The sequence below is a fragment of the Betaproteobacteria bacterium genome (assembly GCA_016709965.1).
Classification (GTDB): domain Bacteria; phylum Pseudomonadota; class Gammaproteobacteria; order Burkholderiales; family Rhodocyclaceae; genus Azonexus; species Azonexus amarohabitans.
Window position 1 is genome coordinate 170,136 of sequence record JADJLT010000003.1, and the last position, 57,671, is coordinate 227,806.

Consider the following 57,671-nt stretch of genomic DNA (forward strand, 5'->3'; position numbering starts at 1 on the left):
CAAGAAGGCGTCAGTTCCCAGCCCGAAAAAGTTGATGCCAGGCAAGCAGATCAACGGGGGATCAATTCGCCTCGGTCCGGTGGCGGAATGGATTGGTATTGCCGAAGGCATCGAAACCGCACTTGCCGCCTCGCAGCTTTTCAGCGTCTCGGTCTGGTCCTGCATCAGCACGGCAGGCATCGAGAGTTTCATCCCGCCAGATGGCGTGCGCACCCTGACCATCTTTGCCGACAACGACACGAACCATGCGGGGCTGGCTGCAGCTTATTCGGCAGCACACCGGCTGTCCATGCAGGGAATGGTCGTCGAAGTATGCGCACCGCCGACGGTCGGCGACTGGCTGGATTATCTGAACGAAAAAAAGGAGGCCGCGTGAGCGCCGAACAACAGAACAGCTTGATTGCGATGCTGCAGCAAGTAGTCGATTCACAGAAACCGAGGCAGCAACCGCCAAAGCGATTCAATCCTCGTCCCCCCGGCGTTATCCAGTCCGGCAGTGCCACCGATGCCGTGGTGAAGTTCCTGAGCAAATCACCCGGGCTCAAGACCGAAGCGCAAATCGTGTGGGCAACCAAGCGGACGCACTCTGCCGTGTCGTGGGCATTGCTCAGGCTTCGCAGTTGGGGGCAGGTCGATGCCATTGGAGACCCAAGCCGAAACAGCCGCTACCTCAGATACAGATTGAAGGTTGAGAAAGGAGAGGCCAACGGGTTTCCATTGGAGACGCAGGCCGCGAAGTGGTAACTGCCGAGCGGGTGATGCAGGAGCGGGCGAGGATTTCTGCTTTGTTCAACGATGCCGAGAGCAGGGCACACTTCGCTTCAAGGGCCGCGGCACGTTCCAGCGCCGGGCCAATGACCGCGCAGAAGCCGTCAAGGCGATCGACGCTCTCTTCGGTGCGGTTGTCAAAGGCCAGGGCCATGATGTCGTTCATGGCATCGGCCAGCAGGCAGGCCGCGTCGTCACCTTCCTCGATGTTGCGCAAGGCAACCAGGAGCTTTTCTGCATCGTAGTTGCCGGCCTTATGCGATTCCTCGGTTGAGAGCAGTTTCAGACGTTCGTTCATTGTCGTTTCTCCTTGTCGTTGAGTTAGGTTGATTCCGTTACTGGTACATAGTATGAACTGCTAAAACGGATTGTCAAGCATTTACTGCTATGTGCTACACTGCAAAGCATGCAGGCACAAAAGGAACAGCGATGGCATTAAGTAAAACTCAGTCAGCGTTAGCGCTGGTGCGGCAGGGCTTGCCAGTGAAGAAGGCAGCGGAACTGGCCGGCGTGGCAGAGGCAACGATTTACATTGCGCAGAATCGACTCAAGGGCAAAGAGCAGTGTCCGTGCTGTGGCCAGGTGGTTCGTGAAGGGTTCGTGGTCAACAAGGACGTGCTGAAGGATTCCGCTGCATGAGCGACAAGCAGCAGCGGTACCGCATCAGTTGTGAAGTCGATGGCGTTTCGTATGCCGGGAATTACTGGATTGCCGGAAAAATCCTCGTGGTCTCAACGTCCAAGGGCGGGGCGAGCCACCAGGTTGGAAGCAGTGATCATGAAGCCCTGGCCATGGAGTTGCTGCGACGGCTGGCCAGCGACGGTAAGGCTTAGATTCCTGTGTCTATGCCTTTGGTCTGATTGCCACTACCACCTGCGTAAGCGGACAATCTGTAGTTTTCAACTGACTGTGATCAACATGACAATGCTTCTTAAGGTGGCCGCCACACTTGCGCTGACGCTTTCTATCGCCACCTCGTGGGCCGACGAACCAGAGCCAGCGAATAAGTACCAAGCTGTCTATGTGTCGAAGGTTGCCGTAGAGGCAGATATGGATCGCACTAGCCCTGAAGAGGTGAAGTATTACGCCGACATCGAAACGGAGGCAACGACCAAAATCACCCAATGGTTCAAGGATGAAGGTTTTACGATTGCCGACACACCAGACGCCGCCACTGACGGACTGGCGATCATCAATACGAAGGTATTATTCAATGCAGGGAACCGAGCGCTACGGTGGGTTGGCAGCTTTATGGGTGCGGGCAAGGCAACCGCTGATGTAACAATGGAAGCGATTGACTCAAAATATGGCACGAAGGTTACATCCCAGAACGCCAAAGACAGCTTGCGGATCGGGAATCTCGGCGGTAGCGCATCAAGCATGTTGATGGGCACGATAGGTACGGCCTGGAACTACGTTGTCGCTGACATCAATGAGTTGAAGTAATTGCCGACCAATCCGCAGATGAAATACTAGGGTGATAGCGAAAGGTTGGGCCTTAGCTTTTGGTGGCCAAACTATGCCGCGTTGCCGTGCAATTGGATAACCTCGGCGCCGGCCTTCAGCTTGTCCAGATAGTTGGCCCAAGCCTGTAGCATTTCGCTGCGCTGTTCCAGGTATTCGGCACGGTTATAAACACCACGAACCCCCTGCATGGTGTGATTCATCGCCTTCTCGATAACGTCAGTGTTCCATCCCTGTTCGTGCAGCATCGTTGATGCGGTGCGCCGGAAGTCGTGAGGAGTGAAGGGGGCAATCCCATGGCAGTTATTCCTCTTGATTGATTCGTGTAGGGTGCCGGTGGATATTCCCTTGCCTGGTTGTCGCCCCGGCAGCACAAGGCCGATGCCGCCAGATTGTTTGTGCAGATCCCGGAGAATCGCAAGCGCCTGGGAGGATAGCGGCACTAGATGGGGCTTGCCGTTCTTGGTGCGCTCTCCTTCGATTGACCAAAGGCCTTGCTCCAAATCGAACTCCGGCCAATGGGCTTGCAACAGTTCCTCCCGACGAACCATGGTCAGGAGCAGCAGCCGGAAAGCAGAAATCGTTTCAAGTTCTCCCTTGGCGCTATCTAGACTCCGTAACAGGGTGCCAATCTCGTCGGGTGATAGCGCGCGATCCCGCGATTTGCGCTGTCCAATGATGCGAGGGGGAATGGCAGCCGCTGGGTTTGCCGACATCAATTGTCTGCCAATCGCGAGGTCAAACATTCGCTTGAGCGTGCCATGGACCGCTAGGGCAGAGGCGGGCGCGGTTTTCTTAATTCCATCGAGGAAGTGAAGGATGTCGGCCGGGGTAATGTCGACCAGCGGGAATTTTCCGAGCTTGGGAATGATATAGGCGTCAAATATCCATCCCCTGCCACCGCTTGGGTTCTTCGTGCGTTTGTCGAGATCGGCTCGGTAGAGCTTTGCCAGTTCGCTGATTGTGCTGGCCAAGTTGGATTGCTGCCGCTCCCGCTCAAGTTCTCGGGCCGGTGATTTTCCTCTGGCAACCATGGTGGATAACTCAAGGTGGCGCGCATTGGCTTCCTTGAGGCTGATTGCTGGATATTGGCCGATCGTTACCTTCTCACGCTGCCCTAGTAGCCGGTAGCGGTAGCGCCAGGTTTTGATTCCGGCCGCGGTGATGTCGAGATACAGCCCCGCTTGAAAGGTGACTTCATAGCGCCTGCCGGTGGCCTTGAGTGCCTTGATCTGTATGTCGTTGAGCATGGATGCCACTCCGTTTTGACCCACTGCATGTACAGTGGGTCACTGGTGGGTCATTCTATGCGCAATGCCATGCAACATCAAGCTATACGAATCGTAATTAATCCTTTGTTATCAATGTGTTTTTTGGCGCGTTTTGGATGGGCGCAACGCTGTAAAACATCGATTGATATAACAGCTGGCAATTTTCACTTGCTGGCGCCGCCCGAAGGTTTGCTGCCCAGCGGTGCGCTCTTCGGGTAGCCGGCGAGGTCGAGCAGATTGTTGTAGGCCCCTGACTCGAAGCCGCGGAAGCGCTGGTTGCCGACTTTGACCGACGGGACGAAGACATCGCCCACCAGTTGCTTCAGCTCTTCGATTTCTTCCGGTTTTTGCAGCATTTTTTCAGTAAACGGTACGCCGCGGCCATTCAATAGCTCGCGCGCCTGTTTGCACTCGGTGATGCAGTCGGCGCTGGTGAACAGCACGACCGGAAACGCTTCGGCCGCCTTTTTGGTGGCGAACGACAGGCCGTCGCCGGCATCGGGATTGCCGCCCACTCTGACGACGCTCCTGGCTTTGCCTGGTGGTGGTGTATCGGTAACGACCGTTTGGCCGTTGGTGTCCGTCCACCGATAGGTTTCCGCAGATGTGCCGACGCTGGCTAGCGCCAGGCAGATCACGAACAGATAACGCATGATTTTCTCCCTGATCCCCTATTAGGCAGCAATCATACCGCTATGGCGAAGAAGCGCATCAACACTTGGCTCGCGACCGCGGAAGGCCTTGAAGGATTCGATGGCCGGGCGCGAGCCGCCAACCGACAAAATTTCGTCAAGGAAGCGCTTGCCGACGGTGGCATCAAATGGATTGCCAGCCTCTTCGAAGGCTGCGTAGGCATCGGCCGACAGCACTTCGGCCCACTTGTAGCTGAAATAGCCGGCGCCGTAGCCGCCGCCAAAAATGTGCGAGAAGCTGTTCGGGAAACGGTGCCATGCGGGCGGCAGCAGCACGGCGACTTCCTTGCGCACGTCGTTGAGCACGTCCATCACGGTCAACCCGGATTTCGGGTCGAAATCGGAATGGATCAGCATGTCGAACAGCGAGAACTCGATCTGGCGCACGGCCATCATGCCGCTCTGGAAATTCTTGGCGGCCAGCATCTTGTCGAACAGTTCGCGCGGCAGGGTGGCGCCGGTATCGACGTGGGCCGTCATGCCCTCGACCACTTCCCATTCCCAGCAATAGTTTTCCATGAACTGCGACGGCAGTTCGACGGCATCCCACTCGACGCCGTGGATGCCCGAAACGCCGAGCTCTTCGCCGCGCGTCAAGAGGTGGTGGAGGCCGTGGCCGGTTTCGTGGAACAGTGTCGTGACGTCATCATGCGTGAAGGTGGCGGGTTTGCCGCCGACCGGGCGCGAGAAATTGCAGTTCAGGTAGGCAATCGGTTTCTGGATGCCGTTGAGCACTTTTCGACGCGAGCGGGCTTCGTCCATCCAGGCGCCGCCGCGTTTGGTTTCGCGGGCATAGAGGTCGAGGTAGAACTGACCGACCAGATCGCCGGCCGGGCTTTCCAGCCGGTAGAAACGGACGTCCTCATGCCAGACCGGCGCCGTATCCGGCTTGACCTTGACGTTGAACAGGCTCTCGATGACCTTGAACAGGCCGCCGAGCACCTTGGGCTCGGTGAAATACTGCTTCACTTCCTGCTCGGAGAAGGCATAGCGTTTTTGCAGCAGCTTTTCGGAAACGTAGGCCGCATCCCAGGGCTGGAAGTCGGTCAGGCCGAGTTCATCCTTGGCGAAGGCGCGCAGCTCGGCGATATCCTTTTCGGCAAACGGCTTGGCCTTGGCCGCCAGTTCGCGCAGGAAAGCGAGCACCTGGGCCGGCGTATCGGCCATTTTCGGGGCCAGCGACACTTCGGCAAAGTTGTTGAAGCCGAGCATCTTGGCGTCTTCGATACGCAGTTCGAGCATGCGCTGGATGATCGGGGTGTTGTCCCACTCTGGTTTGCTCGAACCGTCGTGGAATTCGGCAGCGCGCGTCGCGTAGGCGCGGTACATGCGGGCGCGCAACTCGCGGTTGTCGGCGTACTGCATGACCGGGCCGTAGGACGGGGCTTGCAGGCTGAAACGCCAGCCGTCGACGCCGGCCTTTTCGGCGGCGGTCTTGGCGGCTTCCTTGGCATCGTCGGGCAGGCCGGCGAGCACGGCTTCGTCGGTGACGACTTCGGAAAAGGCGTTGGTCGCGTCGAGCAGGTTTTCGGCGAACTTGGCCGAAAGCTGCGACAGTTCTTCCATGATGGCCTGGAAGCGCGGCTTCTGGTCATCGGGCAACTCGGCACCGGACAGGCGGAAATCGCGGACTTCGTTATTGACGACCTTTTTCTGTTCGACGCTCAGCGTGGCGTACTCGGCGCTGTCGCGCAGCGCCTTGTACTTCTCGAAGAGCTTGAGGTTCTGGCCGAGTTCGGCGTAGAAGCGCGAGACTTCCGGCAGCATCTCGTTGTACGCCTCGCGCCAGGCGGGAATGTCATTGACTGAATGCAGGTGGCCGACGATGCCCCAGGCGCGGCCGAAGGGCTCCAGGCCATCGGACAGCGCACCGGCAAAGTCCTTCCAAGTGGCCGGCGTCGTGTCGGCAGTCAGGCGTTCGATCAGCGCACGGCCGGCGGTCAAGAGCGATTCGATGGCCGGTTTGACGTGTTCGGGCTGAACAGTGTCGAAGCGTGGCAGGTCGGAGAAATCGAGCAAGGGATTGGTGGTCGTCATTTTTATATTCCAGGCAAGAAAAACGGGCGGTCAGGCCGCCCGTCGAATCTGGGGGCAGAACCCCTATTCTACAAGCTCGCGGTAGGCATGCCACGAGGCATGGCCGAGAATCGGCATGATGACGATCAGACCGAACAACAAGCTGGCGAAACCAAGCAGGGTCAGGGCGACAAGCAGTGCCGCCCACAGCAGCAAGGGCCCGGCATTACGGGCGAAGGTGCGCAGGCTGGTCATCATGGCGGTGGCGACATCGGCATTACGGTCGAGCATCAGCGGTACCGAAACAACGGCCAGTGCATAGGCGAAGAGGGCCAGAACACCGCCCAGCGCAAACCAGGTGGCGGTGAACGCCAGGTGCTCGCCGCCGAAAATGACCTGTTTAAGATAAACGCTGGCATTGGGTGCCGAGGTGACGCCGATCATGGCGAAGGACATGGCGGAAAAACGCTCCCACATCAGGGCGATCAGGGCAAGGATCAAACCGAACAGGGCCAGTGACCGCCCGTTGCGTGCGAAACACTTGAGCGAGTCAATGAACAGTATTTTTTCTCCGGCTTCATGGCGCCGGCTTAATTCATAGAGCCCGGCCGCCAGCAGCGGCGCGATCAGGAAGAAGCCGGAGATCGAGACGGTGAGCAGATGCGGTGTCTGGAGGAATGCGAGGATGATCAGATCGCCGCCCAGTGCGAACAGCAGGCCATAGGCCAGAGAGGGGAGCGGGTTGGCGCGCACATCCTGCCAGCCGGCTGTGAGCCATGCCAGCGGGCGGCCCATGCCGATCCGCTGGATGCCCGGCAAGGTCGTGCCGGACGGTGATAAGGGTTTGCTGCGGTCATTCATGGCTGTTTCCCTGTGAAGTTGCAGCCTTTGGACCCGGCCATGGCGGCCGGGTTCAGGCAAAGTGATTACAGCGTCTTGCCGGTCAGACGTTCGTACGCCTCGATGTACTTTGCGCTGGTCCGGGCGATCACGTCAGCCGGCAGTTTCGGGCCGGGGGCGACTTTGCCCCAATCCAGCGTTTCGAGGTAATCGCGGACGAACTGCTTGTCGTAGGACGGCGGGTTGCTGCCTTCCTGGTACTGGTCAGCCGGCCAAAAGCGCGAAGAGTCAGGCGTCAGCGCTTCGTCGATCAGGTGCAGCGTGCCGACGGCATCGATACCGAATTCGAATTTGGTGTCGGCGATGATGATGCCGCGACCACGGGCGTAGGCAGAGGCCTCTTCGTACAGCTTGATGGCGGCGATACGGGCTTCGTCAGCGAGTTGGGCGCCGTTCTTGCCGGTGCCCGCCAGCGCTTCGGCCAGGTCGGCGGCGCAGTTGGCCTGGGCGACTGCCAAGGAAACGTTCTCGTCATGATCGCCAACCGCAGCCTTGGTAGCCGGCGTGAAGATCGGGGCGGGCAGCTTGGCGGCCATCTTCAGACCGGGCGGCAGGGCAATACCGCAGATGGCGCCGGTTTGCTGGTAATCCTTCCAGCCGGAACCGATGACGTAGCCGCGAACGACCGCTTCAATCGGCAGCGGACGCAGACGCTTGACGACGACCGAGCGGCCACGGACCTGTTCGCGTTCGTTGTCGGCAACGACGGATTCCGGATCAACGCCGGTCAGCTGGTTCGGCACAATGTGGCCGAGCTTGGCGAACCAGAAATCGGCGACGGCGGTCAGCACTTCCCCCTTGCGCGGAATCGGGTCCGGCAGGATGACGTCGAAGGCAGACAGACGATCGGACGTCACAATCAGCAATTTGTCGGCATCAACGGCGTAGATGTCGCGGACTTTGCCTTTGGAGATCAGGGGCAGGCTGGTAATGGAGGACTGGAACAGCGGAGCGGACACGGCAGATTTCCCGAAAGCAAAAGCCGGATTATAAATTAATGCGACGAATCGCCCGCTTCCGCCGCGAGTTTCTTGTGCATGCGACTGGTACCCCAGGCGACGATGCAGGCAATGATCGGAATCGAAATGGCGGTGATGACATCGGTGTTCAGGTGATGCAGCTCTTTCGTGCCCTTGGCCAGATACTGGACCAGTTGCGAGCCGTAATAGGTCAGGACGACGACGGAGAGCCCTTCAACCGTTTCCTGCAGGCGAAGCTGCAGTTTGGCGCGGCTGTTCATCTGGCCAAGCAATTCCTGATTCTGGCGCTCCAGTTCGATATCGACGCGGGTGCGCAGTAATTGGCTGTTGCGAGCAACGCGTGCCGAGAGCTCTTCCTGCCGACGGCTGATCGCCTCGCAGGAATTCATCGCCGGCAATAGGCGGCGTTGCATGAATTCCTCGAAGGTCGGCAGGCCGGAAATCCGCGTTTCGCGCAGCTCCTCGATGCGTTGCATGACCAGCCCGTGATAGGCATGAGAGGCGCCGAAGCGGAAAGTGGTACGGGCAATGGAATGTTCGACTTCGGCGGCCAGTTTGGACAGGATGCCGAGCACTTCGCGCTCGTCGTTCATCGAACGGGCCTGACCAATGCGATCCATCAGCTCGGCCAGTTGTTTTTCGCCCCTGTACAACCACCTGCCGACTTCCTTGGCGACCGGCAGGCCGAGCAGGGCCATCATCCGGTAGGTCTCGATTTCGACCAGTCGCTGCACCGTGCGGCCCGCCTGACGCTGGGTCAGGCTTTCGTTGAGGATCAGAAAGCGCGAGAAGCCGTTGTCAATCTTGAAGTCCGTGAAAATCCACGCGGCTTCGTCGGCTACCTTGGCGGCGACCATGGTGCGGCCGTTCGGCGTCAGGCCGGCGAGCACCGATTCCGGGGTGATGTCTTTGGTCGAGCGCAATTCAACATGGATGGCGACCATCAGCTTGCCGGGGATACCATGCAGCCATTCCGGATGCACGGCGTCAAAAGCGGTGGCGTCCGGGTGAAGCTGTTCGCCGGTGTCGAGCGGACGGAAGAAGGTATAGCTCGAAAATTCGGTATGCAACTCCCAGCGCATGCGGAAGGTGCTGGTCTCGATCATCATGTGCGAGTCGGAGCTGTCGATCGACGTGCACACGTGGCCGTGACTGAGCTTGGTCAGATTGTCGCGCTCGGCCTGCACCGTCGTTGCGCTGTGCTTGAAGACCAGATGCGAGACAAGCACCGCGCCGACCAGCGGTACCGGCGGGCGGGCGTGAAATTCGTTGTTCAGGCGTTGGCGGAGCGGATGCTCTTCCAGTTCGGCAAGCGTCAGGCGAGGATGCATGATGGTGGCGTCCATGAAATGTTGCAGTGCAGCAGATTGTAGCCCAACAATTTCGGGATCAAGTGTGAGGTTCCAGAGTTTAACGCGGCTGTTCGTAGGTATTGCAACGGGTTGGAGCTTCCTGCGGTCAACCGGAAAAAATGGTCAAAATTGAAATTTTCAAACCAGACAATTCCACCGAAATGCACTCGCAGCGGGGGAACAGCCCTGCCTGCCGGGTTCGCCGGAGTGCTTCAAGCCGACGCCAGGGAAGCATTGTTGGCCTACTTGACGGATAATTCGCCTTTGGCCTCAAGGCGTTTTTTTGTGATAGATCGCTCATTGCCGATAAACGCCGACCCTGACCACTGATAAAGGCATTATGAAAGACTATTACGGCTTGCTCGGCGTTGCGCCGGATGCGACCCAGGAAATCATCAAATCGGCTTACCGGAAGAAGGCGGCGCAGTTTCACCCCGACCGTAACCCCGAGCCCGACGCCGCCAGCAAGTTCAGGGCGGTGCAGGAAGCTTACGAAGTACTGGCTGATCTTGATCGTCGCAAGGTTTACGACGAGACGCGGCGTAGCAGCCTGATCGACGACCCGCTGGTCGTGGCGCGCGAAATCTGGTCCAGTCATCTAGGAAACATGCAAACGTGAAAAAATCTTATTACTTCGCTGAATTATCTTCGTCCTACGACGCTGAAATTCAGGACTTGCTGAACGATTCAGAAGGCAACTCGGCGCTCAAGGCACGGCTCAAGGAAAAGCGCCAGGAATTGAAAGCCATTCTGCCGATGATTGAATTCAGTCCGGAAATGGTCGTGCCTGTCTTCTACGACGCCTTCACCTTTCCCAACAGCCAGGCCATGGCTGCCGCCGTGATGTGCGAGCCTGATGACGGCGATTTCCCGATCTGGGACGACATCAGCGCAGCCATCAAGCTTGAGGCATGGGCCGCGCCCTACGTGTCCGCCGTACTGACCGAAGGTGCCGGCGAGAATTTCATGGTCACTGCCGCCTGCCTCGAGTTTCTGCGCAAGTTCGATCACCTCGCTCCGGCGCCGGTAAAGAAGGACGATGAGGATGAGGCCGCTGACGACGAGAAAGCGCACAGCAATCTGAACAGCGACGAAGACGGTGACGATGAAGATCGCGATCTGGCCGAAGCCGGCGACGACTGGCTGGGTGAGCAGGGCTTCGACTCGCTCAAATCCTGATCCTGGCTGACGCAGCACCCGGCATTCGAATTTTTGACAAGGCATGACATGACACACCCCGTCGTACTCAAGACATCACAACTCATTCTCGCCGGCGATGTAAAAGGCGCCGAAACAGCGCTGGCCAACATCGCCGACACCGAGGGCGATGACGCGCTGGTCGAGATTCTGGACGACATCGCGCCCAAGGATTTGCTCGCCATCATGCGCGGCTTCGATGGCTCCAGGCAGTCGGTGGTCAATATGGTGGTCATGCCGGAACAGTTTGCCCGTGCCGTCATTCTCGAAGTGCGCTATCGCGACCAGACACATGCCGCGCTGCACGGCATGATGAATGCCGTGCTCTATCGCGACGAGGAAATGACCGCTGAATACCTCGAAGCAATTGGCGAGATCGAGGGCGGCTACGAAGTGCTGGCCAATTATTTTGGCGAGCGCGATGATGAGCTGCTGGCCTTCGCCATGTCGGGCGTCTTCACCGAAGATTTCGACGGCGAACATGGCCATGAATCGAAGTCGATTTCCTGGCTCAACGAGAAAATCGACGAGCTCGACGAAGCCCTGCACGAAGGCAATTCCATTACCGGTTCGCGCCCCAAGGTGCCGCGTTCGGAAATTGCCGATCGCGACTGGATGGAAACCGCCTGGGTGCTGCGCTACGAGTTGCCGGATATTTTCGAGCAGATCGTCATCACCTTGCGTGATCGCCTGCTGCGCCGGGTCGAAGTGCTGGAGGATGGCGAATCCGGTGATAGCGCCCCGAAGGCAGCCACCGCTTCGTCGGCGCCGGAAGAGGAATCGGCGCTCTAGACATGGCTTCCGTCAAAAACTCGATAGCGGTCGTTGATGACCGCCCCTATTTCGAAAAAGCCGTTCGCTACGGGCTGGAACAAGGCATCCTGACGCCGGAAAACATCACCCGCATGGAAGCAGATGGCCCGAAAGGGATCGTCCAGATCGCCGATCATTTCGGCACAGCCTACCTGCGTACCGATCTGGAAAGCGCCGTCGCGCGCATGGCCAACCTGATCAGCCTCTATCTCGAAGATTTCTCGAACGGCGATCTGCGTGCCGCCGCCATATCCTTGCGCGACAACACGCTGCTCTCGCATTCGCGCGGCGGCTCCGAGATGCTCAAGCGCCTGCACGCCATGCCCGGCGACACCAGCCTGCATCTTCGCAAGGTCGAACCGGCGGCGCAGAAGATTTTCGTCAATGAGCGCAGCTTTGCCTTCCCGCTCAGCGTCGCCAGTTACCGGGCGCAGGTTGAGCAGTGCCAGGCCAACCAGATGCGCATCGACTTCGCGCGCTGGCTGGCGCGGCAACTAGGCGCCCAGCAGGACGAATACGAAGACTACAGCGCCGAAGAAGTCATCCGCTCAGCCATGCTGCTGCTCTACGTCGGCGCCAAGACGCTGGAATTACCCTCGAAATCCGAATTCATCAAGCTCGTCGAAGCCCTGCGCAAAAAGTCGTTCAAGCACAAGCCGGCGACGCTCGATGCCTTCCTGCGTGAAGCGCCGGAAGCCTTCCAGCAAATGACCCGGCAGGCGATGGAGAGTTTCATCGAAACCGCCTTGCCGCGCCTCAAGTCACCGGAGAAATCGGCCGACGAAATCCTGCACGGCGAAGCACAGGGCGCCTTTTTCGTGCGCGACATGCCGGAAGAAGACGTCGTCGCCTACGACAAACTGGTCGCCAAGGAATGGGTGCGCATCACCAAGGGCGAAGCCGATGATCCCGCCGTGCTGGCCACCCTCTTCCTCAACGTGGCGACCGGCCATCCGCCCAAGGCATCGGCCCTGCTCAAGGACGCCAAGAGCATCATTGCCACCTTCCGCGCCCAGGGTTTCGACCACAAGGCGGTGCTTGCTTTCATCGAAGAGCACGCCCCCTTCGAGCAACGCGAAGACCTGAAGGCCATGTGGTCGAAGGATTTGAAGCCGGATGCCGAAATCCATCTGGCCGACAATGACCCGCAAATGCCTGATACCCACATGGATCGCGCCCTGAAATATTTCCGGCAGAATTGCGTGGCGAACTGGAAGGGCAGCAGCCGCTAATCCGGCTTACTGCCGTTCCGAATAAGTCGGCAAGGTGATGCGGAAGGCGATGCCGAGCAGTCGGGCGGCAAGCACGACCGCCATGCCGACCCATGCCGCAATCACCGGCGAGACGCCCAGCATTTGCAGCCCGACCAGCGCCAGCGCCCCGGCCCAGGCAGCGGAGGCATAAAGTTCGCCGCGCACGAAGACCAGCGGCACCTCGTTGCACAGCACATCGCGCAACACGCCGCCGACCACCCCGGTAATGACGCCGAGCAGGCTGGCCACCAGCCATGGCGCCTGCCATTCCAGCGCAATCTGCGTGCCGGAGACCGTAAATAGCGCCAGCCCGACCGCATCGGGAATCAGAAAGCGGCGCGACGGCAGGTGCAGGGCGCGCACCGCAAAGAAAATGAGCAGCGCGGTCGCCAGCGCGACCACCAGATAGGTCTGGTCGTTGATCCAGAACACCTTGCGGTCGAGCAAGACGTCGCGCACCGTGCCCCCGCCCAGCGCGGTCGCGCCGCCGACCATGACGGCGCCGATCAGATCCATGTTTTTGCGGCCGGCATCAAGCACGCCGGTCAGGGCGTTGACGGCAACAGCGGCGAGGCCGATCCAGTAAAGCAGGTTTTCCATGGGTTGATTGAAATAAGCGGAAGCGCGAAGTGTAGCCGTTTGCGTCGGGCCGGGCATGCGCCGCCGGGGAAATCGAAAATTGTTACAGTCAGCGCCAGCCGCACAGGTTATAACTAACTGTCATCGCCGATGATTCTCTCCGAATTTCTCTCAAGCGCCCATGTCCCTCATCTCCAAAACCGATCAGCAGCTGATCTTCCATCCCCTCGACTTTACCCTGGCCGTGCTGCGCAACTTCAGCAAAAACCAGGGCTTGTTGCTGGCCGGTGCGGTGGCCTACTACGCGCTGCTTTCGCTGTTGCCGATGATCATTCTGCTGGTGCTCGGGCTGTCGCACTGGGTGACTCAGGCGCAACTGCTGGCCACCTTGCAGCGCTATCTCGAATGGCTGGTGCCCAGCCAGGCCACCGCCGTGCTGACCGATGTATTGGGCTTTATCAACCACGGCGTATCGATCGGCGTCGTCTTGCTCGGCACGCTGATCTTTTTCAGTTCGCTAACCTTTTCCATCCTGCAGAAGGCCATGGCTCAGATATTTGCCCATCGCCGCGCAACGGTGAAACGGCATCCCGTAGTCTCGGCGCTGCTGCCCTACAGCCTGCTCCTGCTCGCCGGCGTCGCCTTGCTGGGCGTCACCGTGCTCTCGGTCGCCATCCAGAGCCTGTCGCAGGAAAGCCTCTACGCTTTCGGCGCCGAATGGCCATTGCGCCGCCTGTCCGGCCTCGCCTTCTACAGCATGGGGTTGACGGCTGAAATCCTTATCCTGACCCTTTTTTACATCGTGCTGCCCATCGGCCGCACCCGCATCCGCCACGCCCTGCTCGGGGCGGTCGTCATCACCCTGATCTGGGAAGTCATCCGCCACGTACTGGTCTGGTATTTCGCCACCCTGTCAAAAGCCAGCGTCGTCTACGGCTCGCTGACCACCGCCGTCGTCGTGCTGTTCAGCATCGAACTGGCGGCAACCCTGCTGCTGCTCGGTGCGCAGGTTATTTCGGAGTATGAGCAGCTGGAAAGCCGGTTGGGTGATGCAGGTGGTGCGGGCTGAGTAGTTGCTACGGTCAACCGGAAAAAATTGGCAAAACTGAAATTTTGCGAACCCGCCCAAGCAACACAAAAAGCTGCGTGTGAAATGCCATTTGCAATTTTGGACAAATGTTCATACTGTCCGGTTTGTCGCCAGAAAGCTATCGAAAATACGCAAATAAATGCTCCAAATCACTGCCACACAACTACCTGCGGCAGTCCTATTTTCCAGCTTATTGGACAAGTGTCCGAATCAGGTGGCAGTTTTGTCGTCTACTACTAGTTAAGAATCAAGGGGCCACATGGAGCAACTGCTAGCTTTCTTAAATACAAATTCCGGGGCAATCAATGTAATTTTCTCCGGCGTCGTAACTATCGCAACGGCAGTTTATGCAGTCCTCACTTGGAAGCTCGTTTCGGAAACGCGCCAAATGCGTCAGGTGCAAACAGAGCCGAAGATAGAGATCACTCTTCGCTCAGTTGATGAAGCAATTCACATACAGCGTTTGCATGTCCGCAACATTGGTCTTGGGCCGGCAATGCAACTCACTTTTAGACCAAAGGTTCTCGCAGGAGAAGAGGGCGCCCAGTCCCTCATAAACGAACTAACGCAGACAAACTTCTTCACGTCTGGAATTTCTTATTTAGGACCTGGCGAGCAACGCTACTCGCACTACACTCAGATGACTGAGAATTTCGAGGCAAAAATTGCCTCCGTGATTGCATTCGAACTTAAGTACAAGAGTGCCACCGGCCTGAATTACAAAGAGACGCTTATTATCGACATGTCCGAACACAAAGGCAGTTACCAGCTTGGCAAGCCTCATTTGTATTCAATCGCCTTAAGTCTTGAAAAAATACAAAAGGATAGCCGTCCTTGGTGTTGACGACCTTGTAGATGGCGTCGGGATTGGCCTGGGCTTTTTTGAGCACGCTCTGCCATTCGACCTCGGCGGAACGCAGGCCGTCGATTTTCTTGTGCAAGGTGGCAACGCTTTCGGCCAGCTCGGTCTTGAGCTCTTCATTGAATTGCTCGACCTTTTTGGCGGTGGGATTCATGACGATCAGCGCGGTATTGGTCAGCGTCGCGACGAGTGCGACGCCGACAAGGATCAGGGTCAGCTTCTCGAATGATTTTGCCTTCGCGGGCTTTTCTTTGCTGTCGGTGGCTTCTTTTTCGCTCATGGTCTCGCTCCCGGGTGGCTTGTTCTATCTGCTACTACGGCTGATAAGTCCGTGGACTTGAGTTTTGCGCGGTTGGGGTGGTCAACCGGGCTTGCTACGGTCTACCGGAAAAAACGGCCAAATTTGAAATATTCGAAGCTTGCTTGGGTCAGCTTCGTATCATCTTTAACCTGATGAATTTGAAGCTGACCCCAACGGCATCGGTCAGGCGTTCAGCTTTTTGGCTGAGGGCAAAATCTCAGCCAGGCAAAGCCGAGCAGGCCGGCGGTGAAGGAGGCGAGCAGGATGGCCATCTTCGAGGCGTTGATCACGTCGGGATGGCCATGGAAGGCGAGGTTGGTGATGAAAATCGACATCGTAAAGCCAATGCCGCCGAGCAGGCCGGCGCCGAAAATGTGACGCCACTTCAGATCACCCGGCAGGCTGCACAGGCCGATGTTGACGGCGAGCAGGCTGAGCAGGGTAATGCCCAGCGGCTTGCCGAGCACCAGGCCGGCGATGATGCCGGCGCTGTTGGTGCTGATCAGGTCGCTTTGCCAGCCGCTGTTGATGACAATGCCGGTGTTGGCCAGCGCGAATATCGGCAGGATGATGAAGGCGACCGGCTTGTGCAGGAAATGCTCCAGACGGTGCGAAGGGGAGTCTTCGTCTTCTGCCTTGGCGGAGAACGGAATGGCAAATGCCAGCAGCACGCCGGCAATGGTGGCGTGAACGCCTGATTTGTACATCAGGTACCACATCAGGGCGCCGCCCAGCAGGTAGGGCGTGAGCGCCATCACCCGGAATTTGCGATTGAGTGCGACCAGACCACCAAAGACAGCCAGCGCGCCCAGCAGGTAGGCCAGCGAGAACTGCGCGGTGTAGAAGACGGCGATCACGATGATGGCGCCGAGGTCGTCCATGACGGCCAGGGCAGTCAGGAATATCTTGAGCGAGGCGGGAATTCGGCTGCCCAGCAAGGCCAGTACGCCCAGCGCAAAGGCAATGTCGGTAGCCATCGGGATGCCGATACCCGTCTGGGTTGGCGTGCCGTTGTTCAGCGCAAAGTGAATCAGCGCCGGCGCACAAATACCGCCGATGGCCGCGATGATCGGTAGTAGTGCATTCCGGAAGTTCGACAGCTCGCCGACATAAAGCTCGCGCTCAAGTTCGAGGCCGACAAACAGGAAAAATACGGCCATCAGGGCATCGTTAACCCAGTGCTCGACGCTCATGCCGCCAATATAGCCGTGCCACAGCGCGTGGTAATCATGCTCCAGCACCGAATTGGCGATGGATAGCGAGACAAAGGTGCAGATGATCAGCAGTATTCCGCTGGATTTTTCTGACTCGAAAAAGGCGTTGAAGGTTTTGGAGAGGACGGTCTTGGGGGGGATGATCATGGGGTTTCGTGTTGAAGGTATATCGGGAAATTACTACAAGACGGCTTGCAGATCGAATTTTGCGTCAGGCCGGCGCGCGATTTGCGATGGCTTTCAGGCGAATTTTGACGTTTTTCGAATGTCATGGAAACACTATGTCTTCTTTGTGTACATTTTTAGGCTGGCGATTAAATAGCTGAGCTTTTAAGGCGCTAGCCATTTTGTGTTTGAGCATTATGGGCGCCAAAAGTGCGGTCGTTCGGAGAAGTTGTTATTGTTTTTGCAGATTTTGTTAAATTAACAATGTTGGTAATTTTTGCTTCGGTAGCATGATTAAATTAGGAAATATTCATATTGAAAATTCCAGTGACAAATTTTTGAGGCTGTGCTTTACTCAAATTCATAATTCATCAATACAAGTTTGAAATTTGTTTCGAAACTGTCTGGGTGCCTGTTTTGGGCTGGCTGGTTTCGTTAAAAAAACGATGAGAGAGACGGCATGCTCGATGTGGCGGTGTCCTTCCTGGCGGATGAATTTAACGCTTACCTGTTGCGTCGCACTGGCTCGGCGCAATTGGGGCAGGTTGTGCCGGGGGGCATCCTTGACGACAAGGGCAGTCTGGCTATCGCCGGCGGTACGGTAGCCCTCAGTCTCGTCAATATCGAAGAAGAGCGCGTGATGCGCGAGCATGTGCCGGCGCGGGTTTTCAGCAATGGCCGCGAGATGGTGCTGCAGCCGGAACTAAAGCTGAATCTGACGCTGATGTTCGCAGCAAAAATGACGGACTACCCGACGACCTTGAAAGCGTTGTCAAACGTGCTGACCTTCTTTCAGTCGCACCCGGTATTCAGTGCCGAGGATTACCCCGCGCTTGATTCGCGCATCGGCAAGATCGTCATGGAGCTGTACAGCGTGACGCCGGAAACCCTGAACCAGATCTGGGCCAGCATCGGCGCCAAGTACCAGCCCTCGGTGCTTTACCGGGCGCGGCTGGTCACCATCCAGGATCAGGAGCCCTTCATGCCGGGCGAGCCGATTACCGACATCGGTCTGGAACTGCACGAAAAATGAGCATCCATTTCCGTACGCTTTTCGAAGTTGAAATCGAGCACGGTTATTACCAGGGGCTTTGTGCGGACTTCGACTTTATTGTGCCTGCTTCTGAGCAGGCGCTGGCTGCCGGCAAATTGCTGACCCGCGTGCGCGACGGACGCCTGCACGTGCTGTTCGAGGCCGACGATGCCGGCGATCCGCTGCGCGACATTCACGGTACAACCCTGCTGATCGGCCTGCGCGTGACGAATCCGTATTTCGCCAATTTCACCGATGCGCCGGTCGCTTCGGGCGGCGTCGTTTTGTACGGCAACAGTGCCGATCCGCGCGCTCTCGACCCGGCGCTGGCTGCCAGCTTCATCACCCCGCGCCAGCGAATCTCGCCCGTTGAGCTTGCCCGGCCGCTGACATTGCATTGGCAGTATCAAGGCGCGCCACTGGTCGAGCAAAGTCTGGGTGGCGGGCAGGACGAAGCGAATTTTGAAACCCGGGACTGGCCAGTCGGGCGTTATCTGTTGTCTGAAACCGCCGCCGGTCCGGCGCAGGAATCGCACTGGCTTCAATCGCCGGCGCTGGCCGGCGAGCAGTTGTGGGGCGTATTGGCGCTCACGGTCGACCGGAATTTTTACGCAAATTCCCCAACTTTTCGAATCACGCTCCAGGCGCGCAGCGAGCAGCTCAAGTACTACGTCGTCGCCCGTAATTTTGGCAATGCGGAATTTGGCCAGCTGCAACTGGCCGATGCCGGCGCCGGCGAACAGGGGCGTGCCGTACTCAATTTCGACCGGGTGCTGCCCGCTGCTTTCACCGCCGATGATCTGCCGCCGTCGGCGCTCGGTGATGCCGATGCGCGCATCGTTCTCTTTCAGTCGTCGGCGCCGGTTGCCCGGCGTGCCGGCGGCTATCGCAAGCTTCAACTGAGGCGCAACGCCGAAGTTCTCGTCCAGCATCTGCCCCAGGCCGGTTCCGACCGGGCGCAGGCGCGTTTCATCGTCCACCTCGCCAAACCTTAGAAGGGGGTCAGTCCATGCCAACCTACCGCACTCCGGATGTTTACATTGAGGAAATTTCGGTCTTTCCGCCGTCGGTCGCCGAGGTGGAAACCGCAATTCCGGCTTTCGTCGGCTACACCGCCAACACCACGCTGATCACCGCCGGTGACTTGGTCAATTCGCCCCGACGTATCAAGTCATTGCTCGAATACGAAGCCTATTACGGCAAGGGGCCGAGCTATACGGTGACGCAGGCCAATATCGACGATGCCGGTAACTTTTTGACCGCCGACATCAGCAACAGCTACTTCATGTACGACAGCCTGCGGCTGTTCTACGACAACGGCGGTGGCGACTGCTACATCGTCTCGGCGGGCGCCTACAAGACGGTGGGTTCGCCGGTCGACCGCGAAGAACTCAAGACCGGCGTGCAGGCGGTGGCCAAGGTGGACGAGCCGACCATCCTGCTCTTCCCCGATGCGGCGACACTGAATGCCGACGACCTGGCCGCTGTGCAACAGGAAGCCCTCAAGCAGTGCGGCGAACTGAAGGACCGTGTCGCCGTGCTCGATGTGCGGCAGAGCGACCCGAACGGCGCCAGCTTCCGCGACAAGCTCGGCATCAACAACCTGAAATATGGTGCGGCCTACACGCCTTGGCTGAAGCTGAATTACAACAAGTCGGTTGGCTACGCCCAGGTCAAGGATAAGGTCTTCAAGAACGGCATTCAGGTGCCGCTCAAGGATCTGACCACCGAGCCGCAACTGCTCGCCGCATTAAGCGCGCTTGATCAACTGACGGCAGACAGCACGACACTGGCGGCAGCAGTGAGCGCCTATGCCGGTCCGGGTGAAACGCTGTCCAGCGCCTTCGCCAAGAAACTGGCGACCTACAAGGGCAAGGCCGCCCCGGTGCCGGCCGATGTGGCGCTGCTCTTCGAATACGTTTTCGGCATTGCCAAGGTGGTCGATGGTCTGGTCGATGCCACGCCCCTGAGCAACGCCAAGCTGGTGACTGACATCAACACCATGATTACCGGCACGCTGGCTCCCGCCTTCTCCAGCCTGATTGCGCTGGAAAAGGAAATGGCGGCCGACGTTGCGACCGCTGGCGGCGCCTATACCGTCGAGTGGGATCAGAACACGCCGCCGGCGACGGCTGCCTGGGCCGACCTTTTCGGCGGCGCCGCTGGCACGCCGGGTGCGTCGAGTGGCAATACCGAAGGCGCCACCGTTCCTGCCGTCATGGGCAGCGCATTACCCGGCCTGCAGAAGGGCTTTGCTGCGGCCAGCGGCGCCATCGCCGGCATCGTGACGGCGATCGCCAACTATCGCGGCCTGAACGAGCAGACGCTGTTCGAAAGCTTTCTGCCCTACCGCAACGTCGTCAACGGTATCGGCTCGACGCTGACCCTGTGCCCGCCAAGCGGCGCCATTGCCGGCATCTATGCCATGGTGGACAACCAGCGCGGCGTCTGGAAGGCGCCGGCCAATGTCAGCCTGAACGGCGTCATCGCACCGGCCACCAGTTTTACGACCAGCGAAACCGATGCGCTCAACATTGATGTTACCGGCGGCAAGTCGATCAATGCCATCCGCGCCTTCGTCGGCAAGGGCACGCTGGTCTGGGGCGCCCGCACGCTGGCCGGCAACGACAACGAGTGGCGCTACATCTCGGTTCGCCGCTTCTTCAACATGGTCGAGGAATCGATCAAGAAGTCGACCTACTGGGCGGTCTTCGAGCCGAACGATGCCAACACCTGGGTCAAGGTGCGCGGCATGATCGAGAACTACCTGACGCAGAAATGGCGCGAAGGCGCGCTGGCCGGCGCCGCACCGAAGGATGCCTTCTTCGTCCGCTGCGGGCTGGGCGTCACGATGAGCGCGCAGGACATCCTGGAAGGCCGGATGAATGTCGAGATCGGCATGGCGGCGGTCCGCCCGGCTGAGTTCATCATCCTGAAGTTCTCCCACAAGTTGCAAACCAGCTGATCCGCCCACTGACACGAAAGGACATCCACCATGCCCGCACAATATCCGCTGCCGGTCTTCCACTTCCGTGTGGAGTGGGGCGGCACCCGCATCGGCTTTTCCGAAGTGACCGGCCTGACGCAGGAAAACCAGGCCATCGAGTATCGCGACGGCTCTTTCATGGAGTATTCGTCGATCAAGATGCCCGGCCTGCGCAAGTTCAGCAACATCACGCTGAAGCGCGGCGTGATCAAGGCTGACAACGACTTCTTCAAGTGGCTGTCGACGATCAAGCTGAATACCGTCGAACGTCGCGACCTGACGATCAGCCTGCTCGACGAAGCGCACAACCCGGTGATGACCTGGCGGGCGCTCAATGCCTTCCCGGTCAAGGTTGAAGGGCCGCAGCTCAAGGCGTCCGGCAACGAAGTGGCGATCGAGGCCATCGAGCTGGCGCACGAAGGACTTGAGGTCCAGAACCCGTGAGCGATTGAGCGCAAGCTGCCATGGCCTCCTACTATCCGCCGGTCAGTTTTCATTTCGCGGTCGAGTTTGTCGGCTTGTCTGACAAGGCCGACACGCGCTTTACTGAAGTCGGCGGGCTGGCGGTCGAGATGGGTAGCGAGGAAGTGCCCGAGGGTGGCGAAAACCGCTTCGTGCAGAAATACCCGACCCGGGCCAAGTACCCGGAACTGGTGCTCAAGCGCGGCTTGCTGAAAAGCTCGGCGGTCTGGTCATGGATTCGGGACTGCATCGTCGATTACAAGATCGAGCTGCGCAACATCGACATCATCCTGCTCAACGAGTCGCACGAGCCGCTGATGACCTGGCATGTCATCGGGGCGTGGCCAACGAAGTGGGCAGTCGGTGATCTCAATGCCAGCAGCAACACCTACGCCGTCGAATCGATGCAGTTCGCCTACCAGTACTTCACGGTCGACAAGAATTAGGAGCCAAAAACGAAATGCCCATCATCATCGATGAAGTGGTGATTTCCGTCGAAGTCGGCAACCGCGAGGCCGGCGGAGCCAGTGCGGCCGGTGCTGCGCCGGTTGAGGATAAACAGGCGCTGGTCGAGGAATGCGTCGCCCGCGTGCTGGAAATCCTTCGCGAACGCGAGGAGCCCTGACATGAGTTCGGGCATCGGCGCGAGCGTAGGCCAGGTGATCGGCGCCGGGGCGGGCCAGATCGATGTTGGCGGCACGCCGAACGGGACGCTGGAAATGCTGACCATCCTGGCGCATGCCCAGCCGGACTATAGCGATCGGCCCATCAATTACTTTTCTGCCTACGTCAATCCGGCAGAAATCACCCAGTCCTACGAGATCGAATACGACGCCGCGCAGGGGTCCGGGACGACCAGCAGCCGCATGGAGTTCAAGAAGGTCAAGCCGGGCGACCTGACGCTGAGCTTCTTCCTTGATGGTACCGGGGCCAATGGCCGCCGCAAGGTCGAGGTTCAGGCCTGGGTCGAGCTGTTTCAGGAAGTCACCGGCTACAACGGCGACATTCACCGTCCCAATTATCTGAAAGTGGTTTGGGGCACCCTGCAGGTCAAGCGCTGCGTGTTGAAGAGCGCCTCGATTGCCTACAAGCTGTTCCGCGCCGATGGCGTGCCGCTGCGCGCCGTGATCACCGCTGTCTTCACCGACAATTCCGACGATCAGACTCGGGTCGCCACGGCGCAGGATCAGTCGCCGGACCTGACGCATCGCCGCATTTTCAAAGCCGGCGACCGTCTGCCGGCGCTCTGCAATGCCATCTATGGCGATCCGCGGCTTTACCTGCGCGTCGCTGAAGCCAACGGGCTCGACGATTTCCGGCATATCGAGCCGGGCACCGAGCTCTTCTTTCCGCCACTGGAGAAATAGACCGTGCCGGAAGCCCGCGCCCTGCCCATCGCCGCCGAACATCGCGAATTCACCGTCAAGGCCGGTGGCGAGGCAGTGCCGCGCGAATATCAATTGCTGTCGGTCAGTGTCACGCTGGCCGCCAACCGGATTGCCTCAGCCAAGCTGGTCTATGTCGACGGTGCGGCGTCAAGCGGGCAGTTTCCGCTCAGCGACAGTGATCTGTTCAAGCCCGGCCAAAGCATTGAAATCCTGGCCGGGGCGGGGCGCGATAGTACCTCGGTATTCATCGGAACAGTTGTTCGTCAGGGCGCGCGGGTGCGTGAAGCCGCCGCCTCGCAACTGGTTGTCGATTGCAAGCATGTGGCGATGAAGCTGGCCGTCACCGATCGCTCGACCGACTATTTTGATCAGACCGACAGCGACATCATCGACGCCGTGCTGAGCGCGGCTGGCGTGGGTGCCGATGTCGAATCGACCTCGTTGCAACACAAGCAGGTGCTGCAATACCAGAGCACGGATTGGGATTTCATCCTCGCCCGGGCGCGGGCCAATGGCCAGCTGGTGTGGTGCGAGGGCGACAAGCTGGTGGTGCGCAAACCGGCACTGGATGGCGCTACCGTCTGCACGTTGCAGTACGGTGCCACCTTGCTCGAATTCGAAGGCGAGATCGACGCCCGTTTGCAGCACCCGGCCTACAAGGGCGCCAGTTGGGATGCGGCCGGTCAGGAGCTGGTCGAAGTCGAAGGTGCCACGCCATCCTTCACGGCTCCCGGCGATCTGAGCAGCGACGATCTGGCCGGTGTCGCAGATCAGGCTTTCGACGTGCGCCACCCGGCGCTGCCGGAAGCGGAATCGCAGGCCTGGGTCGATGGCATCGCGCTCTATCACCGGGTCGACCAGGTTTCCGGGCGCGGCAAGTGCGAGGGCATCGCCACCGTCAAGCCGGGCGTCATTGTCGAGCTGGCCGGTCTTGGCCGGCGCTTCAACGGCAAGGTGCTGGTCAGCGGCGTGCGCCATGAATTTAGTCTGGTACAGGGCTGGAAGACGCACGTGCAGTTCGGCGGCGTCGATCTGGAGTCGCCGCGCAAGCCTGCAGCCGAGGGCCTGTTGCCCAGCGTTTCAGGGCTGCAGATCGGCATCGTGACCAGCAACGAAGACCCCGATGGCGAAGATCGGGTGCGTATCAAATTGCCCATGCTGGGCCTGTCCAGCGACGGCCTGTGGGCAAGGGTGGCTAGCCTTGATGCGGGGAACGACCGTGGTTTCTTTTTCCGTCCGGAAATCGGTGACGAAGTGATCGTCGGTTTCATGGCCGATGATCCACGTTACCCGGTTATCCTCGGCATGCTGAACAGCAGCGCCAAGCCGGCGCCTTTGAAAGGTTCGGACGATAACCACGAAAAGATGCTGAAGACCCGTTCCGGCATGACCGTACATTTCGACGACGACAAGATCGTCATGAAGTTGGCGACGCCGGCCGGCAATTCGATTGTGCTCAGCGAGGACGACAAGTCGCTGACGCTGGCCGACCAGAACGGCAACAAGATGGTCATGGACAGTGACGGCATTCATTTCGAGAGCGCCAAAGCAGTTGAAATGAAAGCCGGGACGGAAACAAAAATGGAGGCGTCGACCAGCTTCGAAATCAAGGCGGGTAGCGAACTGAAGCTTGAGGGCAGCGCCAGCGCCGAACTCAAGGGTGGTGGCATGGCGAAGCTCAGCGGCGCCTTGGTTCAGATCAACTAGGAGCAGAACATGCCAGCAGCGGCGGGTGTCGGCGATATCAGCAACCACGGTGGAACGATCATCGGGCCGGGTGTGCCGACGGTAATGATCGGCGGCAAGCCGGCAGCAGTGGTCGGCGACATGCATGCCTGCGCGCTCCCGCCCGTCGGTCACCAGCCAACCGTCAGCCCGTTTCCGATGGGCAGCGCGACGGTGATGATCGGTGGCCGGCCGGCGCTGCGGGTGGGCGACGTCTGCCTGTGCGGCGCCTCGGCAGCGGTTGGCAGTCCGACGGTGATAATTGGATGAGGCCCGCCATGAAATTTCATTTTTGGCTGAATTTTCCGGTTGACCGCGCCCCGAAGGAAGCACTCTTGGGGTGCGGCAATGGGTTTTGCGCAGAAAGAACGAGATCATGAGCGACGCCAGCGACCGCTACGAATCATTCCTCGGTACCGGCTGGAGTTTTCCGCCACGCTTTTCGCACAGCGGCGCGGTGATGGTATCCAACGAAACCGACATCCATGAAAGCCTGGCCATCCTGTTTGGCACCGCGGCTGGCGAGCGGCTGTTCGAGCCGAAGTACGGCCTCGACATGCACGAAATGATGTTCGAGCCGATGAGCACGACCATGCGCACCCTGTTGCTCGACCGCGTGCGCACGGCCATCCTGATCTACGAACCGCGCATCAAGGTCATCACGCTGAGCGTCGATAGCCCAGACCCGAATACCGGCCAGCTGAACATCCAGCTGGACTACGAAGTGCGCGCCACCAATTCGCGCTTCAACCTTGTTTTTCCGTTCTACAAAACCGACAGCAACGAGCTGCGCGCGGCGATGGCGCCGGGCGGAGGGCGCTAGGAAACCATGGCCAGCGACCGGATCCTGCAGAACGAAATTTCCCGCCTCGGGCAGAGCCAGGAAGACCGCTCGCCGGCCGCGCTCGACCCCGGTTTTGCCCCGGTCGATGGCCGCAGCGCGGCCGACCGCGTCGCCGAAGCCCGCCGGCTGGCGGCCAAGCTGCGCTATTACGGTTTCGATCCGGAGAGCGCCGACGGCGACTGGCAAGGACTCTTTCCTGCGGATGCAGAGCAAGCACTCACTCGTGATGATGGCACCGTGCCACCGCATCTCGGCCTGTTCGGTGCCTTCCTGGATATGCTGGCGCCAGCGACCGATGCGCTGAACGAACTGACCGCTCGCCACCTCGATTTTCAGTATCGCCGGGTGCTTGGTTTCGAACCGTTGCCAGCCGAGCCCGAACATGCCCACCTGGCGCTGGAACTGAAAAAGGCTGCGGCACCCTTCGCCATCACGCCGGCCCATCGCTTCACTGCCGGCAAGGGCACCGATGGTGTCGAGCGCCTCTACGTCCCGCTGCATGAAACGCTGATCGGGCAGGGCAGGATCGCCGCGCTGCACAACGTTTATCGCGATGCCGATGGCGTCCGCTTTGCGCCGGTCGCCAACTCGGCTGATGGCCTCGGCACGCCGCTCGATCCGGCCAAGCCACACTGGTCCGCTTTTGGCCATGCCGGGCTGGCCGCGGCGCCGCTCGGTTTTGCGTTGGCCTCGTCACTGCTGCGCCTGCGCGAAGGTCGGCGTGATGTGAGCGCCATTCTCGATGTCGCCTTTGCTGACAGCCTCGGGCTCAGCGGGCAGGGCATCGCCGACACGCTGCAGGCGTTTGTCAGCGGCGAAAAAGGCTGGCTTGGTCCGTATCCGCTGACCGGCACGCTGGCCGGCGGGCAGTTGACGCTGGCTTTCTCGGTGCCCGAGGGCGATGCGGCGGTGGTCGATTACGACGCCACGCTGCACGGCGCTGCCTTTGCCACCGCGCTGCCGGTGCTCCAGTTGTTGCTCCGACCGGAATCTGCCGCTACTTACGCCGACCTGTCCAAGCTGCGTCTCGACAAGGCGAGACTGACGGTCACGGTCGACGGGATAAAAACGCTGAATCTGGAAAATGATTTCGGCAGCCTCAACCCGAAAAAGGCCTTCCAGCCCTTCGGTCCGCAGCCGGTCAAGGGCTCGCGTTTCATGGTCGGTTGCGACGAAGCACTGAGCAAGCCGCTGACCGACCTGAAGATACGCCTGCGCTGGCAGGGCGCCCCGGACAATCTGGCCGACTGGTATGCCGACTACAAGGATGTCGCCATTGTCAGCAACGGCATTGCCGCCCGGCTGGTCTATGCCGACCGCAGCGGCAACGAAACCTCGCGTGAGCTGAACCTGATGAACCGCGTGGACGGCGTCACCACGCTCAGCCCGAATTCGCCGCTGGCCTCCTCATTCCCGCCAGTCTCCGAGATGGGCTTCGTCTATTCGATGCTGACCGGCGGCAGTCTGGTCAGTCGCGTTCTCGGCAAGCGTTTCATCAAGGCGCGGCCAGTCTTCCGGCAGGAAAAAGTGGCGCCACCGCCGGTACGCAGCGGCTTCGTGACGGTCGCGCTGGTCGAGGATTTTCTGCACGCCGACTACCGGTGCGAAACGTTGGAGCAGGCGCGCAAGACCAGTCCCAAGGTGCTGAATGAACCCTACACCCCGGTGGTGCAGGAGGTTGTGCTGGCCTATGCCGCGCAGTCGCCGGTCGCCGACCTGACGCGTGACGATCAGGATGGCTTCGCCGCGTCGCTCGACCTGCAGTTCTTCCACATCGGCGCCTTTGGCCAGCGGCGCGAGCATCCCTTCCTGCGCCGCGGCCTGGCCTGGGTCAACAGCAAAAAAATCAGCCTGTTGCCGGCCTATCCGGATGAAGGCGAGTTCATCCTCGGTGTCGATGGCGTCGGGGCCGGCGACAGCATTCATTTGCTGCTGCAGGTCGCCGAGGGTAGCGCCGATCCGGAACTGCTGGCGCAGCCAGTCAAGTGGTCGGTGCTCTGTGACAACCACTGGCGTCCGGCGGCACCCGAAGAAATCGCCCTAGACACCAGTCGCGGCCTGCGCGCCAGCGGCATTGTCGGCCTCGTGCTGTCACGCGAAACGACGACTGACAACAGCTGGCTGCCGGCCGGCCCGGTCTGGCTAAAGGCGGCGGTCAACAAGGACAGCGCGGCGGCCTGCAAGCTGATTGGCACCGAAGCCAATGCCGTCGAAGTCGTGCGCGATTGGTCCGCGGCCATTGAGCCCGCCGTTGAAACGTTGGCGGCGGGCAGCATCGCCAAACTGTTATCGCCGCCGGCGGGGCTCAAGAAACTGACGCAGCCCTACGCCAGCTTTGGTGGTCGGGCCGGCGAGAGCGCCGCCATGCTCAACCGCCGCGCGGCCGAGCGCCTGCGCCATCGTCAGCGTTGCATCACGCCCTGGGATTACGAGCGCCTGCTGCTCGAATACTTCCCCGCCGTGCATCGCGTCAAATGCATTCCGCACGCCAGCGAAACGTCCTGGATGGCGGCCGGCCATCTGCTGATCGTCGCCATTCCCGACCTGCGCAACCGCAATCTGCCTGACCTGCTGCAACCCAAGGTCGATCTCGACACGCTGACGCAAATGACCGAACTGGCCCAGGCCCATGCCTCGCCGCAGGTCACGGTGCGCGTGCGCAACCCGGCCTATCAGCCCATCCGCCTTGATTTCAAGGTCCGTTTCCGGGCCGGCCATCCCTTTGACTACACCCGCCAGCAACTGCACGATGCCATTGTTCAGGCACTGTCGCCGTGGGCCTTTGCTGCTGGCCGGCAGCTTGATTTCGGCGGCCGCATCTACCGTTCGGTGCTGCTCGATTTTATCGAGGAGCTGCCCTACGTCGATTTCGTCACCGACTTCCGCTGCGGTCTGGCCGGCCCTGGCGACCTGCTGCTCAACGATGTCGCCGAGATCGTCGCAGAACGGCCCGACACCATCCTCGTTTCGGCAGCCCGGCACGTGATTGCCGAAGCCACCGACTGACGCGAGAACCAACATGCTGCTACAAGCCAAGATCTCGCCCCTGCCACCCGCCGATCCCGGGCTCGACCAGCGTCAGCTGGCCGGCATCGGCCTCGACGGCGTGCGCCGCCTGTCACGCCGCCAGTGGACCGACCACAACACTCACGATCCCGGCATCACGACGCTGGAACTGCTCGCCTACGCGCTGACCGATCTCGCCTACCGGACGCGCTTCCCGATCGAAGACCTGCTCGCTGCGCCGGAAAACAACGCGGCCGAAATGGCCAGGCTGTTCGATAGTGCCGGCCAGGTTCTACCCTGCATGCCGGTCACCGAGGACGACTATCGCAAGCTGCTGATTGATTTGCCCGGCGTCAAGAACGCCTGGCTACATCCCGTGCCGACGACGCTTTACGCCGACCCGGCCGAAGGCACGCTGGCCGCCAAGCCGACCGGCAGCAAGACCGAGCGCCAGATAGAAGTGCGCGGCCGCTACCGCGTGCTGCTCGACTATATGGATGACAAGAACACCGTCGAACTGCGGCATGACGTTGATCGTGACGTGATGGCGATGTTGAATGCGAGGCGCTCGCTGTGCACCGATTTCGTTGGCATAGACCGGGTCGGGCAACAGCCGTTCAGCCTTTGCGCCGAAATCGATTTGAAGCCGGATGCTGATGCCGACCGCGTCGCAGCCGACATTGCTTTTGCCGTCGACCGCTTCCTGGCGCCGCCGGTGCTCAACTACACGCTGGACGAAATGCGTGCCCGCGTTCGGAGCGATGGTTCGACCTGGACCATACCCGAAATCTTCGAAGGGCCGGCGCTGGTCAACGGCTTCATCGACGACGATGAGCTGGCTGCCGCCGGTCTGCGCACTGAAGTCAGGCTGTCCGACGTGATCAGCGTGATCATGCATATTCCCGGCGTTGTCGCGATCCGGGACATTCTGCTCAACGAACTCGATAGTGCCGGCAAAGCCATCGAGCCAGCCGACAAGTGGCGCATTCCGGTGCCGCCCGGGCTTCAGCCACGGCTGTCGGTAACGCGTGGCCGCATTGTCTTCTACAAGAAAAACCTGCCCATCCCACCGAATGCCGCGCAGGTTGCCACCTTGCTCGGCGATCTGCGCCTGGCCGAGCGCCTCAAGCTTGAAGACGGCCAGATCGAAGACCTGCCGATTCCGCTCGGCCGCTATCGTGATCCGGAAAACTACCGCTCCTTCCAGTCACACTTCCCCGCCATCTATGGCATTTCCGAGGTTGGCCTGCCGCCTGGCGCTTCGCCACAGCGGGCAGCGCAGGCCCTGCAGTTCAAGGCCTGGCTGCTCTTCTTCGACCAGATCATGGCCAACTACCAGTCGCAACTGGGGCATGTCCGCGACCTGTTCTCGACCCAGCCCGATCTGGCGCAAAGCTATTTCAGCCAGATGGTCGACAGCTTCCCGGACTGGGAAAAGGTTTATGGCGACGGCTTCGATACGACCGAGCTGGGCGAGGTCGTCGAGCCGGACGGTAGCGGGTTGCTGCGCCGCAACCGCTTTCTTGACCACCTGCTGGCGCGCTACGCCGAGGATTTCCATGAATACTCGGCGGTCATGCAGGCCCGCTTCGGCATGGGGCCGGCCCAGGCGGCCAGTGCCAAATGCGTTTTCCTTGATGAATATCCGGCGATAGGTGGCGCGCGCGGGCAAGCCTACAACTCAGCCCTGAAGGGCGCTGACGATCTGTGGAACAGCGCCAATGTATCCGGCTTTGAGCACCGCGTGGCCCGCCTGCTCGACATCAGCAACTGGCGGCGCCGCAACCTGTCCGAAGTTGCCTACGACACTTACGCCGAGATTGATTCGACGCCGGGCGACGAATTCCGCTTCCGCGTCCGTCATCCGGTGACTGGCAAGATCCTGTTGTCGAGCAGCACGCATTACATCAGCACCACCGAGGCGCGCAACGAAATGGAACGGGCAATTGCCCGCGCCGAGCTTCCCGAGGGCTACGAACGCAAGACGACCAGTGACCGCCGCTTTTACTTCAATATCGTTGATGCCGGCGGTGAGGTCATCGCCCGGCGCATCGAGTACTTTGCCACCGCCGAGGCGATGGAGCTGGCCATCGCCGCGCTGATCGCCCACCTGCGCAATTACTACAGCGGCGAAGGCCTGTACGTCATCGAGCACCTGCTGCTACTGCCCGAGCAGGATGGCGATCCCTTCATGGATATCTGCGTCGATCCCGGCTGTACCGACTGCGCCGATCTCGACCCCTACACCGACCGCATCACCATCGTCCTGCCGGCCTATACCGGTCGCTTCCGTGACATGGATTTCCGCAATTTCGTCGAGGAAACCCTGCGCCAGGAAACGCCGGCACATATTCTGCCGCGCATCTGCTGGGTGAATAGCGACGACATGGCTGTCATCGAGAAGGGCTATCGTGACTGGCTGGCCATCCGTGCGGGTGCAGCCACAGCCGACCGGGCCGCCAAGATCAAGGCGCTGATCGATGCGCTGACCCATGCCAAGAATGTCTATCCGTCCAGCGGGCTGCATCCCTGCGGCCAGTTGGAACCACCTCCGTTCGTCCTCGGTCGCACTGCGTTGGGCAGTGCCAACGAGGCCCCTGCACCGTAGTCCGGGAGCACGACCATGGCCGACCCCCTCAAGATTATCCGCCGTCTCGACGCAGTGACCACCGATTACGCAATTTTTGAGCGCGATCAGGTCCTGACCGAGACGCAACTGAACAGCGTCGTTGAATATCTCGACGACCAAAGCCGGCTGACCCGCACGCAGCTGCTTGGCATCGGCATCGTTGGCGGCTTGTGGCCGACCGTTGGCAAGGAGCAGATCATCGTCGGCAAAGGCGTTGGTGTGACCAGCGACGGCGACCTGATTGGCTGGTCAGCCGATACCGCCTTCGACCGCTGGCTGGTCTACGACGAAAGCGCGCCGGCCTACGAGCCGTTCTACGTTGACGGCAAGATGCTGCCGCTGATTGAGCTGCTCACCACCGAAGACAAGCGCGACGGCAAGCCGCTGGCCGACATCGCCGACCAACTGAAGCAGATGGTCGCCGTGGCTTTCATGGAAAGCTACGAGAACGATCCCGATCTGTGCACCGGCGGCGATTGCGATAACCGTGGCCGTACCGCCCGTAATACCCAACGCCTGCTGCTGATCAATCGTGAAATTGCCGAAAAAATCCGGTTGACCGCAGCATTGCCGACCGGCGCCGACATCGCTCGCCTGTTGCCACGCGTCTTCGCCACGCGCCCCGATCTCGGTACCGGGGCGGGCGACAAGGTGACGATAGCCTCGGCCGAAGCCTTCGCGGCGGTGTATCGCAATGCCGGCAATGCCACGCTGGCCGCGCTGATCGATGCCATTTCGAGCATGAACAAGGCGCTCGACGGGCGCTGGCCGGACGACCTGCCCAGCCCCGCCGCATGGGCTGCTCGCTTGAAGGAGATCGCTGGCAAGATGGCCGCTGCGCAACCTGGCATCCAGTACTACCATGCCTTCGCCAAGGATCTGGTTGCCACTTGGGCAGATCTGCGGGCGGCGCTGTTTGCCGATGACTCAGTGCTGTGTCCGTCTGCCAACGCTTTCCCCAAGCACCTGCTGCTCGGCGCGCTGGCCGATACCAGTCAGCTGCGCACCGGGCGCTATCCGGCGCCGTGGCTGGTGGCCGGGGCAGCGCGCGAGCGCGTCCGTTACCTGATGCGCAAATTTGATCTGTTGATTACCAATTTTGCTTTGCCGGCTGCCAGCCAGGGGCAGAAAGTCATCCCCAGCCGCCGCGAAACGGCGCCGCTCGAACAAAGGGCCGTGCCGATCTACTATCGCAGCGACAGCGATGTGCGGGCATTCTGGAACGAAGAACGCCGCCAGCGCGACGAAACCGACGACAACCTTGGCTACTTCTGGATGCCGCCGGCCGACAAGAATGCGGCGGACGATCCTTTCCGGCGCGATCTTGGCGGCAACGATTTCTTCCGAATCGAAGGGCATATCGGCCTCAAAGTCGATCTGGCCGAGCCGGCCATCGAAAAGCTGATTCGCCAGCGCAACCTGCCGATTGCCGTGATCAGTGTGTTGCTGCACAACAAGCGCGAACTCGTCATTCGCGGTCCGCTGTTCAAGAAGAATAGCCTGCACAGCCTGCATTACCTGCTGCGGCAGGACCTGGCCAGCCAGATCAAGGACAACATCGCCTTCAGCGACCAGCTGGTCAAGGGCATCACCGCCGCGGGTGACTGGGCCGTGCGTCCGGCCGGCAATGCGCTGGCGGCAGCGCCTGCCGACACGGTGACAGCGGCCAAGGTCGTGCTGCAAAAAGCCAGTGACGATCTGGTCGGCACCGGCAACAAAGCGCTTAGCGTCCGCAGCTTTACGGCCTTCACCGCCCTGAAGGACACTCAGTGGTCGACCCGCTTCGACACGGCCGTGCTCAACACGACCAAAGTCAAGGCCAACCTCGGTGACATCATGCGTACCGATGTGATTTCGCCGGTGGATACCCTGACCGGCTCGAAGACGCACAAGTGGGTGGACTGGATTGGCGACATTCTGAAAAAGCGCGAGGACGACCAGAAGGATCGCCTGCTGTTCACCAACATGATCGGCGAGCATCCCGGCCTCGAACACTTCGGCGGCACCGTGCCGGGCGGCACGTTTGTGCTTGCCTACGACGACAAGGGCGTGGTCATTGGCGACCTGATGCTGCCCTACTGGATCGACGACAACGACGAAAGCGATCAGGAGGAACCCGAGTTGGTGCTGCCCGATATTCGCCTGCCGTACGAAGTCCTCCCGATCAAGGTGATCAAGCCGATCGACCTGACGCTGAACGAATTCAGGGAGGTCAAGATACTGCCCGAGCTGAAACTGCAGGAAAACTACGCCACGTTCTTCCGTGAATCGCTGGGCAGTCTGGGCGATGTCCTGAAGAACACCAAGGCCGTCACTGGCGTTGATGTAGCCGGTACCAAGGCAGCGACGAGCGACCGCTACATGGAGCAGATGCTGGCCATCGTCAAGGGGCAGCAAGAACAGATCACCGGCTTGCGCGCCGTGGCTGGCGACGACCGGGTGCCGGCCGATACGCGTGAAAAGGCGGCGGCTCAGGCCAAGGAACTGGAGAGTCAGCTGGCTGCCTCGGTCAGCACGACCGTCGAGTATTTCGCCGTTGCCGCACCGGAAACAGTGCGTTTCGAAGCCGACAAGGCAACGGTTTACGAGACGGTCGGCGCTGCCATCAATACGGTCACCGACAAGACAGCCAGTACCACGTTGCAGACCAACCTCAAGCAGACGGCAGTGACCGCCAACAAACTGAATACCGGCAGTTCTGCCGTGGTCGTCACCCAGGTGATGACCAACGCCGGCTTCCGCATCGGCTGAGCGGGATACGGCCATGAGCGTCACGCACCGCATTCGCCGACAACGCTGGCAGGTCACTGCCGCCAGCGCGGCCGATGCCTTTGCCGTGCGCTCGATGCTGCGCCGCGAAAACGAACTCAGCCTGTTGCCGGCGCTGGAAAGCGCATTTGCCGTGCTCGACGACGGCGAGCGGGAAATCCATGTGTCGCGCCTCGACGTGTCGATCCGCATTTCATCACTTGAGCGCCTGGCCGAGGAATTGCCCGTCAGGCTTGCCGAGGCCGCGCGTCAGGCATTGAGTGAGGCAGTTACCGCCGAGCCGCAAATGTCAGCGGCGTCGCGACATGACCTGACCTCGACCGGGCGCCTGCGCCACTACCTGATCAGCGGGCAGGTCGACTGGTTCGATGCCGAGCGTGACCCGGCGCAACTGCGTCAGCAACTGGCTGACGAGGCCATGCAGTGGAGCACCTCGCCCGCTACTGCCTGGCCCGGCCTGCTGGCCGATCTGCCGCAAGGGGCACAGGCGCGTGCCGATGCCTTGTTCCGCTTTCTGCAACTGCTCGATGCTGACGGGCGCGTTCGCTGGTGGGCATTGGCTAGCCGCCTGGCTGAAACCCGGGATGGCGATACGTCGGCCTGTCTGGCGATGTTGCGCCGAATGGCGGCCACTCGCCCGGCTGACCACGCACTGCGCTTGCAGGCGCTTGGCTTGTTGGCGCTGTCAGGTGGCCCGGCGCGTTCTGCTCAAGATCGCAGCGAATGTCTGCAGGCTGCGCGGGCCTGTGCCGGGCAACTGGAAACATTCGCTGTGGTCGACCGGGAAAACTGGCTAAAAATCGAAACCTGGCTGGGTGGCGATGCGGAACCGCTTACGGATCATCCGGATGGCGGCGGCCAGCGTGCTGCGAACCCGACGGCGCTGGCGTCGGAAACATTCCAAAATTCGTCGAATTTTCCGGTTGACCGTGAGCAAGCCCTTGGCCAGCCCCTGCGCTCGGCCGGGCTGATCCTGCTCCACCCGTATCTGCCGCGCCTGTTTGCAGCGCTCGGTTGGGTCGGCGAAAGTCATCCGCAGGGTGAGCCTTTTCCGTGGTCCAGGTTGCCGCAAGCCGCCGCCTTGCTCAACTGGCTGGCCACGGGGCGCGACGAGCCGTTTGAATTCGAACTTGGCACCGCCAAGCTGCTGCTTGGGCTGAATCCGGATGACCCGCTGCCCGTCGCCGCCGGCCTTCTTGGCGATGCCGAGCGGGAGGAGGGCGAAGCGCTGCTCGGCGCCGTCGTTCAGCACTGGTCAGCGCTGGGCAGAACCAGCATCGACGGTCTGCGCCTGTCCTTCCTGCAGCGCGGCGGCCTGCTTTATCCGGCGGCTGACGGCTGGCTGTTGCGGCCGCAAGCCGAAGCTTTCGACCTCCTGATCGACCGCCTGCCCTGGGGCATTTCCATCATTCGCCTGCCCTGGATGCCACGCAGTCTGCACACCGAATGGCAGAGCGCCTGAAAGCCACCGCCCTCGATCTCGACGCCGACCTCGGCTGGCTGGCGGCGCTGTTGCAGCATCGCCTCGATACCTACTTCGCCGAAAAGCCGGCCAGCCCGGTCTTGCCCGGCGACCGGGCGCCGCCGATGCTCGACGACAGCCCGTCGCCCTACGCCGAATTCCTGCGGCAGCAGGCGTTGACGGTCGAGGAACGGGCCGTGATGCTGCTCGCGCTGGCCCCGCTGCTCAGGCCGCAATTGCTCGACGTCCTGTGGGCGAGAAACCCTGCCAGCCAGCGCGGCTACAGCGAATTTGGCGGCGTGCAGGGCGCCGCGTCCGGGCATTTCATCCCGACCGGCGAGACCGCCTGTTTTCTGCTAGCTGGCGACGCGTTGCCCGAACGCCTGCGCGTCATCCATCTGCTCACCCACGGCGAAGCGCTGCTTGCCGGCAATGTCTTGCTGCCGCTGGAGTCGCCGCCCGGTGAATCCATCCTCGCCGGCCGCCTGCAAGCGGTGCCGGCATTGCTCGCGCTTTTCAATCTTGATGCGCCCGGCGGCGAGGCCGATGCACTGCCGGCCCAGCGCGTGACAACCGGCCTGAACTGGGCTGATCTGGTCCTGCCGCCGGCGACGCTGGCCCATCTGGAAGAAGTTCGCGACTGGCTGGAACACGGTGAAACCCTGCTCCACACGTTGGGCATGGCGGCGCGTGTGCGGCCCGGCTACACCTGCCTGTTCCACGGGCCACCAGGCACCGGCAAGACGCTGACCGCCTGCCTGCTCGGCAAGCTGTGCGAGCGCGAGGTGCATCGCGTCGATCTGTCGATGGTCGTTTCCAAGTACATCGGTGAAACGGAAAAGAACCTGGCCCGCGTTTTTGACCTCGCCGAACAGCGCGGCTGGATTTTGTTCTTCGATGAAGCCGACGCACTGTTCGGCCAACGCACTCGTGTCGATAGCGCCCACGACCGCTACGCCAATCAGGAAGTCAGCTACCTGCTGCAACGCATCGAGGATTTTTCCGGCGTTGTCATCCTGTCGTCCAACCTGCGCGGCAATATCGACGATGCGTTCTCCCGCCGCTTCCAGTCGGTTATCGCTTTCCCGATGCCGCAGGCCGAGGAGCGTTATCGCCTGTGGACCGAGTCGGTGCCGGCCTTGCTTGAACGCGATGTCGATCTCGATTTCGTTAGGCTGGCCGAAAAGCATGAGATTTCTGGCGGCACCATCATCAATATCATCCGCTACGCCGCGTTGCGCAGTCTGGTGCGCGGCGACCGTCGGCTGGCGGTCGAGGATATCAATGACGGCCTGCGCCGCGAACTGCACAAGGAGGGCCGGGGCTTTTAACCGGGCTTGATATGGAAGCCGCCGCCCGCCTGGTCAATCGCCCCGCACCGCCGATGCCGGCAGCGGCCGTCAAGGTCGCCGAGCCGGTGGTGGGGCACAACACAGGAACGCGTGTCCAGTGTCAGAGCCTGCGCGTCTCGGCGCCCGGCGATGCGGCCGAGGTCGAGGCCCGCCACGTCGCGCGCAGCATCGTCAGTATGCCGGCGACGGCGGCCGCACGGCCGGCCAGTGTGGTCAGTCCGGCGACGCTGCATCGAGCCAATCCAGTCCAAGGCCCGGCTGTTGCTCCGCTCACACGGCCGCAACAAACAGTGCCCAAACCGCCGGCCAGCAGCGGCGAAGCGCTGCCCGAGGCGGTACGTCAGGACATGGAGTCCCGTTTCGGTGCCGACTTCAGCGCCGTGCGCATTCATCGCGATGCCCGCGCCGCGCAGGCCAGCAGTGCCCTCAATGCGGCGGCTTTTACCGTCGGCAACCAGATTCATTTCGGCGCCGGACAATTCAATCCGGCCAGCGGCGAGGGGCGCGAACTGCTCGCCCATGAACTGACCCACACCATCCAGCAGGGCGCCGCACCGCAAGCCCAACGACAGATTCAGCGCAGCCTGGCGCCGCAGGTGAGCGAACGCAGCGCCCCGGCCGTGCAGCGCCTCGGCCTTGGTGATGCCCTCAACTACTTTGCCGAGCACGCCAATTTCATTCCCGGCTTCCGCATGTTCACGCTGGTGCTCGGCGTCAATCCGATCAACATGCGGGCCGTCGACCGCTCGCCGGGGAATCTCTTGCGCGCCCTCGTCGAGCTGATGCCGGGCGGCGCGCTGATCACCCGGGCGCTGGATGGCTACGGCATCATCGACCGGGTAGCCGGCTGGGCGCAGCAGCAGATGAACAGCCTCGGGCTGGTTGCCAGCAGCATCCGGCAGGCCGTTGACCGCTTCCTCAATTCGCTGAGCTGGACCGACATCTTCGATCTGGGCGGCGTCTGGGAGCGGGCCAAGCGCATCGTGACCGAGCCGATTGCGCGCATCACGAGTTTCGTCGGCAACCTCGTTTCCGGCATCCTCCAGTTCATCCGCGATGCCGTGTTGCGGCCGCTGGCCGGGCTGGCCCAAGGCACGCGCGGCTGGGATCTGCTGTGCGCTGTGCTCGGCCGTAACCCGATCACCGGCGACCCGGTGCCGCGCACCGCCGAAACCCTGATCGGTGGCTTCATGCGCCTGATCGGCCAGGAAGAAGTCTGGCAGAACCTGCAGCAAAGCCGCGCCGTGCCGCGCGCCATGGCCTGGTTCCAGGGTGCGCTGGCCGGGCTGATGGGCTTTGTCAGCGCCTTGCCCGGCCTGTTCCTCAGCACGCTGCGCAGCCTCGGTATCAACGACCTGCTGACGCCGGTGCAAACCTTCGGCCGCATCGTTCGTGTCTTTGGCGACTTCGCCGGGCGCTTCGTCAGCTGGGCCGGGGCGCAGGTGATGAGCCTGCTCGAAATCATCTTCGATGTCGTCGCACCGGCCGTCATGCCTTACCTGCGGCGGGCGGCCGGGGCTTTCCGCACCATCGTCGCCAACCCCATCGGTTTCGTGCGCAATCTGGTGCGCGCCGCCATTCAGGGCTTCCGGCAGTTTGCAGCGAACATTCTTGCCCATCTGCGCGCTTCACTGATCGGCTGGCTGACGGGCGCCATGGGGGCGGCCAACATCTACATCCCGCAGGCGTTTACGCTGCAGGAGATCATCAAGTTCGTGCTCAGCGTGCTTGGCCTGACCTGGCAGAACGTGCGCGGCAAACTGGTTCGCGTGGTGGGTGAAAGGGCTGTTGCCACCATGGAAACCGGCTTCGATATTGTCGTCACGCTGGTTCGCGACGGACCTGCTGCGGCGTGGGAGCGCATCCGTGAAAGCCTGAGCAACTTGCGCGAAATGGTCATCGAACAGGTGATGAACTTTGTCCGCGACCGCATCGTGATGGCCGCCGTGACCCGCCTGGTGTCGATGCTCAATCCGGCCGGGGCCTTCATTCAAGCCATCATCGCCATCTACAACACGGTGATGTTCTTCGTCGAACGGCTGCGCCAGATCGCTCAGGTCGCTGCTGCCTTCATCGACTCAATCGCTGCCATCGCCGGCGGCGTCATCGCTGCGGCCGCCAACCGCGTCGAACAGACCATGGCCGGGTTGCTGACGCTGGTCATCAGCTTCCTCGCTCGCCTGGTCGGGCTGGGCCGGGTTAGCGACGCGATTACCAACATCATCAACCGCATTCGTGCGCCGATCGACCGGGCGCTGGATCGGGTGGTCGACTGGATCGCCGGCATCGGGCGCCGTTTCCTGGCGCGTGATACCTCGCCCACCAGTGCACTGCGTGGGCCGGTGCTTGCTGCTTTGACCCGGGAGCTGGCTGGAGCGCGCTCGCTGGAACAGGTCGATCCGATCCTGCAACGGGTGGCGGCGCAGAATCGCGCTCAGGGCATTCGCCGGCTGAGCCTTTCGCCGCCCAATCCCGATGGCGAAGTGCAGGTTTTGGTCGAGACCAATCCGACGGCGCCGATCGCCTTGCTCCGGCCGCAGGGCGCGGTGCCGCGCGGGCGCAGCGTGCGCGCCAATATCGAACTGACGCTGGCACCGGGGCCTGCCGCAGCGCCAGCCCGTCCGGGTGCGAGCACGCCGATAGGTGCGACGCCGGAAGGAGCGCGCAGTACGACGGGGCCTAACGCCAGAAGCTTCAATGAACTCGATGCAGCGCATGACAGCGCGACCACCCGCTCGGCGCGGGGCCGGGCCATCGGCGGTATCGTGTTGGAACCGGAGGCCAATCGCGTCCAGCTGGTGACTTGGAACACCGGCAGCCTCAACCCGGATACGGCTGGCAACCAGACCCATGCCGAACGCCAGTTCGACCACTGGGTCGAGCAGGTCGACGCGGTTGCTGAAGGCCGCAGGTGGTTAGGCCGGGTGACCCGCGTGGACATGCATTTGCGCGACTACAGCCCCTGCGGTATCTGTTGCAGCATGCTGCGCTCGACGCGGCGGAAATTCCCCAATGCCACCGCCGCCAACATCTACTGGTACCAGCTCTATACGGGCCGCGGCGACCCAACGCGCTGGCACAACCTGCGCGATCTGAACCAGTGGCAACTGCACGCGCCGGCCTCCGCCATGCCGATTGAGGGCAGCCAGAATGGAACCCTGGTGACGCTGGTCAGTTTGCCCAGATAACCGCCCTTGTCCTTTGTTGCGGACAAAGCAGGCTTGCTGCGGTCAACTGGAAAAAACTGGTGAAAATGAAATTTGTCTGTTTTGTAAAATTTTGCTGGCTTGGCTTATGTTTTCATCATTTTTGTATCTTGCTTCACGGCGTAGCAACTGATGATGAAGCATTGATTTTTAAGTCGGAATGTGAAATTGATCGCACTGAAACTAGCCAGATTGTTTGACAATGCCATAAAATGCGAGCGCTGGAGTCAGTCGTGAGATTTATCACTAAAGTAGAAACTGATAATTCAGGATAAACTGCGCGAGAAGCCTTTTGAAGTGCTTCGCTTATCCCTGATGACGACGGCGAATATCGATTTTTTGCACAGGCAGACTATGTTTGACAAGCAATCAGTGCCCGAAACATCCGTTTCCGCGACCGATATCCTTGCCGGGATGCGCGACACGGGACGCGTGTATCTGGTCCATGCGGCGGTATCGGAAAGTGTTCTTCATGCCGCAGAACCCGATGAATCCTTACTGCAAAAGCTCGTTCGTCGCCGGCTGGTGCGGCTGGAGCGCGTGGTCGCCGCGCTGAGCGGCAAGGTTGTTCGGCAGATGCCCCGGGGCCTGCTGGCCGAATTTCAAACTGCCGAAGCGGCTGTGCTGGGGGCTGGCGAAATGCAGCGGCGCTGCGCTGTCATTCCGCAGATTTCGGAGACCCAGATCGCGTTAAAAATTGGTATCCAGTCCGCTGATGCCAGGCCCCGTTCCGGCAATTCAATTGATCTGGCCGAGATTGCGGCGATCAAGTTCGCCAGCATTCTCGGCGAGGGCAGCATTGTGGTGTCAGATGCGGTAGCGAGCGAACTGCCAACCAGCCTGAGCGCTGCCGTTTCCCCGGTGGATGACGCCGGAATCGACGTTGTTGCCCATGTCGTCAATTGGCAAATGCTGCCGATGCTTCGGCTGCCGTCACCCACCGCGCAAAAAACGCCGGAAGTCAGCGTGCCTGCGGCACATGGCCAAACATCCATTACGTTCTCGCTGGACGGCATTGAGTGCAGTTTCGGGCACAATCATCCGGTCATCACGATTGGCCGCGATTCTGGCAATGACATCACCGTGATCGACCCAAAAGCCTCGCGCCAGCATTGCAAGATCATTTATCAACGTGATGGCTATGTGCTGGTGGATGTGAGCACCAACGGCACCTTCATGGCGTTTGACGGCGGCAAGCCACGCATCGTCAGAAAGACCATGCTGAATCTGCCACACAGCGGCTATATCAGCCTGGGCCATCCCTCATTGCCGGGCGAGAGCACTGCCCTTAAATTCGACATCAAAACCGGAAACGCCTGAGGGCAAGATCCTTTTCGCACGATAGTTTCAGTGCCCGGGCGTGGCCGATGCCTCGCCCAGCAATGCCGCCAATACCTGCGCCGTGGCTGGCGGTGTCGCCCCTTCCTGTTTCAGCCAGACAAAGCGTTTGCCTGGGGCATTGCTGGTGGCAGCGCGGGCACTGTCGAGATGGGTATGCTCGTTGATCAAAACAACGACGCGGGGATCGCCCGGCAATGCGCCCAATTCGCGCAGCTCATGCAAACAACCTTCGTTCGATGACTGAAAATTGCGCAGGTCCATCAGAACCACGTCGCTGATACGCAGCAGCTCGGCCAGCGCCACCTTCCAGGTGCTGTCGTGGCAATAGCATTCATTGACCCGATAGCGCCCTTCAACATCGCTCTGCCACTCAAAGGCCACCAGCCGGCGGGGGACATCGGCCGGTTGGTGGATAAAGCGTTCGCCCAGGCGACCATCCAGAAAAGTGAAAATATCGTCGGCATCGATGGTTCGGTCCACCAGGTCGGTGCCGGCGATCAGAACCGTGTTGCCGGTCAGGCGCCAGCGCTCGATCACCCGGTCGAACAAGTCCTGAACATTGGCATCCTGCTGAAAGACGCGGAGCACCAGCAAGGTCGGTGGCCGGCCCTGTTTGCGCTGGGCACCAAGCGTTCGCTGCATCAGCCAGGCGCCGACCGGAACCCAGAGCAGCGGTAGGTAGGTAACCAGCCCGGCCCAGCCAATACTGCTGATGGACATGACGGCCGGGCCGGTCAGGGCAATGGTCCACACGGCGGAGAACAGGTAAAACAGCTCGGAGATGCGGCGCTCGGAATAAGCCTTGGCCAGCCAGCGGCCAATGGCCCGCACGGGCCACCAGGCAAGAATCCACGGCAGCAGCGCGAAGAGCGCAATGCCGGCCACTGGGTTGAAATAACTGACCAGCCAGTCGATCAAATGGCTGCGCTCATCCACCAGCCGGGCCAGCAGATCAACGCCAGCCTGCGATGACCAGCAAAGCAGGATGAAGAGCGGCGCCAGCCATGGCCCGATTGCCCGCGTCGCGCCACCCAGGCACAGCGATGTCACCACGATCAGCGGCAAGCCGATGTCGATCAGCATCCAGCTAAAAACCTGAGCAAAGCTCACCGCCTCCGTCGTGCGCCAGCTCATCAAGGCAACCGCAGCGACGAACCACAGCACCAGTGCGCCAACCAGTTGCCGACGCCGCCAGCGGCCGAGCACGGCAATAACCGGCACGACAGGCCACGAGTAGGCGGCGCCCAAGGCGCTGATGGTGAGCAGGGTGATCGGCCCATCGGCCACCATCTGCGTGATCAGGGTTCGGGTCAGCGCCATGACCACCGTCAGGCCGACAAAGGCGCCGATCAGGTGGCGATAAGCCAGATCGTTGTCATCAAGGCTGACGGCGAAAGGCGAAGCATCCATCGCAGAAGGGAGCGCCGCAGGCGGCGGGCTTGCTGCGGTCAACGGCATTTTCATCAAGCGCTTCATGGCCGCCCGATAGCGACTGGCCACGATCAGCGCGCTGATCAGCGACAGGACAGTGGCAATGATCAGCAGCGTCGCAATTTTGCCGGCCAGCATGGCTCAGGCCCCGGCCAAAAGCGGGCGGGTATTGCAAGGCATCACAGAGCGGTAATGGCACATGAATACTTCTCCCAAAATTGAAACCCAAGCTTACTGGATGACAGCAATATTTTCGGCAAGTTTTGAAAATGTCATGGCGTGCAACACCCGAACTTTGTCGGGATCCATGGTCTAAAATGCGCGAGGCATGCGGATGCTCAGGCAGTCCCTATCAACCCAGCGCACTTCCCCCGTCAATAGAGGTCAAATATGCCCAAATGGATCAATCTGCTGTTTCTATCCTTCGCTACCGCAGCGGCGGGCGAAGCATTCTTTTTCACCTTCATCGACCCAAAACTACTCTATCTGTTTGGCGAACCGGTGGACTGGAGCCCGACAGTGGTCTACTCCATCGGCTTCTTCATGTTCTGGTGCCTAACCGGCATCACCGCAGCCCTCGTCGCCTTGATGCTGAAACCCGGCAGCGAAATCAACCAGGGGCATCTGCATTGAGTGCATCTGGAACTGCAGGAGACGCGTGGAGCGTTATGAGATAACCAATTCCTGCAGCCGACGTTGATTCAAAAAACCGAAAGCGGGGACGCTAAGCAGATGGCTACGGTCAACCGGGGAAAACGCCCAAAAATCGAATTTTTTTCCCCGGGCGGGGTTGGGTCGCCGTTGATCGTAATTGCAGATCGAGCTATCGGGATGGGGTTGCGAGAGTGGTGGTTAGGCGCGGATAGCTGTTCGACCATTCCGTTAATACTGCCAAGACTGTTCGAACGTCAGATATCAGGCCGACTTCAGCCATCAGAGAAAAATCCAGGAGCGCGAGTGATCCCTTGGCTGCCTACTTGGCAAACGGGCTAGAGCACCACTGCGACTCGCAAGGCACTCCATCTCCGTCACCATCCATCTCTGTTCCTGGGCAGTGCCGTAGAAAATAAGTAGCTTCCTCGCACGACGTCATTTGGGAACAATAGTGTCGGCCATCGCAAAAAAATTTTCCTGGCATCTCTGCTGCAGTGGCCGGAACAGTGATTTTGGCCGCTGAAGTTGTTCCTTTGAATCGGGGTGTCAGCGCTTGGTAGCCTGAAAAGATGAGCATACCAATGAAAGCGATGCCGGCCACAGTCCCCAGGAACGAACCACCTCGACGCCCTGACGAAATTGGCCGAGGTGGCGATCCGGAATCCCTGTGTTGTTGCCCAGGGCGCTGAACGTTCACCGCCTTTTTCTTCTGGTCCGCATTCAAGGTTACTTCGAATGAAAGTGCTTCACCCACCACGGGTTTTCCCCCTCGACGGGGATAGCTTGAAATGTGGACAAAGACATCTTGGCCGCCATTCAGCGGAGTGATGAATCCAAAGCCCTTGTCCTCATTCCAAGTCTTCAATTTTCCAACAATACGTGGTTCCATCATTGCAGCAGCTCGTTGAAAGTTGCTCATTATCATGTCATACGGGGTTTGAAGGTGGCCCGGAAGGAGCGCCTCCATGACTGGCTGCTTCCTGAACTCATGCCTGACTCACACATTCGGCCAAGAGCAGCCAATCGATATGCTATATGATTTATATATTTATTGTGGGTTTGGGAGGGCCTAGTGACATTTTTAATCGCCGGAATATTCCTTTGCATTGGCAGCGTCCTCTTGTTTATGGGTGAGTTTGCAGCACAGTATGGAAGGCTGCCAAACTGGGACGACGCTCATGCAGCGCAAAACAAACAACTCTATCGTCAATCACTTTCGGTATCGGTATTTGGGATGATACTGATAGTGATGGGGGTTATGAGCCTTGGACTCGCCCAATCCTTTTGGCATCTGAGCGCAAAAGAGTGCGTTTCTATGTGTATTTTGGTTTTTTGGAGCAACTGTCAGGCTCGGCTTATTGTGTTTGGGCTACGAAATTCGTTGAATCCGAAGACTGGCGAGAATCTAATTTCGACGCTACAGAAGGCGTTTTCTATTGGTTGGTTCCCAAAGGAAGATGGGGGCGTTCCGGTTTTTATTGTGGCAACTCAAGTTCTCGCACTCGGATTTTTTCTGCTGGGTGTATGGAAATCACAGTAAGTCGAACTTCCGCTAAGGGCACAAAATGTGAGTAGCTGAAGTCTAAAAGCTGCCGCTCAGATTCTTCAAGCTTGAAATTTCCCGAATGCTCACCAACAACCCTCTTTCACCGGACCACAATATGCGTGCCTATTGCTCGCCTGCCATGCCCGGTTTTTGTCGAATGGGGGGCAGGATTGAACTACTGCGAAAACTCGGTATCTGTCATTAGCCCCCGAATTAAGCCTTTCACTGTGCGTATGCATGGCAAGGCGAGGGCCAGTCCGAAGTGAGAAGGAGTTCCATGGCCAAGGCCAGTGCTGTTCATCTACCGTCATCCCGACATGATGTTTTGCCGGGTCGTTTGCGCCGCGCGTTGTGGCGGTTTTTGCCGTTCATCGGGGGGCTGCATGCCTATATTGGCTGGCGCCTGCTGCCTGCTTTTGATCTCGGTGCGGCGGGGCTGGCGCTGGTGATTGGCGGGCTGGTGATATCGACTTTTCTAGTGCCGCTGGGGCTGCTTAGGCGCTTTCTCGTTGCGCGTCAGGCGCTGGCTGACCGGCTCAGTTGGCTGGGCGGTCTGGCGATGGGGTTGTTTTCTTCGGTGCTGGTGTTGACTGTGCTGCGCGACATCGTCCGGTTGGTCGCTGATGCGCCGTCGCTGGCCGAGCCGACCGCGATTGCCGTCCTCAGTCTGGCCGGCTTGTTTACGTTGGTGGGTTATGTCAATGCGCGGCGAGTGGCTCGCGTCGTCCAGGTGGATATTCCGCTGGCCGGGCTGCCGCAGGCGCTGGCGGGGTTCCGCATTGTTCAGCTCAGCGACATTCACGTCGGGCCAACGATCAAGCGCGACTACGTCCAGGCCATTGTCGACCGCGTCAATGCGTTGGACGCTGATCTGGTCGTGATTACCGGTGATGTGGTCGACGGCAGCGTCGAGCAGTTGAGCGCGCATACCGCGCCGCTTGGCGGCATGCTTAGCCGGCATGGGAGTTATGTGGTCACCGGCAACCACGAATATTATTCTGGCGCGGCGGCCTGGATCGGCGAATTCGAGCGTATCGGCCTGCGCGGGTTGCACAATAGCCATGTCGTTATTGACCACCGTGGTGCCCGCTTTGTACTGGCCGGGGTGACAGACTTTTCGGCTGGTGCCTTCGATGCGGCGCAGGCCAGCGATCCGCTGGCGGCACTGGCGGGCAGTCCGTCCGATGTGCCGCGCATCCTTCTGGCGCACCAGCCTCGCTCGGCGGCCGCTGCAGAAGCGGCTGGCTTCGACCTTCAGCTTTCGGGCCACACTCACGGTGGCCAGTTCTGGCCATGGAATCACTTTGTACCGTTGCAGCAGCCTTTTACGGCCGGCTTGCACCGGCTTGGCCAACTGATGGTTTACACCAGCCGTGGTACTGGCTACTGGGGGCCACCCAAGCGTTTCGGCGCGCCTTCGGAGATCACCGTGTTGCGGCTGATCGCGGTCTGATGGGGGAGATTTGGTGCGGTGGCAAATGCTTGCCGAAATGAGTGAATTTTTCTGCAAAAAATCACCTGCAGGCGATTGCCACGGTCAACCGGAAAAATCGGGCAAAATCTGAAATTCCATTGGCGACCATTTGGCCGCCGGCTGGCAGTCAGCCGGGGCGCTGGATCAGATGCGAGAATGCGCGGTCCGACTGAAGTATGTGGTGCGACCACCATTCGGTCAGAAATTGGCGAAACTCATCACGGCCGATGTTGCCATCGGCGATTTCCTGCAACTTTTGGCTCAGCATTTTCCAGAAGCGCGTGTGTTCTTCATGATGCCGCTCAAAGGCTGCCTGGCTGCATCGTTTGAGCAGGCGTTCTTCGGTTCTGAAGTGCTCATCGATGCAGGCGAGCAAGTCTTCCTGGGCGTAGCGGAAGCGATGGCCGGGCGACTCGTAGGCGTTGTCTTCCGGCACCAGTTCGAGGGCTTCCTCGCATAGCCCGAGCAGTACCTTGTGCTGGTTATCCAGCACCCAGTTACCAACGCTGTACGACGAGCGCCATCTGCTCAGTTCAAGCATGTTTGTGCCTCCGTAATTCTCGGCTTGCCTTGGGGCAATCCGCGTCTAACTGAAAATACCTGAAGAGCCGCGCTATCGCTTTCTGCGGGCTACAGGCAACCGCTTTGGTTACGTGCCTGACGTTCGATTTGTTTCTGCTGGCTGAGGCTGAATTGCCGTTCGGCGCTGGACGATCCTGTCCAGGGAAGGCGGCTGGCCGTGCTCCAGGCGAGTTGTTGATTTTGTTGGTGCAGCGGCTTCACTTGTTTGGTGTTGATGGCGGTGTTCATGTGGCCTCGGGGAAATTGTCGACAGTATGTTGTCTGGTACGACCGGGGCTTGCTTGGTCAGTTCCCGGGTTTGTGTAATTCAGAAAATGCTTTGTGAATGGCGCCGTTGCGGCACCTTGTCATCATTCAACCAGGCGGTCACGCGCCGCCAGCTTGGGGAACAGCCTGAGCCAGAGCAAGGCAATGACGACGGTGCCAACGCCGCCCAGGACAACCGAGCCGACCGGGCCAAGGAGGGCGGCAGTTGCGCCGGATTCAAATTCACCGAGCTGGTTGGAGGCGCCGATGAAGATGGAGTTGACGGCCGAGACGCGGCCGCGGATTTCGTCGGGCGTGTCGGCCTGAACCAGCGTTTGCCGGATGACGACGCTGATGTTGTCGACCGCGCCGGTGACAGCCAGCGCGAGTAGAGACAGGCCGAAGTGGGTGGATAGTCCGAAGACAATCGTGGCCAGGCCAAAGATGGCCACCGAGGCGAGCAGGATGTGGCCGGTGCGGCGATGGACCGGCCAGCGGAGCAAGGCGAGGGACATCAGAAAGGCCCCGGCGGCGGGGGCTGCGCGCAGCAAGCCGAGGCCTTCCGGGCCGGTGTGCAGTATGTCGCGGGCGAACATGGGCAGCAGGGCGGTGGCGCCGCCGAGCAGCACGGCAAACAGGTCGAGCGTGGTGGCGCCAAGCAGGATCTTGTTTTGCCAGACGAAATGTACGCCGGCCAGCACGGTGCGCAGGCTGGTCTGGCCGGGGGGCGGGGTCTGGTTGTAGCGGACGGTCAGCATCAGCCCGCCGGCGACAAACAGCAGGACGGTGCTGGCCGAATAGACAGCGGTGGCGCCCAGAATATAGAGCGCACCGCCCAATGCCGGGCCGCCAATGATTGCCGCCTGCATGGCGCTGGCGTTAATGGCGATGGCATGGCCGAGCAGGCGCTGCGGGATGAGCAGCGCGATCAGCGCCTGCTGCGCCGGCATCTGGAAGGCGCGGGCGACGCCGAGAATGATCGACAGACCGAGTATCAGCTCGCGCGATTCGCTGCCGGTCTGCGTCGCGGCGAACAGGCTGACGGCCACCAGCGCCTGGCTGAACATGCAGGCGGCGTAGATGCGGCCGCGATTGAAGTGATCGGCGGCGTGGCCGGCCGGCAGGGTGAGCAGCAGGGCGGGAACGAACTGGAACAGGCCGACCAAACCGAGATCCCAGGCGCGGCCAGTGATGTCATACATCTGCCAACCGACGGCCACCATCAGCATCTGGTTGGCGACCATGCCGGTGAAGCGTGAGCCGGAGAAAAAGGCAAAGGAGCGGTACTTGAAGAGCTGTGCGAGGTCGGGGTTGAGCATGGGGGCATTCGGGGTGGGGATTGCCGATCAAGGCTGGATGGTGCATCGCTGCAGATGGTTCTGTCGACGGGTTTTTGCGCGGATTGTTCAGTGAGTCGACTGCTTATTGCTGAGTGATCCGATTGCTACGGTCAACCGGGAAATATGGCCGAAATTGAAATCCTGTTGAGTAGGGAAAGATTGAGCCGGCCCTCATGGTTTGCTGGTCCGATGCGTCATGAAGCACTCCGATTGATTGCGATTGAATCGCCAGCCTGATAGAGTGCTTTTATCATTATTAATGAATTTTACGGCTTGGCCGTATTTGCGAATTGTTCAAGGTGGCTATCCTATGACTATTGATTCTCAGGCAATTGACGTCACGGATTTCGACGACGCTGATCCGACCCATGGCTTGGCCAGGGAAAATGAGCGCCTGCGTGAGGAGCTTGCCGAGGCACGCGATCAGATCCGCATGTATCGGGCGCTGGGTCAATGTCTGGCGCAGTTCAGTGTCTCATTTGCCGAATCGCAGAAAAGCATGGCCGAGATGGCCGCCTCGATGCAAAGCGAGCGTGATCGGGCATCGGACGCGGCGAGCGTGTCGGCAAAAACCCGGGCGACCGTCGAGGACATGTCCGGCAAGCTGGAGACGCTGGCGGATGATTCGTCGGCGACGGTCGAAGACGTCGATTCACTGCATGCGCAGAGCCGGAAAATCAGCCAGATTGTCGAATTGATTCAGCAGATCGCCGCCCAGACCCATTTGCTATCGATGAACGCTGCAGTCGAGGCGGCCCGGGCGGGCGATCAGGGGCGAGGCTTTGCCGTTGTGGCCAAGGAGGTTCAGGCGCTGTCGGCCAAGACCGATGGTGCGACCAAGGAAATCACCCCGCTGGTCCGTGCCATCCAGAGCGAGTCGACGCTGGTCAAGGCGCGCATGGATACGCTCTCGTCCCAATCGCGGGAGTTCAGTGTCAATGGTCACGGCATGGCGCGCGACATGGGGCAGGCGCTCGATCTGGCCCAGAAAATGGAAAATGCGATCAGCACCTCCGCCTTGCGGACCTTCGTCGAACTGGCCAAGCTCGATCACCTGATCTTCAAGTTCGAGATCTACAAGGTGTTTTTCGGGCTTTCCGACAAGGGGGCCAGCGACCTTGCCGCCCATACCGGATGCCGTCTGGGCAAGTGGTATTACGAAGGAGAGGGGCGAACGCTCTATGGAAAACTGCCCGGCTATCGCGACATCGAGACGCCGCACAAGGAAGTGCATGCCTTTGGCAAGGAGGCGCTGACGCTGCGTTTGTCCGGCGAAATTCGCGCCGCAGTGCAGGCGATCGCCCGTATGGAGAAGGCCAGTATCGGCGTCGTCAACGGGCTCGAAAAAATGGCTGCTTCGGGAAGCAAAGTGCTGCTGCGCTAAGTCGGTTTTCCCGCGCAACAGCGCCACCAAAGAAAATGGCCGCAATCTGCGGCCATTTTTTTCGGGGGCTATTCCGTTTATTTGACGATCTGGTTCAGCTCGCCCTTGGCGTAGCGTTCGGCCATCTTTTCAAGCGACATCGGCTTGATCTGGCTGGCGCGGCCAGCGCAGCCGAAGGCTTCGAAGCGGGCCAAGCAAATTTTCTTGGCGGCTTCGCGGGCCGGCTTGAGGTAATCGCGCGGGTCGAACTTGGAAGGGTTTTCAAACAGGTAGCGACGAATGGCGCCGGTCATGGCGAGACGGATGTCGGTGTCGATGTTGATCTTGCGCACGCCATGGGCGATGCCCTTGACGATTTCCTCAACCGGCACGCCGTAGGTTTCCTTCATGTCGCCGCCGAATTCGCGGATTTCAGCCAGCAGCTCCTGCGGCACGGAGGAAGAACCGTGCATCACCAGATGGGTGTTCGGGATACGGGCGTGAATTTCCTTGATGCGGTCGATGGCGAGGATGTCGCCGGTGGGCTTCTTGGTGAATTTGTAGGCGCCGTGGCTGGTGCCGATGGCGATGGCCAGCGCATCGCAGTTGGTCTGCTTGACGAAGTCGGCGGCCTGGTCGACGTCGGTGAGCAGCTGTTCGCGGGTCATGTGGCCGTCGGCGCCGTGGCCGTCTTCCTTGTCGCCCTTCATGGTTTCCAGCGAGCCGAGAACGCCGAGCTCGGCTTCAACGGAAACGCCGATGGAGTGCGAGAGCTTGACCACTTCCTGGGAAACAGCGACGTTGTATTCGTAGGAGGCGACGGTCTTGCCATCGGCTTCCAGCGAGCCGTCCATCATCACCGAGGTGAAGCCGGAGCGGATGGCGCCCATGCAGATGGCCGGGCTCTGGCCGTGGTCCTGGTGCATGACGATGGGCAGGTTGGGGTAGGCTTCGAGGGCGGCCAGGATCTGGTGACGCAGGAAGGGCTCGCCGGCATATTTGCGGGCACCGGCCGAGGCTTGCATGATGACCGGGGCGTCGATCTGGCTGGCTGCTTCGCAGATGGCCCAGACCTGTTCCATGTTGTTGACGTTGAAGGCGGGCAGACCGTAGCCGTTTTCGGCGGCATGGTCGAGCAGTTGGCGCATGGATACGAGCGGCATGGGGACTCCTGTTCGGTGGCTTGATTAGTTAATTGGTCTATTTTACAGGGCTAGGCGACTTGGTGCTCGCCGACCCGGACGATCTTCAGGGTGTTGGTGCCGCCGGCGCAGCCGATTGGTTCGCCGATGGTCAGGGCAATCAGGTCGCCTTTGGTTACGACACCGCGATCGATCAGGAGTTGCTCGGCTTCTGCCAGCAGCAGGTCGCGATCGGTGTGCTGCTGGTTCATCCGCAGCGGGCAGACGCCGCGATAGAGCACCATGCGACCGACCGATTCGGCATCCGGCGTCAGTGCGTAAATCGGCACGCCGGAATTCATGCGGCTCATCCACAGGGCGGTCGAGCCGGACTGGGTGAGGGCGGCGATGGCCTTGACCTTGAGGTGATGTGCCGTCCAGATGGCGGCCATGGAAATGGACTGGTCGATGCGGGTAAAGACGCGGTCGAGGAATTCGCGGTCGAGGGTGACTTCGGCCGAACGCTCGGCTTCGACGCAGATGCGGGCCATTGATTCGACGACTTCGACCGGGTATTTGCCAGCCGCGGTTTCTGCCGAGAGCATGACCGCATCGGTGCCGTCGAGCACGGCGTTGGCGACGTCGGACACTTCGGCCCGGGTCGGCACCGGCGACAGGATCATCGACTCCATCATCTGCGTGGCGGTGATGGTCAGCTTGTTCTTGTCGCGCGCCATGCGGATCATTTTTTTCTGCAGCGCGGGCACCGTGGCATCGCCGACTTCGACGGCGAGGTCGCCGCGGGCGACCATGATGCCGTCCGAGGCATCGAGGATTTCGGCCAGATTGGTGATGGCCTCGACGCGCTCGATCTTGGCGATCAGCACGGCGGTGCTGCCGGCAGCACGCAGCAGCTGGCGCGCCATGTACATGTCGGCGGCGCTCTTGGGGAAGGAGACGGCGACGAAATCGACACCGATCTGAGCGGCTGTCTTGATGTCATCCATGTCCTTGGCCGTCAGCGCTGGCGCAGTCAGGCCGCCGCCCTGGCGGTTGATGCCCTTGTTGTTCGACAGCTCGCCGCCGACCAGCACGCGCGTCTGGATTTCATGGCCGCGCACGCCCGTGACCTGGAGTTTCAGTCGACCATCGTCGAGCAGGAGAATGTCACCGCCGACCACGTCTTTGGGCAGATCCTTGTAGTCGAGGCCGACGCGTTCCTGATTGCCGAGCGCACACTGCGCATCGAGAACGAAGGCTTCGCCGACGACCAGCGTGATCTTGCCGCTCTCGAACTTGCCGACCCGGATTTTCGGCCCCTGCAGGTCGCCGAGGATGCCGACAGTGCGGCCATGCTTGGCAGCGGCAGCCCGGATGCCCTCGGCGCGGGCCTTGTGGTCATCGGCGGTGCCGTGCGAGAAATTCATCCGGACGACATCGATGCCGGCTTGCACCATGCGCTCGAGAATGTCGGGCGACGATGAGGCGGGGCCTAGCGTGGCAACGATCTTGGTGTGGCGTAACATGTCTTCTCCATCCCTGTTTTTATTTGGTTTTTTGGCTTTTTTTCCGGTCGACCGTAGCAGCGATACTACGGTCGACGTCTTGCGGGATTATTTCGCGGCACGTTCTTCCAGCACAGCGATGGCCGGCAGGGTCTTGCCTTCGAGGAATTCCAGGAAGGCGCCGCCACCGGTGGAAATGTAGCCGACGTCATCCGCAATATGGAACTTGGCGATGGCCGCCAAGGTGTCGCCACCGCCAGCAATCGAGAATGCTTCGGAATGGGCAATGGCGGAAGCCATCATCTTGGTGCCGCCGGCGAACTGCGGCAGTTCGAAGACGCCCACCGGGCCGTTCCAGACGATGGTGCCGGCGTTGGCAATGATTTGCGACAGCATGGCGGCGGTCTTCGGGCCGACGTCGAGGATGCGGTCATGGACATGCACGTCATCGACAGAAATCTTGTTGGCACGGGCCAGGGCAGAGACTTCGTCAGCGACGACCACGTCGACCGGCAGCGGCACTTCGGCGCCGCGTTCCTTCATGATGTCCATGATGGCGTGCGCTTCCTTGACCAGATCGGCTTCGGCCAGGGAATCACCGATCCGCTTGCCGGAGGCGAGCAGGAAGGTGTTGGCGATGCCACCGCCGACGATCAGCTGGTCCACCTTGCTGGCCAGCGACTTGAGGATGGTCAGCTTGGACGACACCTTGGAGCCGCCGACGATGGCGACCAGCGGACGCTTCGGATTGCCCAGTGCCTTGGTCAGCGCGTCGATTTCGGCGCCCATCAGAATGCCGGCACAGGCCACCGGCGCGTATTTGGCGATGCCGTGGGTGGTGGCTTCGGCGCGGTGGGCGGTGCCGAACGCATCATTAACGTAGATGTCGCAGAGCTTGGCCATCTTTTGAGCCAATTCTTCGTTGTTCTTTTTTTCGCCCTTGTTGACGCGGCAGTTTTCGAGCAGGACGACTTCGCCGGGTTTCACGTCGAAGCCACCGTCAACCCAGTCGGTGATCAGGCGAACGGAGGTGTGCAACATCTGGCCCAGGCGCACGGCGACCGGCAGCAGGCTGTCGTCGGGCGTCAACTCACCTTCGGTCGGTCGGCCGAGGTGGGAGGTGACCATGACGGCCGCACCTTTTTCCAGGCAGTACTTGATCGACGGCAGCGAGGCGCGGATGCGTGTGTCCTCGGTAATGTTACCGGCTTCGTCCTGCGGCACATTGAGGTCGGCGCGGATGAACACGCGCTTGCCGGAAACATCGAGGTCGGTGAGTTTGATGACGTTCATGGTTTTTCTCCAGTGTTTGCTGAGTTATTTTTGAGCGGGCCACAGGCGCGACCAGTGGTCGGCGACTTCCAGCATGCGGTTGGCGAAGCCCCATTCGTTATCGAACCAGACGAACAGGTTAACCAGATGGGTGCCGGCGGTGCGGGTCTGGCTGCCATCGACAATGGCCGAATGGGGGTCGTGATTGAAATCGATCGAGGCATGGGCCGCCTCGGAATACGCGATCAGCCCTTTGAGCGGGCCGCCGGCGGCGTCGGCCAGAAGCGCGTTGATGCTGTGCGCCGACACCGGGCGTTGCGTGCTCAGGGTCAGGTCGATGGCCGACACATTCAGGGTCGGCACGCGGATGGCTTTGGCTTGTACCTTGCCGGCCAGTTGCGGCAACAGGCGTTCGATGCCGCGGGCCAGACCGGTCGACACCGGAATGATCGACTGCATGGCCGAACGCGTGCGGCGCAGGTCGTCGTGGTGATAGCCGTCGATTAGCGGCTGGTCGTTCATTACGGAGTGCAATGTGGTCAGCAGTGCTTGATCGATGCCGATTTCGCGATCGAGCAGATCCAGCACCGGCACGATGGCATTGGTCGTGCAGGAGGCTGCAGAGACCAGTCGCTCGTGGCCGGTCAGGCTGTTCTGGTTGATGCCGGCGACAATGGTCGCATCGACGTCATCGCTGCTGGCGCCGGGGTGCGAGAGCAATAGCCGCGGACAGCCGGCGTTGATGAATTTGACCAATTCTTCCCGTCGACCGTAGCAACCTGATGCTTCGATCAACAGGTCGATATCGAGGCCGCGCCAGTCGACGGCTTCCGGCTTTTTCGCATGGGTGACGGCGATAGTCTGCCCGTCAATGACGAGTGCCGCATCGCCGATTTCTACCTGGCCGGGAAAGCGGCCATGGGTCGAATCAAAGCGCGTCAGATAGGTCATGCTCTCCAGATTCGCTGGCTCATTGATGGCGACGACCTGAAGATTGTGTTGAATCGGCGATTCGCGCAGGGCGCGCAGGAAGCAGCGCCCGATACGACCGTAGCCGTTGATGGCGAGACGCAAGGCGGCGTTCTGTGACACGTTTGGGGCAGTTACCTTGGTAAGGGTGAAACAAAAGGGGCCTTGCGGCCCCTTTTTATAAGACGCCGATTACTTGGCGTTCATCCATGCGCGAGCGGCATCCAGCATGCGGCAGGAGTAGCCCCACTCATTGTCGTACCAAGCCAGAACTTTGACCAGCACGGAGCCGTCGTCGCTCTTGATGACGCGCGTCTGCGTGGCATCGAAGGTGGAAGAAACGGTGGTGTGGTTGAAGTCGGAGGAAACCAGCGGTTCGTTGTTGACGTCGAGGATGCCCTTCAGCGGGCCGTTGGCGGCAGCCGTCATCAAGGCGTTGATTTCTTCCTTGGTGGTGGCGCGCTCGGCGGTGAAGGTCAGGTCGACCAGCGAAACGTTGATGGTCGGTACGCGCAGGGCGAAACCATCGACCTTGCCGACCAGTTGCGGCAACACTAGCCCAACGGCCTTGGCGGCGCCGGTCTTGGTCGGGATGATGTTGGCGGCAGCGGCACGGGCGCGACGCAGATCCTTGTGACGGACGTCGACGGTGACCTGGTCGTTGGTGTAGGCGTGGATGGTGGTCATCAGGCCTTGCTTGATGCCGATGGCGTCAGACAGGATCTTGGCGACCGGGGCCAGGCAGTTGGTCGTGCACGAGGCGTTGGAAACGACGGTCATGTCGGCCTTCAATGCACCTTCGTTGACACCCATGACGATGGTGGTGTCGACGTCGTCGCCGCCCGGGGCGGAGATCAGCACGCGCTTGGCGCCCTGATCGAGCAGCGCCTGAGCCTTGGCCTTGGTGGTGTAGGCACCGGTGCACTCGAGCAGGATATCAACGCCGTGGCTGGCCCAGTCGACGCCCTTCGGATCCTTGGTGGAATAGAACGCGACCTTCTTGCCATCGATGATGATGCAGTTTTCACCTTCAGTTTCAACGCTGGTGCGGAAGCGGCCGTGTGTGGTGTCGTACTTGAGCAGATGGGCGTTGGTGGCCAGATCGCCAGCGGCGTTGATGGCGACAATTTCGAATTCATTCTGCAGGCCCTGCTCGTAAATGGCGCGCAGCGTGCAGCGACCGATACGACCGAAACCGTTGATAGCAACCTTGATAGCCATGAATCTCTCCTCTTTTAGTTAATCAGGACAACAGCGCCTTGGCCGTCTTGACGACGTTGGCGACGGTGAAACCGAACATGTCGAACAGTTGGCCGGCCGGTGCCGACTCGCCGAAGCGGTCGATGCCGATCACGGCGCCATGCAGGCCGACGTATTTGTGCCAGAAGTCCGGGTGAGCGGCTTCAATGGCGATGCGTTTCTTGCAGCCACCCAGCACGGCGGCCTTGTAGTCGGCGCTCTGGCGGTCGAAAACGTTGGTGCAGGGCATCGATACGACGCGGGTCGGGATGCCTTCCCCGGCCAGTGCGGCCTGGGCGTCAAGCGCCAACTTGATTTCGGATCCGGTGGCGATGAAAGTGAGCTGGGCTTCGCCGTCGGCTTCGGACAGCACGTAGCCACCCTTGGCGATGTCTGCGTCGCTGATATTTTGCGTCACGGTCGGCAGGTTCTGGCGCGACAAAGCTAACAAACTCGGGCCGTTTTTCCGGTCGACCGCGGAAGTCCAGGCAATGGCCGTTTCGGTCGCGTCGGCCGGGCGCCAGACGTCGAGATTCGGAATGAGGCGCAGGCTGGGGATGTGTTCGACCGGCTGGTGCGTCGGGCCATCTTCACCGAGGCCGATAGAATCATGGGTATAGACCATGATCTGGCGCTGCTTCATCAGCGCCGCCATGCGGATCGCGTTGCGGGCGTAATCGGAGAAGACCAGGAAAGTCGCCGTGTAGGGAACGAGGCCACCGTGCAGCGCAATACCGTTGGCGATGGCGGTCATGGCGAATTCGCGCACGCCGTAGTAGCAGTAGTTGCCGCCCTCGGTACGGGTGACGCCCTTGCTGCCCTTGACGAAGGTCAGATTGGAGCCGGCCAGGTCAGCCGAACCGCCGAAGATTTCCGGCACGGCGGGGACCAGTGCGGCGATCGCGTTCTGCGAAGCCTTGCGGGTCGCGATGTTCTCGGCCTTTTCGCGGCAGGTAGCGATGTAGGCGGCCTTGGTCGCTTCCCAGTTGGTTGGTAATTCGCCCTTGATGACACGGCGCTCGAATTCGGCGGCTTCGGCCGGGAAGGCGGCTTGGTATGCCTTGAATCGGTTGCGCCAATTTTCTTCAAAGGTGGCGCCACGTGGCTTGCCGTTCCAGGCGGTATAAACGTCGGCCGGGATTTCGAACGGCGGGTGGGTCCAGCCGATATATTCGCGGGCGGCGGCGATCTCGTCCTTGCCAAGCGGTGCGCCATGGCAGTCGTGCGATCCCTGCTTGTTGGGCGCGCCGGCGCCGATGGTCGTTTTACAGCAGATCAGGCTGGGCTTGTCGGTTACCGACTTGGCTTCGAGCAGGGCACGCTCGATGGCGTCGCTGTTGTGGCCATTGACGTCGGCAATGACGTGCCAGCCATAGGCTTCGAAGCGCTTGGGCGTGTTGTCGGTGAACCAGCCTTCGACGTGACCGTCGATAGAGATGCCGTTGTCGTCCCAGAAAGCGATCAGTTTGCCCAGGCCAAGCGTGCCGGCCAGCGAACATGCTTCGTGCGAAATGCCTTCCATCAGGCAACCGTCGCCGAGGAAGGTATAGGTGTGGTGATTGACGATTTCGTGGCCCGGCTTGTTGAATTCGGCAGCGAGTACCTTCTCGGCCAGCGCAAAGCCGACGGCGTTGGTGATGCCCTGGCCGAGCGGGCCGGTCGTTGTTTCAACGCCAGGGGTGTAGCCGTATTCCGGGTGGCCGGGGGTCTTGGCGTGCAATTGGCGGAAATTCTTCAGGTCGTCGATGGAGACGTTGTAGCCGGTCAGATGCAGCAGCGAATAAATCAGCATGGAGCCGTGACCGTTCG

At 60.6% G+C, this 57,671-nt stretch carries 51 protein-coding genes and 1 pseudogene (2 of these 52 cut by a window edge); 32 read left to right on the plus strand and 20 right to left on the minus strand.

Annotated features, from left to right (window positions below; all coding sequences use genetic code 11):
* On the plus strand, positions 1 to 376 hold the final stretch of the coding sequence (locus tag IPJ12_13405; GenBank protein MBK7648119.1) for a toprim domain-containing protein. Its footprint begins 557 nt before the window's first position; the window shows 376 of its 933 coding nt (coding positions 558-933); the start codon falls outside the window, past its left edge; its stop codon occupies positions 374 to 376.
* Between the two features lie 294 nt (positions 377 to 670).
* Here IPJ12_13405 and IPJ12_13410 read toward each other — a convergent pair whose 3' ends face one another.
* Positions 671 to 1,066 carry a hypothetical protein gene (locus tag IPJ12_13410; GenBank protein MBK7648120.1) on the minus strand — a complete coding sequence of 132 codons (396 nt, stop codon included), beginning with the start codon at positions 1,064 to 1,066 and terminating at the stop codon, positions 671 to 673.
* A gap of 131 nt (positions 1,067 to 1,197) precedes the next feature.
* Here IPJ12_13410 and IPJ12_13415 point away from each other — a divergent pair, with 131 nt between their 5' ends.
* The 3 genes from IPJ12_13415 to IPJ12_13425 all read left to right on the plus strand — a co-directional run bounded on the left by IPJ12_13415 (position 1,198) and on the right by IPJ12_13425 (position 2,214).
* On the plus strand, positions 1,198 to 1,407 hold the full coding sequence (locus tag IPJ12_13415; protein MBK7648121.1) for a hypothetical protein: 210 nt from the start codon (positions 1,198 to 1,200) through the stop codon (positions 1,405 to 1,407).
* Entirely contained in the window at positions 1,404 to 1,601 is a 198-nt protein-coding gene (locus IPJ12_13420) for a hypothetical protein (GenBank protein MBK7648122.1), read from the plus strand. Before IPJ12_13415 ends, IPJ12_13420 begins: the two co-directional genes overlap by 4 nt.
* 85 nt (positions 1,602 to 1,686) lie before the next feature.
* Complete coding sequence (locus IPJ12_13425; protein ID MBK7648123.1) at positions 1,687 to 2,214, plus strand: hypothetical protein; 528 nt, start codon at positions 1,687 to 1,689, stop codon at positions 2,212 to 2,214.
* A 71-nt stretch (positions 2,215 to 2,285) separates the two neighbouring features.
* Here IPJ12_13425 and IPJ12_13430 read toward each other — a convergent pair whose 3' ends face one another.
* The 6 genes from IPJ12_13430 to IPJ12_13455 all read right to left on the minus strand — a co-directional run bounded on the left by IPJ12_13430 (position 2,286) and on the right by IPJ12_13455 (position 9,422).
* Positions 2,286 to 3,482: a tyrosine-type recombinase/integrase gene (locus IPJ12_13430; GenBank protein MBK7648124.1), complete on the minus strand. Its 1,197-nt coding sequence runs from the start codon at positions 3,480 to 3,482 to the stop codon at positions 2,286 to 2,288.
* A gap of 185 nt (positions 3,483 to 3,667) precedes the next feature.
* Positions 3,668 to 4,156, minus strand: a complete 489-nt coding sequence (locus IPJ12_13435) for a glutaredoxin family protein (protein MBK7648125.1) — start codon at positions 4,154 to 4,156, stop codon at positions 3,668 to 3,670.
* A 21-nt stretch (positions 4,157 to 4,177) separates the two neighbouring features.
* Positions 4,178 to 6,232, minus strand: a complete 2,055-nt coding sequence (locus IPJ12_13440) for a M3 family metallopeptidase (GenBank protein ID MBK7648126.1) — start codon at positions 6,230 to 6,232, stop codon at positions 4,178 to 4,180.
* A gap of 63 nt (positions 6,233 to 6,295) precedes the next feature.
* On the minus strand, positions 6,296 to 7,072 hold the full coding sequence (locus tag IPJ12_13445; protein MBK7648127.1) for a DUF2189 domain-containing protein: 777 nt from the start codon (positions 7,070 to 7,072) through the stop codon (positions 6,296 to 6,298).
* A gap of 65 nt (positions 7,073 to 7,137) precedes the next feature.
* The gene (locus tag IPJ12_13450) at positions 7,138 to 8,070 is read right to left on the minus strand and encodes a phosphoribosylaminoimidazolesuccinocarboxamide synthase (GenBank protein MBK7648128.1); all 933 of its coding nucleotides are present in this window, start codon (positions 8,068 to 8,070) and stop codon (positions 7,138 to 7,140) included.
* Between the two features lie 35 nt (positions 8,071 to 8,105).
* Positions 8,106 to 9,422, minus strand: coding sequence for a DUF3422 domain-containing protein (locus tag IPJ12_13455; protein MBK7648129.1), 1,317 nt, complete (start codon positions 9,420 to 9,422; stop codon positions 8,106 to 8,108).
* 361 nt (positions 9,423 to 9,783) lie between these two features.
* Between IPJ12_13455 and IPJ12_13460 the strand changes: the two genes are divergently transcribed.
* From IPJ12_13460 to IPJ12_13475, 4 genes are read left to right on the plus strand one after another with little or no spacing between them, the layout of a single operon-like run.
* A complete protein-coding gene (locus tag IPJ12_13460; protein MBK7648130.1) occupies positions 9,784 to 10,062 on the plus strand; it encodes a DnaJ domain-containing protein in 279 nt (92 codons plus the stop codon).
* Entirely contained in the window at positions 10,059 to 10,622 is a 564-nt protein-coding gene (locus IPJ12_13465; protein MBK7648131.1) for a hypothetical protein, read from the plus strand. The genes IPJ12_13460 and IPJ12_13465 overlap by 4 nt, the downstream gene beginning before the upstream one ends.
* Before the next feature lie 48 nt (positions 10,623 to 10,670).
* Positions 10,671 to 11,432, plus strand: a complete 762-nt coding sequence (locus tag IPJ12_13470) for a hypothetical protein (protein ID MBK7648132.1) — start codon at positions 10,671 to 10,673, stop codon at positions 11,430 to 11,432.
* A 2-nt stretch (positions 11,433 to 11,434) separates the two neighbouring features.
* Positions 11,435 to 12,685 carry a hypothetical protein gene (locus tag IPJ12_13475; GenBank protein MBK7648133.1) on the plus strand — a complete coding sequence of 417 codons (1,251 nt, stop codon included), beginning with the start codon at positions 11,435 to 11,437 and terminating at the stop codon, positions 12,683 to 12,685.
* 6 nt (positions 12,686 to 12,691) lie between these two features.
* On the opposite strand, the gene IPJ12_13480 is transcribed toward IPJ12_13475, so the two are convergent.
* A complete protein-coding gene (locus IPJ12_13480) occupies positions 12,692 to 13,306 on the minus strand; it encodes a TRIC cation channel family protein (GenBank protein MBK7648134.1) in 615 nt (204 codons plus the stop codon).
* A 160-nt stretch (positions 13,307 to 13,466) separates the two neighbouring features.
* Between IPJ12_13480 and IPJ12_13485 the strand changes: the two genes are divergently transcribed.
* The 3 genes from IPJ12_13485 (at position 13,467) to IPJ12_13495 (ending at position 15,466) form a co-directional block, all read left to right on the plus strand.
* A complete protein-coding gene (locus tag IPJ12_13485; protein MBK7648135.1) occupies positions 13,467 to 14,354 on the plus strand; it encodes a YihY/virulence factor BrkB family protein in 888 nt (295 codons plus the stop codon).
* A 280-nt stretch (positions 14,355 to 14,634) separates the two neighbouring features.
* A complete protein-coding gene (locus IPJ12_13490; protein ID MBK7648136.1) occupies positions 14,635 to 15,219 on the plus strand; it encodes a hypothetical protein in 585 nt (194 codons plus the stop codon).
* A complete protein-coding gene (locus tag IPJ12_13495) occupies positions 15,182 to 15,466 on the plus strand; it encodes a hypothetical protein (protein MBK7648137.1) in 285 nt (94 codons plus the stop codon). The genes IPJ12_13490 and IPJ12_13495 overlap by 38 nt, the downstream gene beginning before the upstream one ends.
* A 263-nt stretch (positions 15,467 to 15,729) precedes the next feature.
* On the opposite strand, the gene nhaA is transcribed toward IPJ12_13495, so the two are convergent.
* Entirely contained in the window at positions 15,730 to 16,899 is a 1,170-nt protein-coding gene (gene nhaA, locus IPJ12_13500) for a Na+/H+ antiporter NhaA (GenBank protein ID MBK7648138.1), read from the minus strand.
* Between the two features lie 478 nt (positions 16,900 to 17,377).
* On the opposite strand from nhaA, the gene IPJ12_13505 reads away from it, so the two are divergent.
* The 17 genes and pseudogenes from IPJ12_13505 (at position 17,378) to IPJ12_13585 (ending at position 41,099) form a co-directional block, all read left to right on the plus strand.
* Positions 17,378 to 17,950 (plus strand): DUF4255 domain-containing protein, encoded by a 573-nt coding sequence (locus IPJ12_13505; GenBank protein MBK7648139.1) that lies wholly within the window; start codon positions 17,378 to 17,380, stop codon positions 17,948 to 17,950.
* Complete coding sequence (locus IPJ12_13510; GenBank protein MBK7648140.1) at positions 17,947 to 18,945, plus strand: hypothetical protein; 999 nt, start codon at positions 17,947 to 17,949, stop codon at positions 18,943 to 18,945. The genes IPJ12_13505 and IPJ12_13510 overlap by 4 nt, the downstream gene beginning before the upstream one ends.
* Before the next feature lie 14 nt (positions 18,946 to 18,959).
* Positions 18,960 to 20,915, plus strand: coding sequence for a phage tail sheath subtilisin-like domain-containing protein (locus IPJ12_13515; GenBank protein MBK7648141.1), 1,956 nt, complete (start codon positions 18,960 to 18,962; stop codon positions 20,913 to 20,915).
* A gap of 30 nt (positions 20,916 to 20,945) precedes the next feature.
* Positions 20,946 to 21,380 (plus strand): phage tail protein, encoded by a 435-nt coding sequence (locus IPJ12_13520; protein MBK7648142.1) that lies wholly within the window; start codon positions 20,946 to 20,948, stop codon positions 21,378 to 21,380.
* A gap of 20 nt (positions 21,381 to 21,400) precedes the next feature.
* Complete coding sequence (locus IPJ12_13525) at positions 21,401 to 21,844, plus strand: phage tail protein (protein ID MBK7648143.1); 444 nt, start codon at positions 21,401 to 21,403, stop codon at positions 21,842 to 21,844.
* A 14-nt stretch (positions 21,845 to 21,858) separates the two neighbouring features.
* Positions 21,859 to 22,023 carry a hypothetical protein gene (locus IPJ12_13530; protein ID MBK7648144.1) on the plus strand — a complete coding sequence of 55 codons (165 nt, stop codon included), beginning with the start codon at positions 21,859 to 21,861 and terminating at the stop codon, positions 22,021 to 22,023.
* Positions 22,024 to 22,117: 94 nt separating this feature from the next.
* Positions 22,118 to 22,765, plus strand: coding sequence for a hypothetical protein (locus IPJ12_13535; protein ID MBK7648145.1), 648 nt, complete (start codon positions 22,118 to 22,120; stop codon positions 22,763 to 22,765).
* 3 nt (positions 22,766 to 22,768) lie between these two features.
* Entirely contained in the window at positions 22,769 to 24,493 is a 1,725-nt protein-coding gene (vgrG, locus tag IPJ12_13540; protein MBK7648146.1) for a type VI secretion system tip protein VgrG, read from the plus strand.
* Positions 24,494 to 24,502: 9 nt separating this feature from the next.
* The gene (locus tag IPJ12_13545; GenBank protein MBK7648147.1) at positions 24,503 to 24,781 is read left to right on the plus strand and encodes a PAAR domain-containing protein; all 279 of its coding nucleotides are present in this window, start codon (positions 24,503 to 24,505) and stop codon (positions 24,779 to 24,781) included.
* Between the two features lie 106 nt (positions 24,782 to 24,887).
* Positions 24,888 to 25,334: a GPW/gp25 family protein gene (locus IPJ12_13550; GenBank protein MBK7648148.1), complete on the plus strand. Its 447-nt coding sequence runs from the start codon at positions 24,888 to 24,890 to the stop codon at positions 25,332 to 25,334.
* Between the two features lie 6 nt (positions 25,335 to 25,340).
* Positions 25,341 to 28,361, plus strand: coding sequence for a hypothetical protein (locus IPJ12_13555; GenBank protein ID MBK7648149.1), 3,021 nt, complete (start codon positions 25,341 to 25,343; stop codon positions 28,359 to 28,361).
* A gap of 13 nt (positions 28,362 to 28,374) precedes the next feature.
* Positions 28,375 to 30,969 (plus strand): diguanylate cyclase, encoded by a 2,595-nt coding sequence (locus tag IPJ12_13560; GenBank protein MBK7648150.1) that lies wholly within the window; start codon positions 28,375 to 28,377, stop codon positions 30,967 to 30,969.
* 15 nt (positions 30,970 to 30,984) lie between these two features.
* Positions 30,985 to 33,741 carry a hypothetical protein gene (locus tag IPJ12_13565; GenBank protein MBK7648151.1) on the plus strand — a complete coding sequence of 919 codons (2,757 nt, stop codon included), beginning with the start codon at positions 30,985 to 30,987 and terminating at the stop codon, positions 33,739 to 33,741.
* Positions 33,742 to 33,754: 13 nt separating this feature from the next.
* Positions 33,755 to 35,221, plus strand: coding sequence for a hypothetical protein (locus IPJ12_13570; protein MBK7648152.1), 1,467 nt, complete (start codon positions 33,755 to 33,757; stop codon positions 35,219 to 35,221).
* A complete protein-coding gene (locus tag IPJ12_13575; GenBank protein ID MBK7648153.1) occupies positions 35,206 to 36,552 on the plus strand; it encodes an ATP-binding protein in 1,347 nt (448 codons plus the stop codon). The genes IPJ12_13570 and IPJ12_13575 overlap by 16 nt, the downstream gene beginning before the upstream one ends.
* An 11-nt stretch (positions 36,553 to 36,563) precedes the next feature.
* A pseudogene (locus tag IPJ12_13580) lies at positions 36,564 to 38,876 on the plus strand (DUF4157 domain-containing protein).
* Between the two features lie 1,257 nt (positions 38,877 to 40,133).
* Entirely contained in the window at positions 40,134 to 41,099 is a 966-nt protein-coding gene (locus IPJ12_13585; protein MBK7648154.1) for an FHA domain-containing protein, read from the plus strand.
* A gap of 27 nt (positions 41,100 to 41,126) precedes the next feature.
* On the opposite strand, the gene IPJ12_13590 is transcribed toward IPJ12_13585, so the two are convergent.
* Complete coding sequence (locus tag IPJ12_13590; GenBank protein MBK7648155.1) at positions 41,127 to 42,689, minus strand: hypothetical protein; 1,563 nt, start codon at positions 42,687 to 42,689, stop codon at positions 41,127 to 41,129.
* A 252-nt stretch (positions 42,690 to 42,941) separates the two neighbouring features.
* On the opposite strand from IPJ12_13590, the gene IPJ12_13595 reads away from it, so the two are divergent.
* Positions 42,942 to 43,184: a hypothetical protein gene (locus IPJ12_13595; protein ID MBK7648156.1), complete on the plus strand. Its 243-nt coding sequence runs from the start codon at positions 42,942 to 42,944 to the stop codon at positions 43,182 to 43,184.
* A gap of 340 nt (positions 43,185 to 43,524) precedes the next feature.
* On the opposite strand, the gene IPJ12_13600 is transcribed toward IPJ12_13595, so the two are convergent.
* The gene (locus tag IPJ12_13600; GenBank protein ID MBK7648157.1) at positions 43,525 to 44,094 is read right to left on the minus strand and encodes a cold shock domain-containing protein; all 570 of its coding nucleotides are present in this window, start codon (positions 44,092 to 44,094) and stop codon (positions 43,525 to 43,527) included.
* Between the two features lie 183 nt (positions 44,095 to 44,277).
* Between IPJ12_13600 and IPJ12_13605 the strand changes: the two genes are divergently transcribed.
* Positions 44,278 to 44,745 carry a hypothetical protein gene (locus tag IPJ12_13605; protein MBK7648158.1) on the plus strand — a complete coding sequence of 156 codons (468 nt, stop codon included), beginning with the start codon at positions 44,278 to 44,280 and terminating at the stop codon, positions 44,743 to 44,745.
* Positions 44,746 to 45,028: 283 nt separating this feature from the next.
* Complete coding sequence (locus IPJ12_13610; protein MBK7648159.1) at positions 45,029 to 46,204, plus strand: metallophosphoesterase; 1,176 nt, start codon at positions 45,029 to 45,031, stop codon at positions 46,202 to 46,204.
* 148 nt (positions 46,205 to 46,352) lie between these two features.
* Here IPJ12_13610 and IPJ12_13615 read toward each other — a convergent pair whose 3' ends face one another.
* The 3 genes from IPJ12_13615 to IPJ12_13625 all read right to left on the minus strand — a co-directional run bounded on the left by IPJ12_13615 (position 46,353) and on the right by IPJ12_13625 (position 48,372).
* Positions 46,353 to 46,766 carry a hemerythrin family protein gene (locus IPJ12_13615; protein ID MBK7648160.1) on the minus strand — a complete coding sequence of 138 codons (414 nt, stop codon included), beginning with the start codon at positions 46,764 to 46,766 and terminating at the stop codon, positions 46,353 to 46,355.
* Between the two features lie 89 nt (positions 46,767 to 46,855).
* On the minus strand, positions 46,856 to 47,035 hold the full coding sequence (locus IPJ12_13620) for a hypothetical protein (protein MBK7648161.1): 180 nt from the start codon (positions 47,033 to 47,035) through the stop codon (positions 46,856 to 46,858).
* A gap of 122 nt (positions 47,036 to 47,157) precedes the next feature.
* The gene (locus tag IPJ12_13625) at positions 47,158 to 48,372 is read right to left on the minus strand and encodes an MFS transporter (protein ID MBK7648162.1); all 1,215 of its coding nucleotides are present in this window, start codon (positions 48,370 to 48,372) and stop codon (positions 47,158 to 47,160) included.
* Between the two features lie 331 nt (positions 48,373 to 48,703).
* Between IPJ12_13625 and IPJ12_13630 the strand changes: the two genes are divergently transcribed.
* Positions 48,704 to 49,777 carry a CZB domain-containing protein gene (locus IPJ12_13630; protein ID MBK7648163.1) on the plus strand — a complete coding sequence of 358 codons (1,074 nt, stop codon included), beginning with the start codon at positions 48,704 to 48,706 and terminating at the stop codon, positions 49,775 to 49,777.
* 77 nt (positions 49,778 to 49,854) lie between these two features.
* Here IPJ12_13630 and IPJ12_13635 read toward each other — a convergent pair whose 3' ends face one another.
* The 6 genes from IPJ12_13635 to tkt all read right to left on the minus strand — a co-directional run.
* On the minus strand, positions 49,855 to 50,919 hold the full coding sequence (locus IPJ12_13635; GenBank protein MBK7648164.1) for a fructose-bisphosphate aldolase class II: 1,065 nt from the start codon (positions 50,917 to 50,919) through the stop codon (positions 49,855 to 49,857).
* 50 nt (positions 50,920 to 50,969) lie between these two features.
* Entirely contained in the window at positions 50,970 to 52,403 is a 1,434-nt protein-coding gene (gene pyk / locus IPJ12_13640; GenBank protein ID MBK7648165.1) for a pyruvate kinase, read from the minus strand.
* 87 nt (positions 52,404 to 52,490) lie between these two features.
* A complete protein-coding gene (locus tag IPJ12_13645) occupies positions 52,491 to 53,675 on the minus strand; it encodes a phosphoglycerate kinase (GenBank protein ID MBK7648166.1) in 1,185 nt (394 codons plus the stop codon).
* Between the two features lie 24 nt (positions 53,676 to 53,699).
* A complete protein-coding gene (locus tag IPJ12_13650; GenBank protein ID MBK7648167.1) occupies positions 53,700 to 54,746 on the minus strand; it encodes an erythrose-4-phosphate dehydrogenase in 1,047 nt (348 codons plus the stop codon).
* 69 nt (positions 54,747 to 54,815) lie between these two features.
* Positions 54,816 to 55,844 carry a type I glyceraldehyde-3-phosphate dehydrogenase gene (gene gap / locus IPJ12_13655; protein ID MBK7648168.1) on the minus strand — a complete coding sequence of 343 codons (1,029 nt, stop codon included), beginning with the start codon at positions 55,842 to 55,844 and terminating at the stop codon, positions 54,816 to 54,818.
* Positions 55,845 to 55,866: 22 nt separating this feature from the next.
* Positions 55,867 to 57,671, minus strand: partial view of a transketolase gene (tkt, locus tag IPJ12_13660; GenBank protein ID MBK7648169.1) — the 3' portion only. The gene runs 202 nt beyond the window's last position; the window shows 1,805 of its 2,007 coding nt (coding positions 203-2,007); its start codon lies off the right edge, out of view — the gene reads right to left on this strand; the stop codon is at positions 55,867 to 55,869.

Bases quoted from the DNA above. Each gene is read 5' to 3' on its own strand.
- IPJ12_13560 (MBK7648150.1), top strand. From the start codon at position 28,375: ATGCTGCTACAAGCCAAGATCTCGCCCCTGCCACCCGCCGATCCCGGG.
- IPJ12_13620 (MBK7648161.1), bottom strand. From the start codon at position 47,035: ATGAACACCGCCATCAACACCAAACAAGTGAAGCCGCTGCACCAACAA.
- IPJ12_13590 (MBK7648155.1), bottom strand. From the start codon at position 42,689: ATGCTGGCCGGCAAAATTGCGACGCTGCTGATCATTGCCACTGTCCTG.
- IPJ12_13515 (MBK7648141.1), top strand. From the start codon at position 18,960: ATGCCAACCTACCGCACTCCGGATGTTTACATTGAGGAAATTTCGGTC.
- IPJ12_13440 (MBK7648126.1), bottom strand. From the start codon at position 6,232: ATGACGACCACCAATCCCTTGCTCGATTTCTCCGACCTGCCACGCTTC.
- IPJ12_13415 (MBK7648121.1), top strand. From the start codon at position 1,198: ATGGCATTAAGTAAAACTCAGTCAGCGTTAGCGCTGGTGCGGCAGGGC.
- gap (MBK7648168.1), bottom strand. From the start codon at position 55,844: ATGGCTATCAAGGTTGCTATCAACGGTTTCGGTCGTATCGGTCGCTGC.
- IPJ12_13455 (MBK7648129.1), bottom strand. From the start codon at position 9,422: ATGCATCCTCGCCTGACGCTTGCCGAACTGGAAGAGCATCCGCTCCGC.
- IPJ12_13645 (MBK7648166.1), bottom strand. From the start codon at position 53,675: ATGAACGTCATCAAACTCACCGACCTCGATGTTTCCGGCAAGCGCGTG.
- IPJ12_13445 (MBK7648127.1), bottom strand. From the start codon at position 7,072: ATGAATGACCGCAGCAAACCCTTATCACCGTCCGGCACGACCTTGCCG.
- IPJ12_13520 (MBK7648142.1), top strand. From the start codon at position 20,946: ATGCCCGCACAATATCCGCTGCCGGTCTTCCACTTCCGTGTGGAGTGG.
- IPJ12_13435 (MBK7648125.1), bottom strand. From the start codon at position 4,156: ATGCGTTATCTGTTCGTGATCTGCCTGGCGCTAGCCAGCGTCGGCACA.
- IPJ12_13490 (MBK7648136.1), top strand. From the start codon at position 14,635: ATGGAGCAACTGCTAGCTTTCTTAAATACAAATTCCGGGGCAATCAAT.
- IPJ12_13475 (MBK7648133.1), top strand. From the start codon at position 11,435: ATGGCTTCCGTCAAAAACTCGATAGCGGTCGTTGATGACCGCCCCTAT.
- IPJ12_13630 (MBK7648163.1), top strand. From the start codon at position 48,704: ATGACTATTGATTCTCAGGCAATTGACGTCACGGATTTCGACGACGCT.
- IPJ12_13505 (MBK7648139.1), top strand. From the start codon at position 17,378: ATGCTCGATGTGGCGGTGTCCTTCCTGGCGGATGAATTTAACGCTTAC.
- IPJ12_13545 (MBK7648147.1), top strand. From the start codon at position 24,503: ATGCCAGCAGCGGCGGGTGTCGGCGATATCAGCAACCACGGTGGAACG.
- IPJ12_13565 (MBK7648151.1), top strand. From the start codon at position 30,985: ATGGCCGACCCCCTCAAGATTATCCGCCGTCTCGACGCAGTGACCACC.
- IPJ12_13525 (MBK7648143.1), top strand. From the start codon at position 21,401: ATGGCCTCCTACTATCCGCCGGTCAGTTTTCATTTCGCGGTCGAGTTT.
- IPJ12_13510 (MBK7648140.1), top strand. From the start codon at position 17,947: ATGAGCATCCATTTCCGTACGCTTTTCGAAGTTGAAATCGAGCACGGT.
- IPJ12_13615 (MBK7648160.1), bottom strand. From the start codon at position 46,766: ATGCTTGAACTGAGCAGATGGCGCTCGTCGTACAGCGTTGGTAACTGG.
- IPJ12_13555 (MBK7648149.1), top strand. From the start codon at position 25,341: ATGGCCAGCGACCGGATCCTGCAGAACGAAATTTCCCGCCTCGGGCAG.
- IPJ12_13625 (MBK7648162.1), bottom strand. From the start codon at position 48,372: ATGCTCAACCCCGACCTCGCACAGCTCTTCAAGTACCGCTCCTTTGCC.
- IPJ12_13530 (MBK7648144.1), top strand. From the start codon at position 21,859: ATGCCCATCATCATCGATGAAGTGGTGATTTCCGTCGAAGTCGGCAAC.
- IPJ12_13575 (MBK7648153.1), top strand. From the start codon at position 35,206: ATGGCAGAGCGCCTGAAAGCCACCGCCCTCGATCTCGACGCCGACCTC.
- IPJ12_13595 (MBK7648156.1), top strand. From the start codon at position 42,942: ATGCCCAAATGGATCAATCTGCTGTTTCTATCCTTCGCTACCGCAGCG.
- IPJ12_13535 (MBK7648145.1), top strand. From the start codon at position 22,118: ATGCTGACCATCCTGGCGCATGCCCAGCCGGACTATAGCGATCGGCCC.
- IPJ12_13610 (MBK7648159.1), top strand. From the start codon at position 45,029: ATGGCCAAGGCCAGTGCTGTTCATCTACCGTCATCCCGACATGATGTT.
- IPJ12_13420 (MBK7648122.1), top strand. From the start codon at position 1,404: ATGAGCGACAAGCAGCAGCGGTACCGCATCAGTTGTGAAGTCGATGGC.
- IPJ12_13550 (MBK7648148.1), top strand. From the start codon at position 24,888: ATGAGCGACGCCAGCGACCGCTACGAATCATTCCTCGGTACCGGCTGG.
- IPJ12_13600 (MBK7648157.1), bottom strand. From the start codon at position 44,094: ATGGAACCACGTATTGTTGGAAAATTGAAGACTTGGAATGAGGACAAG.
- IPJ12_13425 (MBK7648123.1), top strand. From the start codon at position 1,687: ATGACAATGCTTCTTAAGGTGGCCGCCACACTTGCGCTGACGCTTTCT.
- nhaA (MBK7648138.1), bottom strand. From the start codon at position 16,899: ATGATCATCCCCCCCAAGACCGTCCTCTCCAAAACCTTCAACGCCTTT.
- IPJ12_13460 (MBK7648130.1), top strand. From the start codon at position 9,784: ATGAAAGACTATTACGGCTTGCTCGGCGTTGCGCCGGATGCGACCCAG.
- IPJ12_13570 (MBK7648152.1), top strand. From the start codon at position 33,755: ATGAGCGTCACGCACCGCATTCGCCGACAACGCTGGCAGGTCACTGCC.
- pyk (MBK7648165.1), bottom strand. From the start codon at position 52,403: ATGTTACGCCACACCAAGATCGTTGCCACGCTAGGCCCCGCCTCATCG.
- IPJ12_13470 (MBK7648132.1), top strand. From the start codon at position 10,671: ATGACACACCCCGTCGTACTCAAGACATCACAACTCATTCTCGCCGGC.
- IPJ12_13410 (MBK7648120.1), bottom strand. From the start codon at position 1,066: ATGAACGAACGTCTGAAACTGCTCTCAACCGAGGAATCGCATAAGGCC.
- IPJ12_13635 (MBK7648164.1), bottom strand. From the start codon at position 50,919: ATGCCGCTCGTATCCATGCGCCAACTGCTCGACCATGCCGCCGAAAAC.
- IPJ12_13485 (MBK7648135.1), top strand. From the start codon at position 13,467: ATGTCCCTCATCTCCAAAACCGATCAGCAGCTGATCTTCCATCCCCTC.
- IPJ12_13480 (MBK7648134.1), bottom strand. From the start codon at position 13,306: ATGGAAAACCTGCTTTACTGGATCGGCCTCGCCGCTGTTGCCGTCAAC.
- IPJ12_13430 (MBK7648124.1), bottom strand. From the start codon at position 3,482: ATGCTCAACGACATACAGATCAAGGCACTCAAGGCCACCGGCAGGCGC.
- IPJ12_13585 (MBK7648154.1), top strand. From the start codon at position 40,134: ATGTTTGACAAGCAATCAGTGCCCGAAACATCCGTTTCCGCGACCGAT.